Source organism: Campylobacter sp. B0100352/1 (genome assembly GCF_020135855.1).
In the GTDB taxonomy this organism is placed as follows: Bacteria; Campylobacterota; Campylobacteria; order Campylobacterales; family Campylobacteraceae; genus Campylobacter_D; species Campylobacter_D taeniopygiae.
Genome location: NZ_JACHTP010000012.1, coordinates 1 through 45,099, shown reverse-complemented (window position 1 = coordinate 45,099; position 45,099 = coordinate 1). Strand labels below are relative to the sequence as shown.

The 45,099-nt window shown below is 29.2% G+C and carries 45 protein-coding genes and 2 tRNA genes; 36 read left to right on the top strand and 11 right to left on the bottom strand.

Annotated elements, in window-relative coordinates; genetic code table 11:
- Positions 1-258 precede the first annotated feature (258 nt).
- Positions 259-1,008, bottom strand: a complete 750-nt coding sequence (locus tag H2279_RS04840; protein WP_337195797.1) for an ADP-ribosyltransferase — start codon at positions 1,006-1,008, stop codon at positions 259-261.
- 182 nt (positions 1,009-1,190) lie between these two features.
- A tRNA-Leu gene (locus H2279_RS04835) sits at positions 1,191-1,277 on the bottom strand.
- Between the two features lie 172 nt (positions 1,278-1,449).
- On the opposite strand from H2279_RS04835, the gene flgL reads away from it, so the two are divergent.
- Both flgL and H2279_RS04825 read left to right on the top strand, forming a co-directional pair.
- Positions 1,450-3,699, top strand: coding sequence for a flagellar hook-associated protein FlgL (gene flgL / locus H2279_RS04830; protein WP_337195796.1), 2,250 nt, complete (start codon positions 1,450-1,452; stop codon positions 3,697-3,699).
- Positions 3,700-3,807: 108 nt separating this feature from the next.
- On the top strand, positions 3,808-6,771 hold the full coding sequence (locus H2279_RS04825) for an FtsK/SpoIIIE family DNA translocase (protein ID WP_337195795.1): 2,964 nt from the start codon (positions 3,808-3,810) through the stop codon (positions 6,769-6,771).
- A 29-nt stretch (positions 6,772-6,800) separates the two neighbouring features.
- Here H2279_RS04825 and rpsO read toward each other — a convergent pair whose 3' ends face one another.
- Positions 6,801-7,073 (bottom strand): 30S ribosomal protein S15, encoded by a 273-nt coding sequence (rpsO, locus tag H2279_RS04820; protein ID WP_137623624.1) that lies wholly within the window; start codon positions 7,071-7,073, stop codon positions 6,801-6,803.
- Between the two features lie 149 nt (positions 7,074-7,222).
- Between rpsO and H2279_RS04815 the strand changes: the two genes are divergently transcribed.
- Genes H2279_RS04815 through H2279_RS04795 form a run of 5 tightly spaced genes read left to right on the top strand, consistent with a single transcriptional unit; the run spans position 7,223 to position 11,703 of the window.
- Positions 7,223-7,621, top strand: a complete 399-nt coding sequence (locus tag H2279_RS04815; RefSeq protein ID WP_337195794.1) for an Rrf2 family transcriptional regulator — start codon at positions 7,223-7,225, stop codon at positions 7,619-7,621.
- Complete coding sequence (flhA, locus tag H2279_RS04810) at positions 7,622-9,796, top strand: flagellar biosynthesis protein FlhA (RefSeq protein WP_137623626.1); 2,175 nt, start codon at positions 7,622-7,624, stop codon at positions 9,794-9,796.
- An 8-nt stretch (positions 9,797-9,804) separates the two neighbouring features.
- Positions 9,805-10,863, top strand: coding sequence for a DHH family phosphoesterase (locus H2279_RS04805; RefSeq protein WP_337195793.1), 1,059 nt, complete (start codon positions 9,805-9,807; stop codon positions 10,861-10,863).
- Positions 10,838-11,074, top strand: a complete 237-nt coding sequence (locus tag H2279_RS04800) for a hypothetical protein (RefSeq protein ID WP_137623628.1) — start codon at positions 10,838-10,840, stop codon at positions 11,072-11,074. Before H2279_RS04805 ends, H2279_RS04800 begins: the two co-directional genes overlap by 26 nt.
- Positions 11,071-11,703 (top strand): hypothetical protein, encoded by a 633-nt coding sequence (locus H2279_RS04795; RefSeq protein ID WP_337195792.1) that lies wholly within the window; start codon positions 11,071-11,073, stop codon positions 11,701-11,703. Before H2279_RS04800 ends, H2279_RS04795 begins: the two co-directional genes overlap by 4 nt.
- Here H2279_RS04795 and H2279_RS04790 read toward each other — a convergent pair.
- Positions 11,691-11,831 carry a hypothetical protein gene (locus H2279_RS04790; RefSeq protein WP_337195791.1) on the bottom strand — a complete coding sequence of 47 codons (141 nt, stop codon included), beginning with the start codon at positions 11,829-11,831 and terminating at the stop codon, positions 11,691-11,693. The two genes, H2279_RS04795 and H2279_RS04790, sit on opposite strands and share 13 nt — an antisense overlap.
- A gap of 169 nt (positions 11,832-12,000) precedes the next feature.
- Here H2279_RS04790 and H2279_RS04785 point away from each other — a divergent pair, with 169 nt between their 5' ends.
- From H2279_RS04785 to H2279_RS04745, 9 genes are all read left to right on the top strand, one after another.
- On the top strand, positions 12,001-12,990 hold the full coding sequence (locus H2279_RS04785; RefSeq protein WP_137623630.1) for a c-type cytochrome: 990 nt from the start codon (positions 12,001-12,003) through the stop codon (positions 12,988-12,990).
- A 474-nt stretch (positions 12,991-13,464) separates the two neighbouring features.
- Complete coding sequence (locus tag H2279_RS04780) at positions 13,465-14,529, top strand: tyrosine-type recombinase/integrase (protein ID WP_337195790.1); 1,065 nt, start codon at positions 13,465-13,467, stop codon at positions 14,527-14,529.
- Complete coding sequence (locus H2279_RS04775; RefSeq protein WP_337195789.1) at positions 14,519-16,294, top strand: bifunctional chorismate-binding protein/class IV aminotransferase; 1,776 nt, start codon at positions 14,519-14,521, stop codon at positions 16,292-16,294. The genes H2279_RS04780 and H2279_RS04775 overlap by 11 nt, the downstream gene beginning before the upstream one ends.
- Positions 16,291-16,860: an anthranilate synthase component II gene (locus H2279_RS04770; protein WP_337195788.1), complete on the top strand. Its 570-nt coding sequence runs from the start codon at positions 16,291-16,293 to the stop codon at positions 16,858-16,860. The genes H2279_RS04775 and H2279_RS04770 overlap by 4 nt, the downstream gene beginning before the upstream one ends.
- A gap of 66 nt (positions 16,861-16,926) precedes the next feature.
- Positions 16,927-17,322 carry a flagellum-secreted nonflagellar protein FspA gene (gene fspA / locus H2279_RS04765; protein ID WP_337195787.1) on the top strand — a complete coding sequence of 132 codons (396 nt, stop codon included), beginning with the start codon at positions 16,927-16,929 and terminating at the stop codon, positions 17,320-17,322.
- A 56-nt stretch (positions 17,323-17,378) separates the two neighbouring features.
- Positions 17,379-18,635: a UDP-N-acetylglucosamine 1-carboxyvinyltransferase gene (gene murA / locus H2279_RS04760; protein WP_337195786.1), complete on the top strand. Its 1,257-nt coding sequence runs from the start codon at positions 17,379-17,381 to the stop codon at positions 18,633-18,635.
- Positions 18,632-19,798 carry a molybdopterin molybdotransferase MoeA gene (locus tag H2279_RS04755; protein ID WP_337195785.1) on the top strand — a complete coding sequence of 389 codons (1,167 nt, stop codon included), beginning with the start codon at positions 18,632-18,634 and terminating at the stop codon, positions 19,796-19,798. The genes murA and H2279_RS04755 overlap by 4 nt, the downstream gene beginning before the upstream one ends.
- A 45-nt stretch (positions 19,799-19,843) precedes the next feature.
- Positions 19,844-19,918: transfer RNA gene (locus tag H2279_RS04750), tRNA-Gly, on the top strand.
- Positions 19,919-20,670: 752 nt separating this feature from the next.
- The gene (locus H2279_RS04745) at positions 20,671-20,886 is read left to right on the top strand and encodes a hypothetical protein (protein WP_337195784.1); all 216 of its coding nucleotides are present in this window, start codon (positions 20,671-20,673) and stop codon (positions 20,884-20,886) included.
- Between the two features lie 100 nt (positions 20,887-20,986).
- Here H2279_RS04745 and lepB read toward each other — a convergent pair whose 3' ends face one another.
- Both lepB and folD read right to left on the bottom strand, forming a co-directional pair.
- Positions 20,987-21,838 carry a signal peptidase I gene (gene lepB, locus H2279_RS04740; RefSeq protein WP_337195783.1) on the bottom strand — a complete coding sequence of 284 codons (852 nt, stop codon included), beginning with the start codon at positions 21,836-21,838 and terminating at the stop codon, positions 20,987-20,989.
- An 8-nt stretch (positions 21,839-21,846) separates the two neighbouring features.
- Positions 21,847-22,695, bottom strand: a complete 849-nt coding sequence (folD, locus tag H2279_RS04735) for a bifunctional methylenetetrahydrofolate dehydrogenase/methenyltetrahydrofolate cyclohydrolase FolD (protein ID WP_337195782.1) — start codon at positions 22,693-22,695, stop codon at positions 21,847-21,849.
- A gap of 79 nt (positions 22,696-22,774) precedes the next feature.
- Between folD and H2279_RS04730 the strand changes: the two genes are divergently transcribed.
- The 7 genes from H2279_RS04730 to H2279_RS04700 are packed head-to-tail and all read left to right on the top strand — an operon-like array spanning position 22,775 to position 28,711.
- Complete coding sequence (locus H2279_RS04730; RefSeq protein ID WP_337195781.1) at positions 22,775-23,161, top strand: c-type cytochrome; 387 nt, start codon at positions 22,775-22,777, stop codon at positions 23,159-23,161.
- Positions 23,151-24,425: a glutamate-1-semialdehyde 2,1-aminomutase gene (gene hemL, locus H2279_RS04725; protein WP_337195780.1), complete on the top strand. Its 1,275-nt coding sequence runs from the start codon at positions 23,151-23,153 to the stop codon at positions 24,423-24,425. Before H2279_RS04730 ends, hemL begins: the two co-directional genes overlap by 11 nt.
- Complete coding sequence (locus H2279_RS04720; protein ID WP_137623642.1) at positions 24,422-24,703, top strand: AtpZ/AtpI family protein; 282 nt, start codon at positions 24,422-24,424, stop codon at positions 24,701-24,703. Before hemL ends, H2279_RS04720 begins: the two co-directional genes overlap by 4 nt.
- The gene (locus H2279_RS04715) at positions 24,703-25,200 is read left to right on the top strand and encodes a hypothetical protein (RefSeq protein ID WP_337195779.1); all 498 of its coding nucleotides are present in this window, start codon (positions 24,703-24,705) and stop codon (positions 25,198-25,200) included. Before H2279_RS04720 ends, H2279_RS04715 begins: the two co-directional genes overlap by 1 nt.
- Entirely contained in the window at positions 25,178-26,365 is a 1,188-nt protein-coding gene (locus H2279_RS04710) for an MFS transporter (RefSeq protein ID WP_137623643.1), read from the top strand. Before H2279_RS04715 ends, H2279_RS04710 begins: the two co-directional genes overlap by 23 nt.
- On the top strand, positions 26,358-28,433 hold the full coding sequence (locus H2279_RS04705; protein ID WP_337195778.1) for a flagellar hook-length control protein FliK: 2,076 nt from the start codon (positions 26,358-26,360) through the stop codon (positions 28,431-28,433). The genes H2279_RS04710 and H2279_RS04705 overlap by 8 nt, the downstream gene beginning before the upstream one ends.
- On the top strand, positions 28,430-28,711 hold the full coding sequence (locus H2279_RS04700; RefSeq protein ID WP_337195777.1) for a FlhB-like flagellar biosynthesis protein: 282 nt from the start codon (positions 28,430-28,432) through the stop codon (positions 28,709-28,711). Before H2279_RS04705 ends, H2279_RS04700 begins: the two co-directional genes overlap by 4 nt.
- Here H2279_RS04700 and H2279_RS04695 read toward each other — a convergent pair.
- Together H2279_RS04695 and H2279_RS04690 are read right to left on the bottom strand one after the other, a co-directional pair.
- On the bottom strand, positions 28,708-29,508 hold the full coding sequence (locus H2279_RS04695) for a phosphatidylserine decarboxylase (protein WP_337195776.1): 801 nt from the start codon (positions 29,506-29,508) through the stop codon (positions 28,708-28,710). The two genes, H2279_RS04700 and H2279_RS04695, sit on opposite strands and share 4 nt — an antisense overlap.
- A complete protein-coding gene (locus H2279_RS04690; RefSeq protein WP_337195775.1) occupies positions 29,508-30,632 on the bottom strand; it encodes a metallophosphoesterase in 1,125 nt (374 codons plus the stop codon). The genes H2279_RS04695 and H2279_RS04690 overlap by 1 nt, the downstream gene beginning before the upstream one ends.
- A 92-nt stretch (positions 30,633-30,724) precedes the next feature.
- On the opposite strand from H2279_RS04690, the gene gltX reads away from it, so the two are divergent.
- Genes gltX through H2279_RS04675 form a run of 3 tightly spaced genes read left to right on the top strand, consistent with a single transcriptional unit; the run spans position 30,725 to position 33,930 of the window.
- Positions 30,725-32,020, top strand: a complete 1,296-nt coding sequence (gene gltX, locus H2279_RS04685) for a glutamate--tRNA ligase (protein ID WP_337195774.1) — start codon at positions 30,725-30,727, stop codon at positions 32,018-32,020.
- Between the two features lie 3 nt (positions 32,021-32,023).
- The gene (locus tag H2279_RS04680; protein WP_137623648.1) at positions 32,024-32,305 is read left to right on the top strand and encodes a YggT family protein; all 282 of its coding nucleotides are present in this window, start codon (positions 32,024-32,026) and stop codon (positions 32,303-32,305) included.
- The gene (locus H2279_RS04675; RefSeq protein WP_337195773.1) at positions 32,302-33,930 is read left to right on the top strand and encodes a lytic transglycosylase domain-containing protein; all 1,629 of its coding nucleotides are present in this window, start codon (positions 32,302-32,304) and stop codon (positions 33,928-33,930) included. Before H2279_RS04680 ends, H2279_RS04675 begins: the two co-directional genes overlap by 4 nt.
- On the opposite strand, the gene H2279_RS04670 is transcribed toward H2279_RS04675, so the two are convergent.
- Positions 33,827-34,312 carry a hypothetical protein gene (locus H2279_RS04670; RefSeq protein ID WP_137623650.1) on the bottom strand — a complete coding sequence of 162 codons (486 nt, stop codon included), beginning with the start codon at positions 34,310-34,312 and terminating at the stop codon, positions 33,827-33,829. The two genes, H2279_RS04675 and H2279_RS04670, sit on opposite strands and share 104 nt — an antisense overlap.
- A 105-nt stretch (positions 34,313-34,417) precedes the next feature.
- Between H2279_RS04670 and mobB the strand changes: the two genes are divergently transcribed.
- The 5 genes from mobB to H2279_RS04645 are packed head-to-tail and all read left to right on the top strand — an operon-like array spanning position 34,418 to position 38,771.
- A complete protein-coding gene (gene mobB, locus H2279_RS04665) occupies positions 34,418-34,897 on the top strand; it encodes a molybdopterin-guanine dinucleotide biosynthesis protein B (protein WP_137623651.1) in 480 nt (159 codons plus the stop codon).
- Between the two features lie 14 nt (positions 34,898-34,911).
- Positions 34,912-35,754 carry a class 1 fructose-bisphosphatase gene (locus H2279_RS04660; protein WP_137623652.1) on the top strand — a complete coding sequence of 281 codons (843 nt, stop codon included), beginning with the start codon at positions 34,912-34,914 and terminating at the stop codon, positions 35,752-35,754.
- Entirely contained in the window at positions 35,747-35,944 is a 198-nt protein-coding gene (locus H2279_RS04655) for a hypothetical protein (protein WP_137622163.1), read from the top strand. Before H2279_RS04660 ends, H2279_RS04655 begins: the two co-directional genes overlap by 8 nt.
- Before the next feature lie 20 nt (positions 35,945-35,964).
- A complete protein-coding gene (metG, locus tag H2279_RS04650; protein ID WP_337195772.1) occupies positions 35,965-37,830 on the top strand; it encodes a methionine--tRNA ligase in 1,866 nt (621 codons plus the stop codon).
- On the top strand, positions 37,830-38,771 hold the full coding sequence (locus tag H2279_RS04645) for a hypothetical protein (RefSeq protein WP_137623655.1): 942 nt from the start codon (positions 37,830-37,832) through the stop codon (positions 38,769-38,771). Before metG ends, H2279_RS04645 begins: the two co-directional genes overlap by 1 nt.
- On the opposite strand, the gene H2279_RS04640 is transcribed toward H2279_RS04645, so the two are convergent.
- The gene (locus H2279_RS04640; RefSeq protein WP_337195771.1) at positions 38,768-39,220 is read right to left on the bottom strand and encodes a methylated-DNA--[protein]-cysteine S-methyltransferase; all 453 of its coding nucleotides are present in this window, start codon (positions 39,218-39,220) and stop codon (positions 38,768-38,770) included. The two genes, H2279_RS04645 and H2279_RS04640, sit on opposite strands and share 4 nt — an antisense overlap.
- A 93-nt stretch (positions 39,221-39,313) precedes the next feature.
- Between H2279_RS04640 and H2279_RS04635 the strand changes: the two genes are divergently transcribed.
- The 4 genes from H2279_RS04635 to trmA are packed head-to-tail and all read left to right on the top strand — an operon-like array spanning position 39,314 to position 44,089.
- Positions 39,314-40,555, top strand: coding sequence for an ankyrin repeat domain-containing protein (locus H2279_RS04635; RefSeq protein ID WP_337195770.1), 1,242 nt, complete (start codon positions 39,314-39,316; stop codon positions 40,553-40,555).
- Entirely contained in the window at positions 40,552-41,301 is a 750-nt protein-coding gene (locus tag H2279_RS04630; protein ID WP_137623658.1) for an SDR family NAD(P)-dependent oxidoreductase, read from the top strand. Before H2279_RS04635 ends, H2279_RS04630 begins: the two co-directional genes overlap by 4 nt.
- Positions 41,298-43,019 carry a Na+/H+ antiporter NhaC family protein gene (locus H2279_RS04625; protein ID WP_337195769.1) on the top strand — a complete coding sequence of 574 codons (1,722 nt, stop codon included), beginning with the start codon at positions 41,298-41,300 and terminating at the stop codon, positions 43,017-43,019. The genes H2279_RS04630 and H2279_RS04625 overlap by 4 nt, the downstream gene beginning before the upstream one ends.
- Entirely contained in the window at positions 43,016-44,089 is a 1,074-nt protein-coding gene (gene trmA, locus H2279_RS04620; RefSeq protein WP_137623660.1) for a tRNA (uridine(54)-C5)-methyltransferase TrmA, read from the top strand. Before H2279_RS04625 ends, trmA begins: the two co-directional genes overlap by 4 nt.
- Here the strand turns inward: trmA and H2279_RS04615 are convergent.
- Positions 44,076-44,486, bottom strand: a complete 411-nt coding sequence (locus H2279_RS04615) for a copper resistance protein CopD (RefSeq protein ID WP_337195768.1) — start codon at positions 44,484-44,486, stop codon at positions 44,076-44,078. The genes trmA and H2279_RS04615 overlap by 14 nt on opposite strands.
- A gap of 102 nt (positions 44,487-44,588) precedes the next feature.
- Between H2279_RS04615 and H2279_RS04610 the strand changes: the two genes are divergently transcribed.
- Positions 44,589-44,987, top strand: a complete 399-nt coding sequence (locus H2279_RS04610; protein ID WP_337195767.1) for a CoA-binding protein — start codon at positions 44,589-44,591, stop codon at positions 44,985-44,987.
- Positions 44,988-45,099 lie beyond the last annotated feature (112 nt).

Here is a 45,099-nt window from a genome sequence, read left to right as displayed (position 1 = left end):
AAAAATTTTTATGGATGTGATTGTATTTTATCTAAAAATATTTAAAGATATAAATTTATAAAAATAATTTTAATCCAGCTAAGATAAAAAGTAATAATTTTAAAAAGAGGGCAATAAATAAACATAAATAATTGCTATTTGAAGATAAAGAATTTGCTTATTTTATATTAAATTAAGAGAAATAAAACAATATAAAAGCGATTCAAATTTTCAAAAAATCAGATACCATCAAGTTAAATGAGAATTTATCTCATTTAACTAAAATTCTGATGGTTGTTTTAAATTATCTACTTTTTCAATCTCACAAGGTTGATTTATATAACAAGGACCTGTCATTTTAACATAAATTGTCAGTCTTTTTTTATCTGGAGATATTTCATAACTTTCTATGGTTAAAACTCTATTTCTTGGAAAAAGTAATTCATATTGAGTTTCAAATGCAGCAAGTCCTTTTAAAGAGACAAAAAGTGTATCTGAAAATTTTGGAACTTTTATAACAAGTTCAACCGGCCTTGACTGAAATACACTATTTCTAATTGCCGTAGTAGACATAAAACCATAGTCTCTATATTTTTTATGACTGATTAACTCCAGATAAGTTTTGGCTTGATCTGTAAATTTTCCATTTTTATAAATTTTTGAAAAATAACCTTGATCTAAAAGTCTAAATATAAAACTTAAATTTTCATAGCGATAAACAATTAAATTTTCAAATATGATTGTTTTTCTTAAAGCTTTGTCAAGTTTTTTCACCATATCCTTTTGTTTTTCATTTAAAGAATAAAGTCCTTCTCCATTTCTTAATTTTTCATTGATCACTACAAAATCACCATAAGTATATTGATAAACTATATCTCTTTCTTCTTTGGATAAAATATTATTTCCATATAATTGTATCCACCAATTTACAGCTTCTCTACCAGTTTTAAATTTTTTATAGCTTTCTTCATCAGCCATTAAAGATAATTGAAAACCTAAAAATAAAAGTAAAAAAATAATATTTTTCATTAAATACTCCTTTTAATAAATATTTCCTTATAAATATCGGAAAATTATTCAATATTATAAAGCTCTTAATATGATAACTTTTATTTTTGAAATAGAAATGACTGATATCGAATCTAGATTAAACAAGATAGAAAATTTCATTTTTTATATTGTAAGTATGAAATTAAGAAGTTATGATAAAATGGTGCCCGAGGTCGGACTCGAACCGACACAAGGTTGCCCTTACCAGATTTTGAGTCTGGCGCGTCTACCAGTTTCACCACTCGGGCTTAATTAAAACTATAATTATATTTCTTTTAGCTAAAAAACAATTTAAAATAAAGGTTTTGATAAAAAAATATTTAAAAAAATATAAGAATTGATTTTTTGGAACACTTATTGCTTATAAATTGTAGCAATATTGACAAAAGATTCTAGTTTATTAATTTTTTAAGGAAAAAAATGAGAATTACAAATAAATTAAATTTCACCAATTCTGTTAGCACTTCAATGGGTGGGCAAAGTGCCTTATATAAGATCTCTCAACAACTTGCTTCAGGATTGAAAATTCAAAATTCTTACGAAGATGCAAGCACCTATATAGACAATACTCGTTTAGAATATGAGTTAAAAACGCTAGAGCAGGTTAAACAAGCAACGAGTTCTGCTAAAGAATTAACCGAAAATAGCATGAAAGCCTTGCAAGATATGGTTAAGCTTTTAGAAGATTTTAAAGTTAAAGTTACTCAAGCAGCTAGTGATAGTAATTCTCAAACATCAAGAGAAGCGATAGCAAAAGAATTGCAACGTATCAAAGAAAGCATTCTGCAACTTGCAAATACTAGCGTCAATGGTCAATATCTTTTTGCCGGTTCTCAAGTTGCGAACAAACCTTTTGATTCTAATGGTAATTATTATGGTGATAAAAATAATATCAATGTTGTAACTGGTTCAGGAACTGAAAGTCCTTACAATATCCCTGGTTGGGATCTCTTTTTCAAAGCCGATGGAGACTATAAAAAGCAAATTACCACCAATATCAGCTTTAAGGATAATCGCTATACCGAGGCAGACAAGGATAAACAAGAATATTTAAATGGAGATTCTGCTTGGAAACAGCTTATCGGACAAAATTATGTAAAAGATGGAAAATTAGATCCATATAATGATTTTGAAGATAAAGATAAAAAGCTTGACTTTCCACCTTCGACACTTTATGTTCAAGGAACTAAACCAGATGGCACAAGCTTTAAAAGTGCGGTTTTGGTAAAACCAGATGATAAAATAGAAGATGTATTAGAGCAAATCGGTGCACTTTATGGCAACACTCCTAACAATAAAGTTGTAGAAGTAAGCATCAACAATAGCGGTCAAATTCAAATTACAGATTTAAAACAAGGTAATAATAAATTAGACTTTCATGCCGTAGCCTATACTCCGCAAATGGAAAAAACTGAAGATTTTAAAGGTATGCTGGAATTTGCCAAAGAAAATGATCTTAAAATGGAAGATATTACCAACGAAGTCATGAAGGCTGCTATACAAAATGGTGATATCACTAATCCAACTAATCCAGTTACCATCAAGCTAATAGGAAAAGATGGAAAAGAACAAGAATTTACCTTCAGTCTAGCCCAAACCGATTTCATTAAAAGCAATATGACTGATTCAGATGGTAATAAAGCCAACGGTGCAGACTATGATAATGTTTATTTTGAAAAAGATGGCAACACTGTTTATGGCAATGTTTCTCAAGTTATCAAGGGAAGTAATGCTTATGCAACAGATTCAACCAAGCTTAGCGAGGTGATGGCAGGAGATAGTCTAAATGGTACCACCTTAAATTTAAAAGTTAATTCCAAAGGTGGAAATACTTATGATGTGACTATAGATTTAGGCAATTCAACTGTAAAATTTAAAAATGCGGCTGGACAAGATATAAGTTTTCCTATCATGCATACCGATCCTACGACAGGAAATAGCGGGGTAGTAACTCCTTCAGATGAAATAACTTATGGGCAAATTAATAATATCATCGGTATGTTTGCCTCTGATAAAGTGCCTACTCAAACCATTGATGCAACAAATAACAAAGTGGATGCTACAGGTTATGACAATATCCAACAACTCATAAAAGATTCTCAAGCAACTGTAGATGTTAGTATGGATTACAAAGGACGTATTAGCGTTACAGATAAACTTTCTTCAGGAACGAACATAGGAATTTCTTTAAGCGATTCTCAAAGTGGTCATTTTCCAGTACCTCCTTATAGCGAAACAGCACAAATTCAAAGTGGCCCAAATTTTAGCTTTAGCGCAAACAATGCTTTAACTATAGATGAACCAAATGTAGATCTTATAAAAGATCTTGATACTATGATCGATGCAGTTTTAAGTGGCAATATGAGAGCAGATGGAAATTCAGCCGATCCTAGAAATACAGGAATGCAAGGCGCTTTAGAAAGGCTTGATCACTTGGCTGATCATGTAAGCAAACTTAATACAACTATGGGTGCTTATCACAATATCATAGATGGGGTAAATACCCGAGTGAGTTTTTTAAGTGTAAATGTGCAAAGCATTAAAACAAATGTTATTGACGTTGATTATGGCGAAGCGATGATGAATTTAATGCAAACCCAACTTGCATACCAAGCTTCCCTTAAAGCAAGCACTACTATATCTCAACTTAGTTTATTAAATTATATGTAAAATTATGCTATAATGGCTTCTTTAAAAAATATTTTTTAAGGAAAAAACATCAAAAAAGAAGCCATTTTTACTATTTCTACTTTTGGTATTTTTTATTTATGTCTTTGTATGCTAACTCCTAGCATGGGGAGTTGGATTTATAAAATAAATTTATTTTTATTTGGGGAATTTGGATATTATTATCCTTTTTTCTTATTTATTTTAAATTATTTTTACTACAAAAGAAGCTATAAAATAGAAAATTTTTCACGTCAAGAACTTTTTGGTATAGGTTTTGCTTTTTTTTCGATACTCTTACTTTTTTCTGTGCTTTATAGAGGTTATGGCTATATTTTAGAATTCGTTTATACTGTTTTTTCTACTCTTTTAGGGCATGTTGGAAGCGGTATTTTTGCACTTTTACTTTTTGTTTTTTCTTTGATTTTACTCTTTCCAAAATTTGCAAAAGAACTTTTAAAAATAGAGTTAAATTTTACTATTTTACTTAAATTAGAACATGCTTTAAAAACACTTTTAATGAGAGTTTTTGGCGGAGATAGCGATAAGGATGATATAGGAAAATCAGAACCACAAGCTCCAATTATCGAAGTTAAGCAAAAACATCCAGTTAATACTTTAAGCGAAGTTGAAGAATTGGTAAAAATCAATAATATTAATGCAAGTAAAAATTCTATCACAACAGCTAAAGAAAATTTTGAAAAATTAAAAAATCAAATTTTAGATGAAAAAGTAGAAATTGATAAAGAAAGTTTAAAAGAGGCAAAAAGTTTTGTTTATGAAAATTCTCAACAGGTTAGAAATTTTGCACAAAAGGCTAGTAGAAGTAGTATAAGTCTTGATGAAGAATTTAATTTTATTTTAAAAGAAGAGGTAGATATGATCCCAAAACGTTTTTTAAAACCTAAAAAACTTGAAGAAATTAAGCAAATAGATACCACGGGTAGAAATTTGGATGAGCCAAGCTATAAAAGAAAAAATATAGAAATTTCACTACCAAAACAAGAAATAAAACCAAAAATTTTCACCAAAGAATTAGAACAAAGAGAAGATTTAATACAAAAAGCAAAATTAGAGCAAGAATACAAAGCTTACCAAAATGAAATACTTGAAAATAAAGTAAAAGAAGAAATTCAAGAATTAGAAAAAAATGATAAATTAGAACTAGATTTAAACAATATCATAGAAGGTAATAAATACAATTTTGAAGAAACAACTCAAGATCTTACAATAAAACAAGAAGTGATTAAGCCTAAAGAAGTCTTTGAAGAGCCTGTAACAAAAGAAGAAATAATAGAAGCTGATCAACCAACTATGCAATATCATGCAAATTTTGAAGAGCCTGAAATTTTAGATTTTAGTGAAGAGAACTTTAAACCTAAAGAAATAGAAAGCATGAATGAAAATACTGATGATTTTATGCCCGTAGTTGAAGAATTAGATCGTCCTTATATCGAGCCAATTCCTGTTATTAAACTCCAAGAAGAAACAAAAGAAGAAACTCAAAAAGCCTTTGAAGCAATTAGTGAACAAGATAACAATGAATTTAAAGAAGAAATTAAAAGTGAAAACAAAGAAGAGGAAATTATTAAACAAAGGGCTATTTTAGCAAAAGAAATCGAACTCAATAAAGCGCTTTTAAAAGAAATAGAACAAGGAGAGATGGAAAAGCCAAAAGATTTTAAATTGCCACCGCTTGATTTTTTAGCTAATTTTTCGCAGCATAAATATGATGTTAATGAGCTTGAAATTGATAAAAAAATTTACAATTTACTTGAAAAATTACGCCGTTTTAAAATAGGGGGTGATGTTACTAGAACCTATGTTGGGCCTGTAGTGACTACCTTTGAATTTCGCCCAAGCGCCGATGTAAAAGTGAGTAGAATTTTAAATTTACAAGATGATTTAACCATGGCTTTAATGGCAAAATCTATACGCATTCAAGCTCCAATTCCTGGAAAAGATGTAGTGGGAATTGAAGTTCCAAATGAAGAAATTCAAACGATTTATTTGCGTGAAATTTTAGAAAGCGAAGTATTTAAAAACTCTAAAAGCCCTTTAACTATAGCTTTAGGAAAAGATATTGTAGGTAATGCTTTTGTGACTGATCTTAAAAAATTACCTCATTTGTTAATAGCAGGGACAACTGGAAGTGGAAAAAGCGTAGGGATTAATTCTATGCTTTTAAGCCTTTTATATCGCAATTCTCCAAAAACTTTACGTTTAATGATGATCGATCCAAAAATGCTTGAATTTAGTATTTACAATGACATCCCACATCTTTTAACCCCTGTCATTACAGATCCTAAAAAAGCGGTTAATGCTCTTTCTAATATGGTTGCGGAAATGGAAAGACGCTATAGATTAATGGCGGATGCAAAAACTAAAAATATAGAAAATTACAATGAAAAAATGAAAGAAATAGGCGGCGAGGAATTACCTTTTATCGTTGTTATTATCGATGAATTGGCTGATTTGATGATGACTGCAGGTAAAGATGTAGAATTTTACATAGGGCGTCTTGCACAAATGGCAAGAGCAAGCGGAATTCATCTAATTGTTGCTACTCAACGCCCTTCCGTGGACGTGGTAACTGGTCTTATCAAAGCAAATTTACCAAGTAGAATTTCTTATAAAGTAGGGCAGAAAATAGACTCTAAAGTTATTTTGGATACTATGGGAGCTGAAAGCTTGCTAGGAAGAGGGGATTGTTTATTTACCCCTCCTGGAACAAGTTCTATTGTGAGATTACACGCCCCATTTGCAAGTGAATTTGAAATAGAAAAAATTGTAGATTTCTTAAAAGATCAAGAAGAAGTTTGCTATGATGAAAATTTCTTGCAAGATTCTAAAAATTCATCTTTAGTAAATGATACTTTTTCAGATGATAACGAAGTAGATGAGCTTTATGAAGATGCAAAAAGAATCATTCTAGAAGATCAAAAAACAAGTATTTCTTATATACAAAGAAGATTAAATATAGGCTATAATCGTTCTGCAAACATAATAGAAAGATTAACAAAAGAGGGATTTTTAAGCGAGCCTGATTCTAAAGGTAAAAGACAGATTTTATAATATCCTTTAAATAAAGGATATTATAAAAATTATTTATCTCTAAGATTTAATTCATTGATTAATTTAGAATAAGAATTATAATCTTTTCTTTTAAGATAACTTAAAAGTCTTTTTCTTTGTCCAACTAGTTTTAAAAGTCCTAATCTTGAAGAAAAATCTTTTTTGTAGATTTTTAAATGTTCTGTAAGCTCTGCAATTCTTGCAGTTAAAAGAGCTACTTGAACTTCTGTTGAACCAGTATCACCTGGTTTTCTAGCGAATTTCGCAACAATTTCTGCTTTTTTAGCCGAATCTAAAGCCATATTGACCTCCTGATTGGTATAATTTAAAAACCGTGATTTTATCAAATAAAAACCAAAAATAAACTGAAATAACTTTTATTTAAATTTTTAAGCCATTTTCTAAGAAAATTTTATTATAATTAAAAACTATATATTCTAAGGAGAAATTTGTGCTATTTACCAAAGCAAGCGAATATGCTTTACTTTCTTTAATTTACATTGCTCAAAAAGAAAAACCTCAAGATGTAGATTTTCTATCCACTGAGCTTAATATTCCAAAAAGTTTTTTAGCTAAAATTTTGCAAACCTTAGCTAGGGATAATTTGCTTAATTCTTTCAAAGGTACAAAAGGGGGCTTTACTTTAGCAAAAGATCCTAAGGAATATAACATCAAAGAAATTATAAATAGCGTAGAAAAAAAAGAAGTCAATGTTTTTGAATGTAGTGGTGGGGTATGTCCTGACAATAAAGAGAAAAATTGCACTCTTATGCCCATGCTTATAGAACTACAAGATAGAATAGATGGATTTTTAAGCTCTATAACCTTAGCGGATATTATAAAAAAATAAATGGCAAAAAAAAATAAAATATTTGATCTTGTTTTTCCTTTTTTAGGACCTTTAATAGGACCGGTTTTAAAGGCTAAAAGTCTCACTATAGTTGGTTTTATAGTTTGTATTTTAGCTATTATTATCGTTCCTTTGCCAAGTCCTATTTTGGACTTTTTTTTAGCTTTGAGTATTGCCTTATCGGTTTTGATTATCCTTATTTCTATTTATATTCCAAAACCAACCGATTTAACCACCTTTCCGACTTTAATCTTAATCATAACGCTTTTTAGACTTTCATTAAATATCGCCACAACGCGTATGATCTTGAGCGAGGGACAAAATGGACCTGAAGTTGTAAGTGAGATCATCGCTTCTTTTGGTGAATTTGTGGTTGGTGGAAATATGGTTATCGGAGTAATCGTATTTTGCATCCTTGTTTTGATTAACTTTATGGTTGTAACCAAAGGTAGCACTAGGGTTTCTGAAGTGCAAGCAAGATTTACACTTGATGCAATGCCTGGTAAGCAAATGGCTATTGATGCGGATTTAAATGCCGGTCTTATTGATGAACAAACAGCGCGTGCAAGACGTCAAGAAATCATAGCTGAAGCGAATTTTTATGGCGCGATGGATGGTTCGAGTAAATTTATCAAAGGTGATGCAGTTGCTGGTATTATTATCACAATTATCAATATTATCGGAGGCTTTTTAATCGGCTCTTTTCAACACGATATGCCATTATCCACAGCTGCTTCAACCTATACTATACTTACTATAGGTGATGGACTTGTATCTCAAATTCCTGGCCTCATAACTTCTACAGCTACGGCTATTATTATTACTCGCGCAAGTAAAGATGAGGATAATTTTGCAGAAGGAACTTTAAATCAGCTTTTAAGTGAATACAGAACCTTATTAATCGTAGGTTTTGTTTTGTTTATTTTTGCTTTAGTACCAGGTTTGCCTCACTTATCTTTAGGATTTATGTCTTTAGTCTTTTTAGGTTTAGGATTTTTAACCAAACAAGTAAAAGAGGGTAAAATTGAAATCATGGCAGCTAAAAAGACTAAGCCGAGTGCTGCAGCTAGTGGTGGAGCAGCTGCACCAAATGCTGCAGTTCCTGCTAAGAAAAGCGAAGAAGAAATTTTAAAAGAAGAAGAGCATAAAATTAATGATATTCTTAAGGTTGAAATTTTAGAACTTGAACTTGGATATGGACTTATAAAATTAGCTGAAAGCGAATTGACTGAAAGAATTAGATCCATGAGAAGAAGTATCGCAGAAAGCTTAGGATTTTTAATGCCAAAAATAAGAATTCGTGACAATTTAAGACTTAAGCCTAATGAATACAGCTTTAAATTAAAAGGAGTTTCCATAGCGAGTGCTGAAATTTATCCGGATAAATATTTAGCTATGGATAGTGGATTTATCACCGAAGAAATTGAGGGTATAGCCACCAAAGAACCTGCTTTTAATTCCGATGCACTTTGGATTGATGCGAATTTAAAAGATGAAGCAACTCTTAATGGTTATATAGTGATCGATCCTGCTAGTGTGATTTCAACTCACATGAGTGAACTTATTAAATCACATGCAAGTGAGCTTTTAACACGTCAAGAAGTGCAAAACCTTTTAGATAAGGTTAAAAACGATTATCCTATTATAGTTGAAGGTGCTTTAAGTGTGGCACCTGTAAGTCTTATTCAAAAGATTTTAAAAGATTTACTCAAGTATCATATTCCAATTAAAGATATGCTTACTATTTTAGAGTCAGTTAGCGATATTGCCGAAGTGAGTAAAAGTTTTGACATGATTATAGAGCATGTAAGAGCGTCGTTAGCAAGAATGATTACAAATATGTATTTAGATGATAAAGGAAATTTAGATATTTTTATTTTAGATTCTGCTAGTTCGGCGATTTTAATGGAAAATGTCCAATTTAGAGACGGTAGTTATCATTTACCTTTAAGTGTAGCACAAACTGGCGTTTTAGTCGATACTTTAAGAGCCGAAGTGGCTGCAGTTTCTAATGGTCGTATCAAACCTTTCATACTTTGTGTTGAGCCGCAACTTAGAAAATTTATTGCCGATATTTGTTATAACTTTAATATTAACATTGTTGTGCTAAGCTTTGCTGAAATTGCTGAAAATACCAATTTCAATACAGAAGGTATTATTAAGATAGAACTTTAAGGAAAATAATGAAAATTTATCATCTTTCACATACAGATCTTGATGGTTATGCTTGTCAATTTATCACTCATTTTTATTTTAAGAATGTGAAATTTTACAATTCAAACTATGGAAAAGAAATCAATGATAATTTTAATGCTATTTTAAGCGATATTGAAAAAGATGAAAATTTTGAAAAAGCAATTATTTTAATCACAGATTTAAATTTAAGCCTTTCACAATGCGAAGAATTTGACAAAATATGTCAAGAAAAAAAGATTAAGATTTTTTTACTTGATCACCATCAAAGTGGGGAAGAGTGTGCAAAAAAATATCCTTGGTATTTGTTGGACTCAAAAAGATCAGCTACTAAAATCACTTATGATTTTTTCTCTAAAATTTGCCATACAGATTTAGAACTTTCACATTTTGTTGATGTAGTTAATGCTGTAGATATTTGGTTAAACGCGGATGAAAATTTTGAGCTTGGAAAAGTTTTTTTAGGCTTAGTTGCTAATGCTAAAGAAATCAATCGAGTGATGTTTAAAGAAATACAGGTTTATTATATATTTTTTCTTTTTGAAAGAGCTATTAAATTTATAGGAAAAGAAAATTCTCATATTTTGCTTGAAAATGCTATACACTTTATAAAAAAAGATTTTTTTATGAGAAATTATGATGATACACTTGCTAATTTAATTTCTAGTTTTGTTGTTGAAAAACTAGGGGAGTTAAAAGATGAATTTAGCATAGAATACGGAGGCCATAAGGGAATTTTAACTGTTAATATAGGAAATACTTCCATCATTGGTAATGATTTTTTAATCAAAAATCCAGACTATGATTTTTTTATTGATGTAAGTTCAAGAAAAACGCTAAGTTTTAGAGCAAATGGTAAAATAGACGTTAGTCTAATGGCTAAAAAATTAGTTGGTGGAGGAGGGCATAAAAATGCAAGCGGTGGCTTATTTTCAGCTTATAAAGATAGCTCGAATTACCCTTATATCAAAGCTCAAATTCTTGATCTTATCAAAAGCAAAGAATTAAAAAAGGAAAGCAAAGATGTCCAAGCAAAAGAACTTAAATGAAGAGTTAGAAGATTTGCAATATGAATTAAGCATTGTTTTAGAGGCTATGCTTTTATATGCTGGAGTTAAAAGAGAGAAATTAGAATCAGCTATTGAGGCGTATATAGATAATATAGATTTAGTATTAAAAGATTCTCAAAAAGAGGGCGTTGATGAAATTTTAGAAGTTGTGGAATTTTTAAAAAACAAACATAAGGATTTATTTCTATGAAAAAAATAGCTACGATAGTTTTAAGCTTATATTCTTTAAGCTATGCCAATATTTATGAAAATTTGAGTGATTTTGCTTATAAAAAAACTTCTGATAAAAATGTTAAAGTTGAAAATGCAAAAATAGTCCATTTTTATAAAAACAATAAAGAATGTTTAGATCTTTTAATCAAATCTAATCAAGTGCAAATTTTAAAAACTTACAATTCTTGCAAAAATTTAGACAAAGATTCTAATTTTAATGATTTTTTAAATCACGATTTTCTAACTTTATATAAAAATGATGGAAAAGTGATCCAACAAATAACATGGGATTTAAAAAATGCTATGCAAGATATTATGATTTATTATAAATTGCATTATAGTTTTAGTCAAAATAAAGACGACATGAGTAAAAATCCAAATTTAGATATTTTAAATATGGATCCAAAAGAGGGCGGAACCTTACTTTATAAAGTCAATAACCAAGCGTGTGTTGGTATAGAACTTTTAAAACATAATTCTAAAATGGCCATGAAAGTCTATGGTATAGAAAATTTAGATAAAAAATGTAAATTCTTTATAGAATCTCCAGATTTTAAAGATATTTCCTATACAGCAAAAGATTTTAATTGGTATTATTTAGAATAAAAAAATAGTTTAATTTTTAAAAATATTTTTTTAAAAAAACTGATTTTATCGGAAAAATTATTTTGTCCTAGAGTTTGAAAAACACAAGTATCTAAATCTCTTTTTTCTTGAATGCTTAAATTTTTCATTTGAAAATTAAACCTTATATAAAATATTGCAAATATGTATTTTATTTTAAATTACTTTAGTTTTTTATTAAAAATTTAACGATTAATCCTTTTTTAATTTTCATTGACTTTTATTAACCAAAATTATATAATTAATTGTGATTTAATTTTCTAAAAAGGAGAAAAGCTTATGAAAAAGAAAATTTCAGTAGCTTTGGCATTAATGTTATTTGGAAGTTGTGCATTTGCACTTGATCAAAAATTAGAAAAAACCAAAAGTGCTACAGGTATTGACTTACCTAAAGCTAAATGGGTTTTACCTAAGGCATTAAATGAAGATGGTACGATCGATGAGAGCAAAATGCCAAAAGATTCTAAATACGCCCAAATGGTAATTTTTGGTAACAAAATTCTTAATGAAACTAGCAAATACACTGGACCTCAAGCAAAAGATCCAAAAAAAAGATTTGCAGGAAACAATCTATCTTGCTCTAGCTGTCACGCAGCGGCTGGAAGTGTTCCAAATCAAGCAGGTTTTGTAGGAATTTGGGGAAGATTTCCACAATATAATGCAAGAGCGGATAAAGTGATCACTCTAGCAGATAGAATCAATGGTTGTTACGAAAGATCTATGAATGGCAAACGTATGCCTGAAAATTCTCCAGAAATGAAAGCAATGCTTACTTATATGCAATGGCTATCTCAAGGTGTTCCAGTGGGAGCTAAGATCGAAGGTCAAAGCCTTAAAAAAATAGATTATCTCACAAGAGCAGCTGATCCAAAAAAAGGTAAAAAAATCTATATGGATAAATGTGCAGTTTGCCACCAAGAAAATGGCCAAGGTTTAAAAAATGAAGATACCAAAGGAGCCTACTACATTTATCCGCCATTATGGGGAAAAGATAGTTATAATACAGGAGCAGGAATGTATCGCTTAATCAAAGCAGCTTCTTACATTAAAGAAAATATGCCTCAAGGTGATCCTAACTTAACTCTTGAAGAATCTTATGATGTAGCTGCTTATATGAATTCTCAATCTCGTCCTGTAAAATCACATAGAGATCAAGATTTTCCTGATAGAAAAGTAAAACCTTTGGATATGGATGTTGGACCTTATGATGATAGTTTTTCTACAACACAACATCGTTATGGACCTTATAAACCAATGTTAAAAAAATAATTCTCTAAGGCAAGAAATTTTCTTGCCTTTAACTTTCTTAATTTTCTTTCTAAAATTTCATTACAATCTTTTTCTTTAAATTGTAAAAAATAATTTTCAAAAATTCGCAATAGAGTATTAAAACTAAAAAATAATAAAGCTAAAATTTAGTTTTCAAAATACAAATAAAAATCAATAAATTTATACAATAAATTTTATGGATAAATTAGAAACCTACAAAAGGTAAAGTATTTAAAATATGAAATATCCATACTTTAAAGCATAAATAAACGCTTTATTTCCATAAAAATAAAAAAGTTTGAAAATTATAGTTTTCAATACAAAATTAGAATTTAATATGTATTTTTACCTTTTATCATACTTTTTTAAGTATTTTATATTTTTTAGTCTAAAAAGTTTTTTGACTCATAAAAAGCTTTTTTTTACTAAGTTGATGCTAAAATATTCTTTTAAAATAAAATTGGGAAAATAAAAATGAAATATCCTTTAGATTGTGAAGAAAGTTTTGAAAAATCTTTTTTATTTTGGTTGGCCAAATATGTAAAATTTAAACTCAATTCTCTTTCAAATAAAGAACTCAAAAATCCAGAAATTTTAGCTAAAATCAATTTTGCGCTTACCAAAGGCATTTCAAATATAGAAGAATTAGATGCTTTAGCAAAAAAAGCAAGAAATATAGGTTTAAGCGGAGTTAATACCTATTTTAATCCTTTAAAAAAGCTTTTTGAATATTTGAAATTTTACAAACTCCATTCCTTAAAACAAATCGATGAAGAGCTAATCGTTGAAATTTTAGCCAGTATTACGGGATCTTTATCTGATGCAAGTAAAAAAAATCACAGAATTGCTGTGATTAATTTTTTTGATTTTTTAGATAAACAAAATGAAGAAGATGGTAAATCTCATATCTTTGATATTAATCTTAAAAATTGGGCAGGAATTACAGGTTCTAAAGGTGTTAAACTGCCCGAATTTATGAGCGAAGAAGAAGTTAAAAAATTTCTTGATGCTATAGAAAATGCTGATTTTAAAAGCAATACTATACGCAATCAACTCATTATCAAAATCATCATTTTTACAGGAATTCGAGTCAGTGAAGCTATCAACATAAAAATGGGCGATATTAGCGAAGAAAACGATCTTTATCTTATAAGAATAAGATCAAAAGGTAATAAATACCGTATTGTTATGATTAAAAAAGAACTCATAGAGCATTTGCTTAAAAATGTCCAAATAAACTATATGAGCAAAGATACCTTGCTTTTTGTCAATAAAAAAGGCACTCCCCTAACCCAATCTTACGTTAGTCGCATCGTTGAGCAACTTTTATTTCGCGCAGGAATTCGCAAACAAAAAAATGGAGCACACATGCTGCGTCATACTTTTGCCACTTTGCTTTATAAAAAACAAAAAGATTTAGTTTTAGTGCAAGAAGCCTTAGGACATGCGAGCTTAAATACCTCAAGAATTTATACTCATTTTGATAACGACAAATTAAAACTTGCTGCACAAGTTGCAAAGGAGATCAGTGAGCGCTGAAAATTTTGCAGTTTTTGGAAAGTATTTGTATTATGATCTAAAATACATTTTAAGAGCTTGCAATCAAAAACAAAGCAAAAAATATTTCAATTTTGCTAAAAAACATAAAGAAAAATTTTATTTTATAGTCCTTGTTGATTATGAATTTTATAAATATTTATATGATGATAATTTTAAAAGCAAAGAGGCTTATTTGGTGTTTTTTGCTTACAAAAAAAGGAGGGAATTTTCTGTTTTTTCTATTGAAGAGGATAGATTTTTACCCTCTTTTTATGATGGGCTTAATTTTCAAAACTATAAAGAAAATTTTTTAAAAGTTAAAGAAGCGATTGCCAAAGGTCAAAGCTATCAAGTCAATCTCACTCAAAATTTTCATTTTGACACTTTACTTGATGGCTTTGATTTATTTAATCTTTTATTAAAAAGACAAAATACACAATTTAAAGCTTATATTAAAGATGAAAATCGAGAAATTTTATCTTTTTCTCCGGAATTATTTTTCAAAACTAAAAATAATACAATCATCACAAAACCTATGAAAGGAACAATCAAACGAGATAAAGATCCAAAAAAAGATAAGGAAAATAAACTTTTTTTAAAAAATGATATTAAAAACTTAAGCGAAAATGTGATGATTGCTGATCTTTTAAGGAATGATCTTTCTAAGCTTATTAAAAAACAAAGTATGAAAGTAAAACTTTTTAAGATACAAAGTTACCCTACTTTGCACCAAATGACTTCTACAATCAAGGGCTCTTTAAAGAAAAATATTGATTTTTATAAAATTTTCAAAGCTCTTTTTCCTTGTGGATCAATCACCGGTGCTCCTAAAATTGAAACCATAAAACTCATCGAAAATCTTGAAAAAAGAGAACGTGGAATTTATTGTGGTTCGATAGGACTTATACATAAAAATAAAAGCAAATTTAGCGTTGCAATACGCACTTTAGAAAAAAGAGAAAATTATCAATACAGCGTAGGCGGTGGTTTGGTTTGGGATTCTAATTTAAATGATGAATTTGATGAGTTAAAATTAAAGGCTAAATTTTTAATGCCTAAAGATTTTTTTCTTTTTGAAACCATGTATTATAAAAATGGCAAAATTCTGTTTTTCAAACAACACCTACAAAGGCTTTTAAATTCGGCTATAAAATTTGATTTTAACACTCAAATTTTACTTAAAGAATTTAGTCAAATATTACAAGAAAAAGCCGATGCAAATGAGTTTTTAAACCTAAGTATCCACAAACTAAATAAAAAGCTTTTTTTGAAAGAGCATAATTTATTTTATACTAGCAAACTTGAAACTAAACACAAACAAGCCATTGTGAAACTTACTTTAGAAAAAAATGGAAATTATCATATTTCTTATCATCATATAAAAGATAACACAAACAATACCCTATTTTTAAGCAAGGAAAAATTAAATTCAAAAAGTGATTTTTTATATCATAAAAGTTCTATAAGAAAATTATACGAAGATAAGGCTTCATTGTGGAAAAATAATTCATGCTATGACATAGCGTTTTTCAATGAAAAAAATGAACTTTGCGAAGGATCAAGAAGTAATATACTTATAAATAAAAATGGCAAATTTTATACGCCACCTTTAAATAGCGGCTTATTAAATGGAATTTATCGCTCTTTTTTAGTGCAATTAGGCTATGTGCAAGAAAAAAATCTTTATGAAAAAGATTTGATAGAGGCGGATGAAATTTATTGCATTAATTCTGTTAGAGGCTTAAAAAAGGTTCATTTACAATGAAAAAAATTTTATTTATAGATAATTACGATTCTTTTAGCTATACCATTATTTTTTATTTAAAAGAATTAGGATATCAATGCAAAGTTATTAAAAATGACGAATTTAAAAAAGTAAAAGATTTAAGCCGATTTGATTTTACTCATCTAATCATCTCCCCAGGTCCAAATTCTCCTAAAGAATCAAAACTAAGCCTTAAAGCTATAAAATACTTTAAAAAAAGTAAAAAAATTTTAGGAATTTGCCTAGGGCATCAATGTATAGCCAAAGTCTTTAAGGGTGAAGTTAGCAAAATGGAAAATCCAACCCATGGTAAAACTTCAACCCTTATTTTTAAAAAAGATCCACTTTTTAAAGGCATAAAAAAAGATATTAAAATTTGTTTATATCATTCTTTGCACATAAGCAAAATGCCTAAAAAATGTAAAATTTTAGCCAAAAATTCTCAAGGTGTTATTATGGCGATTAAGCATAAAAAATACGATATTTACGGGGTTCAATTTCATCCTGAAGCCATTTTAAGCCAACAAGGTAAAAAAATACTCCGTAATTTTATGAAAATTCATTGATTTTAAATATAAAAAATATTAAAAAAATGACGATATTTAAGATGTAAAAATTTATTAGGAAAAATTATGCAAATCAATAATGCTTTAAGCGGCTTAAATCAATACACTAAAATAAATTCGGATAAAGAAAATAGTCAAACAAAAGAAGAAGTAAAAGAAAATCAAAAATCAAATTCCGCTGTTGAAGTCACTATTTCCAAAGAAGCAAAAGAAAAATCAAATAAAGAAATAAATGCTAAAAATAATGAAAGCAATTCTCAAGGTGATAGCACTGATAAGCTTGCGCAATTAATGCAAAAATTAGCCCAAATACAAGCAAAAATAGCTGAACTTACAGGAAAAATGGCCAATGCTGATAAAAATCAACTTGCAAGTTTGCAAAGTCAAGTCTCAACTTTAATCAGTCAATCTTCAACTATCCAAGCACAAATTCAAGAGCTTCAAAATCAGCAAAATAAATAATTTTTCCAAAAGTTTAAGAATGCTATAATAAGGCATTTTAATTTTTAAGGAAAAATATGACTTTTTTAGAAATTGAAGGTGTTGATTCTTTACAAGGTGAAGTTCAAATCAGCGGTGCTAAAAATGCCGCCCTACCCTTAATCGCTTCCACTATACTTGCTAAAAATGAAGTTAAAATGTCCAATGTTCCTAATGTAGCAGATATTAAAACCTTAATATCCTTGCTTGAAAATTTAGGCGCAAAAACAAATTTTGAAAACAATACTGCAATTATAAACACAACCACACTTAATCAAACCATTGCCAAATATGATATCGTGCGTAAAATGCGCGCTTCTATACTCACACTAGGCCCACTGCTTTCACGTTTTGGGCATTGCGAGGTTTCATTGCCAGGAGGTTGCGCGATAGGTCAAAGACCTATTGATTTGCATTTAAGTGCTTTAGAAAAAATGGGAGCAAATATAGAGATCAAGCAAGGTTATGTGATCGCAAATGGCAAGCTTAAAGGGGCTGAAATTCTTTTTGATAAGATCACCGTTACAGGCAGTGAAAATATCATTATGGCCGCAGCTTTAGCCAAAGGAAAAACTAAGCTTTTAAATGTAGCTAAAGAGCCAGAAGTCGTGCAACTTTGTGAAGCATTAGCCGATGCGGGACTTGATATTAAAGGTATAGGAAGCAATGAACTTGAAATTTATGGCACAGATGGCGAGCTTTTAAATTTTAAAGAATTTAGCGTAATTCCTGATAGAATCGAAGCGGGAACTTATCTTTGCGCAGGGGCCATCACCAATTCACAAATCAAACTTAAAAAAGTCAATGCAGAACACCTAGGAGCTGTTTTAGCAAAACTCGATCAAATGGGTTTTAAAACCCTAATAGAAAATAACAATATCACCCTATTTCCAGCTAAAAAAATAGAACCTATAGAAATTTTAACCAGTGAATATCCAGGTTTTCCAACCGATATGCAAGCGCAATTTATGGCTTTAGCTTTAAAAGCAGAAGGAACAAGCATCATCGATGAAAGACTTTTTGAAAATCGTTTTATGCACGTAAGTGAGCTTTTAAGGATGGGAGCAGATATTAAACTTAACGGGCATATTGCAACCATAGTAGGTGGAAAAGAACTCAATGCAGCTGATGTTATGGCTACGGATTTACGCGCTTCTTCAGCTCTCATACTTGCTGCTCTTGCTGCTAAAGGTACAAGCAGAGTGCACCGAATTTATCACTTAGATAGAGGTTATGAAAATTTAGAAGATAAATTTAAAGCTTTAGGAGCTAAAATCACAAGGCTTGAGGAATGAAAAATCTTTTTGAAACCTTAAAAGATTTAGAAAAAGAAATCACGCCTTTAGAAGAAATTGAAATTATCAGTCTAGAAAATGCACAAAATCGCATCCTAGCAGAGGATCTTTATGCGCAAAAAAATTTACCCAGTTTTGATAATGCGGCATTAGATGGCTATGCTTTTAATTATGCGGATTTAAAAGAAGCTTTAAGCATAAAAGGCACTATCTTTGCAGGAGATAATCAAACTTATGAAATTGGCAAAAATGAATGCTATAAGATTATGACTGGAGCAAAAATGCCAAAAAATGCTGATACGATTTTAATGATCGAGGATGAGCATTTAGAAAATGGCAAGCTTATTATCAAAAAAATTCCTAAGCAGTTTAACGCAAGACGTTTAAAGGGTGAAGAATTAAAAAAAGGTGAATTTTTACTCAAAAAAGGCACGAAGTTAAATTCAAGACATATTGCCCTACTTGCCTCTCAAGGAATTTATAAAATTGAAGTTGTAAGAAAAATTCGCGTAGGCATTTTTTCAAGTGGCAATGAACTTAAAGAACCTTGGCAAATTTGCGATGAAGAAAACATTTACAATGCCAATGCATTGCCACTAATGACTATGCTAGAGCATTGTGAAATTCAATATCTTGGAATCGTAAAAGATGATTTTAACATAGTTAAAGATACCCTTTTTAAAACAAATTTTGATCTTTTAATTACTTCTGGTGGTGCAAGTGTGGGTGAAGCTGATTTTTTAAAAAAAGCTTTTGATGAGTTAAACTATAAGGCTATTTTCAAGGGTGTAAAAGCGCGCCCTGCTCGTCCTAGCAAACTTTATAAAAAAGATAAACAATTAGCCTTAGTTTTACCAGGAAATCCTATGGCGGCTTATCTTTCTTGTTTTATTTTTGCTAAAAAAATTATTGATTTGCTTTGCAATACTTCTCATAAATCTTTTAAGATTAGTGCTAAAATGGGTGTTGATCTAAAAATTAAAAAAGGAAGAAATAATTTCATTTTAGGAAATTTAGAAGATGAATTTTTCATGCCTTTTAATAACAATCAATTTGGATCAGGCATGATACTGCCTTTAATTAGTAGCGAATTCTTACTCATAAGCGAAGAGGATGTAGAAATTTATCAAAAAGGAGATCAAATACAGCTTTTAAAGCTCTAATTCTTGACAAAGAATAAAAAATTTATTACAATTTCGCTTTTACTTGCGGGAATAGCTCAGGGGTAGAGCACAACCTTGCCAAGGTTGGGGTCGCGAGTTCGAATCTCGTTTCCCGCTCCACTTTGATTCTTTCTTAAAAATTTAATACAATTTATTCTATACCCTATTTTAAACAATTAAAAGAATATGATTTATTTTAAATAAAGAATTAGCAATATTGCTAAAAAACAATATTGCTAAAAAACCAAACTTTAATTTAGAATGATTAATCTAAAGCTAAAAGAGTGAAAGATGAAGTCAAGGAAACTAATTTAGCTTTAAACTTACTCTTTGAAAGATGTTCATATCTTTAAATATTTTATCTTATTTAAAGATAATTGAAATTATACTAAAAAATAATTAAAATTATAAAATTAATTTTTTTTATAATTTAAATAAATAAATTTTATTAATTTTAAAGCAATATTTTTTTATTTTAATATTGATAATGAGTGAAAATAACACAAAAAACTACTTTTAAATTAAAGACAGAGAGTATGATATAATGCTAATCAAAAAAAGGATTTTTATACAATATAGCAATGGTATTTTCTTTTTGGCGCTGGATTTTCAAAATCTTTAATTAACTCTTACCCTACCCTTTCTGAATTATCAAAATACTTTATAGATAATGATTTTATATGAAAATGAAGAATAATTTAGAGCAACTTTTAACTTATCTTACAACTCTATTACCTTTTAAAACAAGAGGGGATGTTTTAAGAGGTGAAACGTCTTATCTTGAAAAGACAAAATAAAATAAGCAAATTTTTTATAAAATTACAAGCAAATGAGAAAATTGATAAAAAATGCTAAAAGGATTTTCATTCCCTATGACTGATTTATCCATTGTTTATCTTTTTCAAAATGCCTTATATTCAAATAAAAATGATTATAAAATATACGTTATCAATACTAAAAGCGATATTGAAAACAAAATAAAAAGATACAATGAAATTTTTGGAAAAGGTAAGTGCGATTTTAGTTTCTGTTGTAGCGATAATTTAGAAAAATTATCTAAACATTTAAATATTTACACTCAAAACTAAAAACGTTTTAAAGATAAAAAATATTTTTATAAATTTTGAATTTTTATTGCAGAGTATTGAAAGGTATTGAAAATTTCTAAAGAAATTTTCAATTACTGTTTTAGCCTAAAGTGTCATTTTCATCATAGTCATGAATATACGCATCGTTATTTTCCAAAGTTTCAACACTTCTTCCTATTCTTTCCCATCTAACAATACCTTTATTATCATCCCAAGAAAAATACACAAACCAAGGCTCCCCTTCTATAAATTTGTAAGGAACACTCCCCCAAAAACGACTATCATAAGAATAGTCTCTATTGTCTCCCATCATGAAATATTCATCTTTAGGAACTTCAAAAACGTAAGCATTTCCGCCATTAAAACCTATCTGATCTCCAAGTTCTTTAAAATAAGTTGGCGACATAGCAAAATCACCTATATTAAAATGTACCGATATATCACTTTCTATATCTTTTTTTGGATTATAATGAATCCCTTTTTCTTTATAAGGCTCTTTAACATAAATTTCCCCGCCAAGTTTAGCCAAATCTTTAGGATAATGAGCGCGCATAAATTCATCGCCCTCATGCATTCTTACATAAAGGGTTTTATTTGCATAAACTATCTTATCTCCCCCTACTCCAACGCAACGTTTGACAAAATGCTGTTTTGTATCTCTAGGATATCTAAAAACCACTATATCCCCTCTTTTTGGTCCCGATCCTGCGATTAAATGACCATTTTTATTAAAATCTGGCAAAACAGGAATTTCTAACCAAGGAATATGCGGAGTTGGGATACCATAACTGAATTTTTTAACAAATAAAAAATCATGTATCAATAAGGTATTTTTCATAGAACCACTAGGAATTACAAAAGCTTGCATAAAGAAAAACATAACTAAAAGAACAATAACAACCGTCCCAGTCCAAGACTGACAAAATCTATAAAGTTTTTTAAAAAAAATCATGAATTTTCCTATTTTAATCTATTTTTAGCCGATCTTACCGTATTTTCTAAAAGCATAGCAATAGTCATTGGCCCAACTCCTCCAGGAACTGGGGTAATAAAACTTGCTTTTTTTGAAACATTTTCAAAATCAACATCACCTACTATTCTACCATCATCAAGGCGATTGATCCCAACATCTACAACAATCACCCCCTCTTTTACCATATCAGAATGTAACAAATTCACACACCCAGCCGCTACCACAATTAAATCAGCTTTTTGAGTGTATATTTTTAAATCTTTTGTTTTAATATGACAAATACTCACCGTCGCACCAGCATTTAAAAACATCGTAGCCATAGGGCGTCCGACTATATTTGATTCTCCTATGATGACAACATCTAAGCCTTCTAAATTGATTTCATAAGATTTTAAAAGCCTCATAACCCCAAGCGGAGTGCAAGGTACAAATCCACTTTCTAAGCCTAAATTTAAATATCCTACATTGATAGGATGAAAACCATCTACATCTTTACTGCTTATGATACTTTCTAAAATTAAATTTTTATTAATATGACTTGGTAAAGGTAGCTGCACTAAAATTCCATGCACACTATCATCGTAATTTAAAGTATTAATGAGTGCTAAAAGTTCATTTTGGGTTGTATTTTCATCAAGATGATACACTAAAGATTTAATTCCACATGCTTCACAAGCTTTAGCTTTGGAATTAACATAAGTTTGACTTGCAGGATTATTGCCAACCAAAATCACAGCAAGACAAGTTTGCATACCCTGTTCCTTAAGCATTTGATTTTTTTCTTTAAGCTCTTCTTTGATTTTTAAACTTAAGGCTTTACCATCAAGTAAAATCATTACTTTCCTTTATAAAATTTTATTACTTTTTTAAAGTAAAAATTGTATCATATTAAAATTTCATTAGCAAGGTTAAATTTTGAAAATTCTTATAACATTTTTATTCACAACCCTCATTCTTTTTGGTTCTGATTTTATAACCCCAAGAGAATACGCTAAAATGCTTTATGAAAACCCTAGAGGAATCAGTTGCAAAAAATGTCATGGAAATGACGGAAGTGAGCAAATTTTAGGATACTATCTAAAAAAAGGGGTTAAAACGCCTTATAAAATCCCAAGCATTCAAAATCTTAGTTTTGAAAAATTTAAAAACTCACTCAATCAAATTAAAAACGCTAAATCCATTATGCCAAATTATTCATTAACCAATGAAGAAATTGTAAGCTTGTATAATTACATTAGCCAATTTAATAAAAATAAAAAACAACAACCCATAAACACCAAAGGAGTAAAAAATGACAAATAAAAAAGCTTTTGAACAAGCATGTAAAATCATAGCAGGTGGCGTAAATTCACCAGTTAGAGCCTTTAGTAATGTAGAAAGTGAGCCTAGATTTATCGATCATGGTAAGGGCGCTTATATTGTTGATATTGAAGGAAAATCTTATATTGACTATGTGCAAAGTTGGGGGCCTTTGCTTTTTGGTCATTGCGATAAAGATATTCAAAAGGCTTGTCAAAATGCTCTTAAAAAGGGATCAAGTTTTGGAGCCCCTACTTTATTAGAAACTGAACTTGCAAATTTGGTTTTATCAGATTTTCCACATTTAGATAAAATCCGTTTTGTCAATAGCGGAACAGAAGCAACAATGAGTGCGATTCGCCTTGCACGTGGATTTACAAAAAAAGATAAAATATTAAAATTTGAAGGGTGTTATCACGGACATTCAGATTCTTTACTAGTGAGTGCTGGAAGTGGTGCTGCTACCTTTAATACTCCAAGTTCTTTAGGAGTGTTAAATGAAATCGCACAATTTACTTTAGTTGCAAAATACAATGACATTCAAAGCGTCAAAGAACTTTTTAAACAACATCAAGATATCGCTTGTGTTATCATAGAACCTATAGCTGGAAATATGGGCTTAGTACCGGCTAAACAAGAATTTTTAGAAGAGTTGGTACAAATTTGCAAAGCAAATCAAACTTTACTTATTTTTGATGAAGTTATGAGTGGTTATAGAGCTTCATATCTTGGATCTTATGGAGTTAATCATATTGAAGCTGATATTGTCACTTTTGGAAAGGTTATTGGTGGCGGATTACCAGCAGCAGCTTTTGCAGCTAGAGCTGAAATTATGGATATTTTAAGTCCTTTAGGTGGGGTTTATCAAGCTGGAACTTTAAGCGGAAATCCTTTGGCTATGGCAGCAGGAATTGCTAGCATTTCTAAGGCAAAAAAGAAAAAAGATCTTTATGAAAAATTAGCTAAGTTAGCTAAAAAATTAACTCATGGTATGAAAAAATTAGCTTTTGAGAAAGGAATTCCTTTGCAAACTTGCTATGTTGGCTCTATGTTTGGTTATTTTTTCACAGAAAAGCCGGTTGAAAATTATCAAGATGCTTTAAAATCAGATCTTAAACTTTTTTCAAAATTCCACCAAAAAATGCTTAAAAATGGAATTTATCTTGCTCCTTCACAATTTGAAACGGGTTTTATTTGCTCTAAAATGAATAATAAAATGATCGACTCCACTTTAGAAGCCGTAAAAGAAAGCTTTAAGCACCTATGAATAGAAAAAAAATCATCCATAAAACCATAGAAGCTGCCGATGGCTTAAGCCTTGGAATTTCTATGGTTGTTGCTGTTTTAATTGGTATTGGTATTGGATATTTACTCAAAAAATTTACCCCTTATCCTTGGTTATTTTGGCTTGGGGTTTTTTGGGGAATTTCTGGCGCAATACTCAACGTTTATAAAGCCTATAAAAAACAAGTAAAAACTTATGAAGAATTTGCAAAACGCGATGAATTAGTAAAAGAAATTATCCAAAAAGAGAAAAATAAATAATGCAATACAAAAAAGCATTTGCTGTGATTATATTTTTAATTCATATTGCATTTTTTTTATCTTTTTTATTTTTAACCCCTTTCAGTCTAAATATATTTTTTAGCTTTGAAATAGCTTTTTTTAGTATTTTACTAGTTATTATAGCCTCTTATCTTAGCTACAAAAAAATGATCTATTCTCAAGCAAGAAAATACAAAATTAATCAAAATTTATTTTTATTTTCTCTTAAAAAAGTGAAAAGTCTGCCTAAAAATATAAAATTTACAATCCTAAAAGACGATTTAGAATTTAGTATAAAAAATAAAATGTATTTTTTTGCAGCATTTTTTAATTTATTAAAAATTTTTGCTTATGTGGTTTTAGTTGCGGGTTTTTTATTTTTACACAGACAAGGAATACTTCACATTGTTGGCTATTTGTGTGGAATTTCAAGCTTGCTTATTTGTATTTTTATTTTTATTATGTATGTAAGATATGAGTCCAAAAAGAATTATTAAATCAATGACAGCACTTTTTGCCAGCATGGCTTTTTTATTTGCTGGTAATGCTTTGATTGTCACTTCAATCGGCGTTGTTCTTAAAGAAAGAGGAGAAGGTCCTTTAGTCGTAGGAATTATCAGCTCTTGTTTTTTTATCGGCGGACTTATTGGAACTATAAGTGCGCATAAAATTATTTCAAAAATAGGTCATATACGATCTTTTGGCTTATTTGGCGCTATTTTTGGAATTTCAGCTATGTTGCATACTATCAGCAATAATCTCATTTTTTGGGCTGTTTTAAGGTTTTTAATAGGCATTTGCTATTATGGCTTTTTAATGGTAATAGAATCTTGGCTCAATGAAAAAAGTAAAAACGCTATACGTTCGAGAATACTAGGATTTTATGAAATAGTATTTTATCTTTCTTTTGGCATAGGGACTTTAATCATCGCTCTTAATCTAAGCAGACATAATGTTTTTATTTTAAGTGCCGCTTTGATTTTATTTTCTTCTTTGCCGCTAAATTTGATCAAGATAAAAGAACCTCTTTTGCCCGCGTCAAGCCCTATTTCCATACCAAAAGTTTTTGATATCGCACCTTTGGCCATCATCACTAGTTTTATAGCTGGAATGCTTATAAATGGCTTTTTTTCAATGGCTCCTTTATTTATACTTTTACAAAAATTTAACAATCAAGCTGTGTCTTATTTTACTTTTTGTGGAATTTTAGGTGGCTTTTTTGCTCAAACTATCATGGGAACCATCTCAGATAAACTAGGTAGAAAATTTGCCATTATTACTTGTGCGAGTATAGGTTTTTTCACTATGCTTGTCTTTGTTTTTTTTAAACCTTGTTTGTATATTCAATATTGCTTGTCTTTCTTGCTAGGTATGGGAATTTTTTGCCTCTATGCTTTGGCGCTTGCTAGAGCTAATGATGTTTTGGTGATCAAAAATAAAGGCGTAGAATTAGGACGCGGTGTTCTTTTTTGCTATTCTTTGGGATCTTTATTTGGACCTTTGATTTTGGGTCTTTTGATGCAATATTTTGATACAAAAGGTTTTACTTGGTTTTATATTTCCTTACTTGGATTTTTAATACTTTTTACCATCAATAGACCTAATATCCTAAGTAAAAAATTCAGCAAAAAGCCTGGAAATATGGTGATGCTAGATGATTAATACTCAGCTTACAAGTCAAATTGCTAACGCACAAAAAAATGATATCAAGCTAGATAATACTCCAACAAAAGATAAAGTAAATTCTAAAGAAAATCCAAAAGAAGCGCTTTCTAATGCTCTAAAACAAAATTTAGGCCTAGATAAAGATGCAAGCAATGAAGAGATTATTTCTAAGCTTATCCAAAATGAAACTGGTACAAAACTTAAAGAACTTGTTAATAAGCTTTTAGAACAAATCAATTCTCAAAAAAATCCTGATTCGCCCATACTCAAACAAAGTAAAAATTTAAACTTAGCTCCCAATTTTGCTAATGAATTAAAAACATTAAGCACTGAACTTGCTAAAGATGATGTTTTTTCTCAAGTTTTAGATAAACTAAACCAAATTTTAAAACCAGCAAGTGAAATTAAAAATAATAATCTAGCTCCATTATTTAAAAATTCGGGTGTATTTTTTGAAGCAAAATTAAAAGATGCTTTAAATGAAGAAAACCTGCCTAAAAGTTTTTATTCTCTTTTAAGCACGATTAAAGGCTTAAGCAATGAAAAACTTAGTGTCCAAATCGCTCAATTGGCTGCTGCAAATTTAAGCCCAAAAGAAACCCTAAAAGAACTTAAAAATATATTGCAAACCAACAAAAAGGAAAATACACAAATTTTAGATCAAAGCTCTTTTAAAGCTCTTCTTAAATTAGGCTCTAAAATAGAAAATTTTAAAAATTACATCACAAAAAATCCTAGCTTAGCTCAAAATAAAATCATCGATATCGCTTATAAAATTTCAAAAGAAATAAAAACCTTAAAAAATGATTTTTTCAAAGCCTTAAACAAACCAGAAAATATAATGATTCAAGATACAAATATATTAAAAAATACTGCCAAAGCCTTTGAAAAACTAGAAAATACCTTAAAAAATATTTTAGAAAAATCAAATTTAAAAATGCCCAATCATGATGAAGATGATATTTTAAAAAACCTTATTTCAGATAAAAATGAAACTAAAAATGAAAATTCTCACGAAGTAAAAAACCACGACAAACAAACACAAGATAACAAATTAGAACATAAAACAAAAGATCATGATCAAGAAAATGATCATTTAAATGATCAAAAAACAAACAAAGAAGAAGAAAAAGAAATAGAAAATTTTCAAGATAAAAAAAATGAAAATACTAAAAATAATTCAAATCAAGAAAATATAAAAAATACTCCTAAAGAAAATGCTAAATTTTTTGAAACCAAAAATGAAAACAATATGCAGAAAATACCTCAAAATAACACACAAAGTCAAGAAAATCTTTTTAAAAATCAAGAAATTTTTAACAAGCAAAATAATGTCAAAAATTTAGCCTTTGTAGTAGAAAATTTAGATCTAGATCAAGTACAAAATCTAAGCAAGGATCTTGGCAATCTTTCAAGAAGACTCAATGAAAGCTTAAGAGAATTAGAACCTCATGTTCAACGCACAAAAACCAATCAAGCCGAAATAAAAAATTTAGAACGCAAACTTGATTTATCTATGAAGGATTTAGCCCAAATCAAGCCAAAAACAGATCAAGATATAGCAGAATCTTTACATCACGATATCAAATCCACTCTTTTACAAATTTCAAATTTAGCCAAAAACGAAGGCAATGAAGCTGTTTATAATCAAACCAATAGGCTTTTAGCCCAAATTGAAATCAATCAGCTTATTTCCTTAGCGAATGATTCTATTAATACTTATTTGCCTTTTTCTTGGGAAGATCTTAATGATTCTAAGATTATGTTTAGAAGAGGTAAAAAAGATAAATTCTTTGCCCAAATAAAACTCGAATTTGCTAAACTTGGTGATTTAGAAATTTTAATTTCTTTAAACCATGAAAAATATATAGATATAAACATCATGGCTGAAAATAAAGAATTTAGAAAAACGATTTATGAAAATGCACACGAACTTAAAAAAAATATCAACAAAGCAGGGCTTTTAAGCGCTAATTTCTTTGTAGGCGATATCATAAGAAGCAAATTTGATAGCAGGGATATAAAGAATTTAGATCTTGAAATGGGTATGGATAAAACAGTATGAGTAAGATTAAAAAATCCATCAAAAAAGCTGTAGCCTTAGGCTATCAAAAAGAAAAACACTCTGCACCAAAAGTTCTTGCAAGTGGCAAAGGAGAAAATGCTGCTAAAATCATTTCTTTAGCTAAAGAACATGGAGTACCTATAAAAGAAGATGAGGATTTAATCGAAATTTTAAGCAAACTCGATCTTGGAGATGAAATTCCGCCAAATATGTATAAAGCAGTGGCTGAAGTTTTTGCCTTTATCTATCAAATGGCAAATAAAACTCCTAAAAATTAATCAGAAATACTCTCTCCAAATTTAATTTTTTGCCCTATTTCTAATTTTTTATTCCATATACCTTTTTGGGCGATCAACACTATAGTAGAACCCAATTCAAAATACCCAAGTTCTTCAGCTTTTTTTACTCTTAAATTTTCATACTTTTTCGTAAAGCTATAAGAAAATTTAGCATTAGTTCTAATGCTATCATCAAAATTAAAACGCATTTTTCCAACATTTTGTGCGCCTATAAAAACAAGCCAAAAAACACCTTTTTCATTTTGACATTTTAAACTTACTCTTTCATTTTTAGTATAAAGATTGCTAATAGACTTTAAATGCTTTTCATTGACACTATAAAGTGTTCCTCTTGTATAAGTCGCACTTAAAATTTGCATATCGCAAGGACTGTGATAGCGATGATAATCTCTTGGCGAAAGATAAATATTGATATAATCTAATCCTTTTTCTAATTCATAAGGATCAAAACTATCTTTTAAAAGTTCTTCAACACTGTAAGTGTGTCCTTTAATAGAAAAAGCGAAATATTCTTCATCGGCTAAAAAAGTACTTCCGCATTGCAAAATTTTTCCATCACTAGGACTGATAAAACCTTCTCCTATGGTGCGTGGAATTTTCATAGTTCTTGTGAAAAGCTCATTTAAACTTCTATATTCTAAAACATCATCAAATTCACTCATATCGATTTTAAAATAATTCACATACCATTGATTGATTTTTTTTTGAATGATTTTTGGAAATTTAAATTGAGCTATAAGGCCAAAAAGTTTAGAACTTTCTCTTGAAAAATTCATTATAAATCTCCTTTAAGATTTAAAATAGCAATTTCACTCGGAGCAAAAACTCTAAGACTTGGACCCCAAAAACCTGCCCCGCTGCTAACATATAATTTTGTTTTTGCGCTTAAATTATAAAGCCCATAAACAAAACCTTGCTGAAGTTTAACCAAAAACATAAAAGGGAAAATTTGTCCCCCGTGGGTATGTCCGCTTAAAATCAAATCAAAGGCACTCAAATCATAGAGCAAAGCTGCTTTTGGCTGATGTGTTAGCAAAATACTTGGTTTTGATGTATTTAAATCCGCTTTAATCCTTGCTAAATTAGGAGCATATAACCCCTTGCTTATTCCGGCTAGATCTGCTAAACCGGCAACATTGATAAAACCTAAATCTACATTTTGATTGAGTAAAATTTTCATTTTTGTATGAGTTTTAAGCAAGTTTAAAACTTGATTGATTCCATGATAATACTCGTGATTCCCCACAGTGTAAAAAGTTCCATAAGTGGATTTAAAATTATTTAATTTTGAAATATAAGGCGCTAAATCTTTAGGATTTGCATCTATTAAATCGCCGATGATAAAAATCATATCCGGTTTTTGCAAATTGACTTTATTGATCACTTGATCTAGAAATTTTTCATGTAAATTTTTACCCAAATGCATATCTGTTAAAACAGCTATTTTTAGATCTTTTTTTAAGCCATTGATTTTTAAATTTAAAGTATTGATTTCAGGAATTCTTAAAGCATTGCAAATACTCATATAGATTAAAAATACAGAAATACAAATAACAATAATTTCAAAAATCAAACAAATAAAGATATTGATCTTTTTATAAGCTCTCCCTAAAAGAATTAAAAAAAGTCTAAAAAAATCAAGTATTAAAGTAACAAAAAAAAGACAATAACTTGGAGCATAAGTCATGGATAAAATTTCATACCATGTATCATTTAGATAATCGTCCCTTCTTAAGATCAAAAAAACAATTTGAGCTAAAAAAAGCACAAAAAAAGCTAATGCAAAAATTTTTTGAAAATACTTAAAAAGTAAAAATTTTTTAATCAAACGCTTATAAACATATAAATTAACTAAACCAAATATAACTAAAATAATAAAAGATAGAAACAAATACATCATAAAAGTAATTATATCAAGTAAATATTAAATATCTGTATAAAATTATTTGTTATAATTTGTTTTTTTGAAAATCCAAAATATAAGGTTTTACAATGTATCGTTTTGCCCCTTCTCCAACAGGAGATATGCATATAGGAAATTTACGCGTGGCTTTGTTTAATTACATCTGCGCTAAACAAAAAAACACTCATTTTGTCTTACGCATAGAAGATACTGATAAAGCAAGAAATATAGAAGGAAAAGAGGAAGAAATAAAAGAAATTTTAAGTCTTTTTGGAATTTCTTGGCAAGAATACTATGTGCAAAGTGAGAATTTAAAATTTCATCGACAAATGGCTTTAAGGCTTATTAGCGAAAAAAAAGCTTTTGCTTGTTTTTGTACAGAAAAAGAATTGGAAGAAAAAAAAGAATTAGCAAAACAGCAAGGAAAACCTTATCGATACGATGGAACTTGTGAAAAACTAGCAGATATCGATGTTTTAGAATGTGAAAAACCTTTTGTTGTCCGCCTTAAAAAACCTAATAAAACGATAGAATTTTCAGATCTTATTAAAGGTAAGCTTAGTTTTGAGCCTGATAATATTGATTCTTTTGTTATCATGAGAACAGATAAAACCCCTACTTATAATTTTGCTTGTGCTGTAGATGACATGCTTGAAAATATCACTTGTATTATACGCGGAGAGGATCATGTTTCAAATACACCTAAACAAGAGCATATCCGTCAAAGTTTAGGTTATGAACAAAAAATAAGTTATGCACATTTGCCAATTATTCTTAACGAACAGGGTGTTAAAATGAGCAAAAGAGAAGCGCATTCTTCTGTAAAATGGCTACTTGAACAAGGGATATTGCCAAGTGCTATTGCTAATTATCTTCTTATCTTAGGAAATAAAACTCCTTGTGAAATTTTCACCATAGAAGAAGCTATTTCTTGGTTTGATATTAATAAAATTTCAAAATCTCCTGCAAGATTTGATCTAAAAAAACTTTTACAAATCAATAGAGAACATATAAAATTACTAGAAAATTCAAAACTTAATGAAATTTTAAATTCAAAAAGAGATCTAGCGAATTTGGCAAAATTTTACACCCAAGAAGCAAGCACGATCAACGAGTTAAAAGAAAAAATTCATGCTATTTTTAGCCCCAAAGATTATCTTGAATTTGAAAAAGAATGTAAAATTTTAAAAGAAATTTTAAACGATATAGAACTTTTTGAAAATTATGATGATTTTAAAAACTATCTTTTACAAAAAAGCGGTCTAAAAGGTAAAAATTTCTTTATGCCTTTAAGGATAATTTTAACGGGAAATATCCATGGGCCAGAACTTAGCGATCTTTATCCGCATATAAAAAATTTCATACATGAATTAGCAAGGATGTAAATTATGATTATTGATTCTTTTATTTATGCTACTTTTCAAGTTTTGCACATTATTATTAATATTTACACTTGGATTATTGTTATCACTGCACTTTTAAGCTGGGTTAATCCTGACCCATATAACCCTATCGTCCAAATTTTATACAAGCTTAGTTATCCTGCTTATGCTTTGGTAAGAAAAATTCCAACACGCATAGGAAATATCGACCTAGCTCCTTTAATTATACTTCTAGCATTACAATTTCTCAACTTTTTCCTTGATAGTATTTTAAGGAGTATTTTGTGAAAAAAATATGTTTATTGCTTTTAAGTTTTATATATCTTAATGCCTTAGAATACGACTTAGAAACCTTAAAAAAACAAGATAATTCTTTAGCTAAGGATTATTATATTTATAGACTTTTAGAGAAAAAAACTCTTCATAAAACAGAAATTGAAAATTTAAAATCGCATATTTTTCGCTACGCAGGTAAGATAAAAACAGAAATTGAAAAGATTATTCCTATTAAGCCTTATATCAATCCAAAATATATGCAATGCTACATTTATACAAAAAATACGATTTTAGATGCAAATTTAACTTGTCAAAGTGTGCGTTTGAATTCGATATCTTTTATCGCGAGTTTAAGCAATAAAGATAGAGATATATTGGTAAAAAAATTTGACTCCAAAAGACCTGATTTGACAAATTTACTCCTTGCTTTTAATTCTAGCAAACCTATGAAATACATGGAAGAAAAAGATGATGTAAATGGCTTTTTTAAACTCTATAAATACTTCAAAGCTGATCATGGAGATTGTGATTTGAATGCAAGTTTTGTTAATCAAATTTCAAATTATAATAATTTTAATAACTTTGCTCAAACCATCGTCATCCAAAGACAATATCCGAAATTTAGATATTCTCTTTTGCAAACTAATCCAAAAAATACAAAAGAATATACGGCATTTTATTTAGGTATTAATGCTTTAACCTATGATAAAGATCATATAGCTTATGAGTTTTTCAAACAGGCTGCACAAACTTTTAAAAGTAGAAGTGGTAGAGATAATGCCATTTTTTGGATGTGGTTAATCAAAAAAGATGAAAAAGATTTGCAAATGCTTGCACAAAGCAATTCTTTAAATATCTATAGTCTGTATGCTAAAGAATTAACGCATTCTGCTTTTCCAAAAATCGAAACCATCAAAGTTCATAAAGAAAAAAATGATTTTAATATGCAAGATCCATTTGCATGGCAAAAACTTAACAAAACTATACTTGAAGCCAACGCTACAAAGTTAGATGAATTGGCTAAAAAATTTGATACAGAAGAAACTTTGCCTATTTATGCTTATATTTTAGAACGAAAATCTAAATTTAAAAAACATTATTTCATCACACCTTATTATCAATACATCAAAGATTATGATATTCCTAGACAAGCTTTAATTTTAGCTATTGCTAGACAAGAAAGCAGATTTATTCCTACAGCTATTTCAGTTTCTTACGCCTTAGGCATGATGCAATTTATGCCTTTTTTGGCGAATCATATTGGAGAGAAAGAACTAAAAATTCCGAATTTTGATCAAGATTTTATGTTTAAACCTGAAATTGCTTATCATTTTGGAAATTATCATTTAGATTATTTAGAAAAAAGATTGAAATCTCCTTTATTTATAGCTTATGCTTATAATGGTGGCATAGGCTTTGTTAAAAGATTATTGGCCAGAGATGATATGTTTAAAAATGGAAAATATGAGCCTTTTTTATCTATGGAATTAATCCCTTATCAAGAAAGCCGAATTTATGGAAAAAAAGTATTGGCTAATTATATTGTATATCGATATCTTCTGAACGATAGTATAAAGATTTCGGATATTTTTGAAAATTTAATTCAAAACAAGGCAAATGATTTAAACAAATCTTAGCCTTGACAAAATTTTCTGTTTTCACACTAGGAAGAGTTACCTCTAGATACTTCGTATATTTATTTTGCAATAAATATTTCATAAAAAATGGATCAAGTTCTTGCACCTTAGCTTTTTTATTATTTAAAAAGATCTCTAATTTATCTATCTTAAAAGAATCAGGTGTAAATGTAAAAGCAAAAATATCATCATCACTAGCATAATCTAAAACAGGATTTAAATAAGACATTGTAACAATAGCACTAAGATTATCTTGTGTTATTTTATATTTTTGAGAGAACATAAGAGTTTGAGTTTTTAAATTTGTATCCACAATAGCAGGATCTTTCATAGAACACGCACTAAAAAATAAAACACTTGATAATAAAAAAGAAATTCTCATACCCTAACCTAATCATAAATATTTTTTATAATTTTAACCTTTTAACTCTATTTTTTGGTTTAAAATATTATAATTTAATTTTAATTTTTAGGAAAATGAAATTTTATGGAAAAATTAATTATGGCTTTTAGTGGGCCTTCAAATTCTGGAAAAACAACTCTTATTACAAAAATTTCAAATGAACTTATGAATCAAGGATTAAAAGTTCTTATTATCAAGCACGATCCTGCAGATAAAGCACAGTTTGATTTTAATGGTAAAGATAGCTTTAAATTTTTTCAAACTGGTGCAGAAGTAATGGTTTTAAGTCCCACAAGAACAACCTTTTTTTCTCACAAGCAAAGAGATATTTTAAAAGCTTTACAATTATCTCAAGATTTTGATATATGTTTAGTTGAGGGCTTAAAGAGTTTAGATTTGCCACGTATTAGTGTTTTTTGCCAAGAAATTGATGAAAGTTATTTTTCATTTTCTCAAGCCATTGCAAGTTATGATAAAATTTCACATCCGAATTTAATTTGGCTTGATTTAAACAATATTAAAGAAATTTGTAGATATATATTAGAGAATGCAAAAAAAATCTAAAAAGGAGAGTTACAATGAAAGAATTAATTTCTTATATTCAAAAGGCCGTTTTAGAAATTTCAGACGCTTTGAAATTTCCAGATACAAGTTATAGTCAAAATCACAATTCCACAGGTGATACCCAGCTTAAATTTGATATCTTAAGCGATGAGATCATTACAAAAACTTTAAGCCAGTGCCCTACTCTTAAAGCTATTATCAGCGAAGAAAAAAATGAAATTTTAAAAGTCAATGATAATGCAAAATATATTGTAGCTTACGATCCACTTGATGGCTCTAGTCTTATGGATGTTAATTTTGCCATTGGTTCAATTTTTGGCATTTATGAAGAAAAAGCCAGTGCTAAAAATTTAAAAGCAGCGGTTTATAGTATGTATGGAGCAAGACTAGAAATGGTTATTTGTGAAGATACTCCTAAATTATATCGTCTTGATAAAAATAACGAATTTGTTTTTATCAAAGAATTAAAAATGAGTGAAAAAGGGAAAATCAACGCCACAGGTGGAACTCAAAAATTTTGGGATGAAAAACACGCCAAATTTATCAAAACTTTATTTGATGAAAATTATCGCTTAAGATATTCTGGAGCTATGGTTAGCGATATCAATCAAATTTTACTCAAAGGGGGCGGAATTTTTAGCTATCCAGCAACAAAAGATTCTCCTATGGGGAAATTAAGAGCTTTTTTTGAAGTTTTTCCTTTAGCTTTTATTGTAGAAAAAGCGGGTGGAAAAACCACAAATGGAAGCAATCAATCTCTACTCGATCTTGAATTTGATGCTATACATGCAACTACACCTTGTTTTTTTGGCTCTAAATACGAAATCGAAAAGCTTTTGGAAATCTATAATGGCTGAAATTAGAGATGAATTCGAACAAGAAATGGATAATAAAAAAGAAATTTTATTATCCTGCCAAAATTCAAAAAACTTAAATTCTTGCTATAATTGCGAAGAAATTTTTACCTGCCAAACACGAAAAGACTATGTTGATGCTGTTTATAATAGCATGTCTAAGGGTAAAACCGAAGGCGGATTTGATTTTTAAATTTTTTAAGGAAATTAAACATGCGTTATATTACAACTCCAATTTATTATGTAAATGATGTGCCTCATTTAGGACACGCTTATACAACTATTATTGCTGATACCATGGCTAGATTTTATCGCTTACAAGGCCATGAAACCAAATTTTTAACAGGAACCGATGAACACGGGCAAAAAATAGAACAAGCTGCAAAAGAAAGAAATTCAACACCTAAAGAATACACAGATAAAATCAGCGCTGAATTTAAAAAGTTATGGGATGAGTTAGAAATTAATTATGATATTTATGCTAGAACTACAGATCAAACACATATTGACTTTGTGCAAGCTATGTTTTTAAAAATGTGGCAAAAAGGTGATATCTATAAAGATCAATACGAAGGGCATTACTGCATTTCTTGCGAAAGTTTTTTTACTAAAAGCCAACTGACTAACGAAACTTGCTGTCCAGATTGTGGAAAAAATACCACACTTTTAAAAGAAGAAAGTTATTTTTTCAAGCTTTCAAAATATCAAGATCAAATCCTTAAATGGTATGAAGAAAAAGATCCTATTCTTCCTAAAAATAAAAAAAATGAACTTGTAAATTTTATACAAAATGGCTTAAAAGATCTTTCTATTACAAGAACCAGTTTTGATTGGGGGATTAAACTTCCAAAAGAAATCAATGATGATAAGCACATTATTTATGTTTGGCTTGATGCACTTTTCATTTATATCAGCTCTTTAAAGACTCAAAAGGAAAAATTTTGGCCTGCACATATTCATCTAGTTGGTAAAGATATTTTGCGTTTTCATGCGATTTATTGGCCGGCTTTTTTAATGAGTGTGGATTTACCTTTGCCTAAATTCATAGGTGCACATGGTTGGTGGACTAAAGAAGGTGAAAAAATGAGTAAATCTAAAGGCAATGTTATCAAACCTAAAGAAATTGCAGATACTTATGGCATAGAAGCTTTTAGATATTTTTTACTTAGAGAAGTGCCTTTTGGAAATGATGGCGATTTTAGTGAAAACATGCTTATTAACCGCATCAACGCTGAATTAAGTAACGAATTTGGCAATTTACTCAATCGCATCATAGGTATGAGTCAAAAATATAACAATGGAATAATTACCCAAAATAAAGTTTTAGATCTTTATAAAAATGAACTTGATGAAGCGATGCAATATCTAAAACTTGCCATAGACTATTTAGAAAATTTGCAGTGCAATCGTTATCTAGAAGAGATTTTCAAGGCTTTAAGTGTGGCAAATTTAGCTATCAGCAAATACGAACCTTGGAATTTGATCAAAGAAAACAAACACGATGAAGCAAATGCACTTATTGGGCTTTGTGCAAATATTTTAGCTAAGGCTAGTATTTTATTAAGCCCTGCTCTGCCAAATTCTTGTAAAAAAATCTCTCAAGCTTTAAATTTTGAAATTTCAACTATCAATTATGAAAAACTGATTATCCATAATGAATTATTTGATTTTAAAGCCACAGCTTGTGAAGTTTTATTTCCAAAAGTTGAAATCAAACAAGAGCTAAAGCAAGAAATTAAAAAAGAAGAAAAAGCAAAAATAAAAATCGAAGATTTTTCTAAAATAGAAATTAAAGTCGCTACGGTTTTGGATTGTCAAAATATAGAAGGTAGCGAAAAACTTTTGAAATTTCAACTCGAGCTTGAAAATAAAGAAATCCGTCAAGTAGTCTCTGGTATAGCCAAATACTACAAAGCTTCTGATTTAATAGGAAAACAAGTTTGCGTTTTAACCAATCTTAAAAAAGCAAAAATTTTTGGACATGAAAGTAACGGTATGATATTGAGTGCAAAGTACAACGATAAACTCGTTCTTATCACTCCTGAACAAATCATTGACAATGGAGCATTAATAGGTTGATGAATATAAGCAATCTAAGCGAACTCATCCACGCAAATATACTCAATGAAGGAAGTATTTTAAGCGTGGCTGGATTTGCCTTAAATCTCAATGAATTAAAAAGCGAATTTGCCTTTTTTAGTAACGATGAAAAAGAAATAGCCCAAGCGATCGATAAAGGCGCTTTTGCGATTATATCTGAATATGAATATTTTATCAAAGATAAAGAAATTTATTATCTTAAGGTAGAAAATTTAGAAATTGCCTTAATGAAACTTTTACGTTTTTTATGCGAAGAAAAAGAATGTAAATTTTTATCGCTTAAATCTTATGAATTAAGTATTTGCAAGGCATTTTCTTTAAATGTTTTAAAAGGCAATGTGTTTATAGATTTTGATACGCTTATTAAAGCAAAGAAAGGAGAAATTTTTTGCTTTAATGATGAAAATTATTTGCTTAAAATTTGTGCTAATATTGAAATTTTAAAAGAGGTTAATTTTACCCTTCTTTCAAGATCGAGTTTCTTTTTTACCACTTTGGTTTGTGATAATTTGTATTTTAAAAACCTAAATTTACCTTTTGTGTATGCGCAAATTTTTGCCAAAATTATGACTTATTTGAAAGAAAAAAATACAAAAATCAGCTTTGATTTTAACAAAATAGATGATTTTAAAATTTATTTTATTGATGAAAAATTTGAAATTTGCGAATTTGGCACAAGCACAAAAGCTTTTATAGTCGTTAATAATCAAAATACCTTTGATTATTGGAATGAAAATTTTAAACACACTAAAGGTTTTAAAACAGCGGTAAAAAATTCTTTATTTTGCGATTTTTCATATGATAAGCTTTCAGATCTTAAGAATTTAAAAGATTTTAAATATTGTCTTATTTTAGAAAATCATGCAGATTTTGAGCAAGAATTTGAAAACCAATCAAACCAACTTCCAAGCCTATTTTAAATTTTCACACCTTCATTTTGAAGCAAAAATTTCTTGATATTAATTCCGCCATTGTATCCGCCTATACTATTTTTTGCAAGTACTCTATGACAAGGAATAAAAATAGGAATAATATTTTTAGAATTAGCATTTCCAACAGCCCTAAAAGCTTTAGGGTGGTTGATAATTTCTGCAAGTTCCTTATAAGTGACCGTTTGCCCATAAGGAATTTGCATTAAAGCTTTATAAACTTTGATTTCAAAACTAGTTCCTTGAATTTTTAAAGGAGTTTTAAAAACTTTTAATTTTTTAGAAAAATAATTTTTCAACTCCCAAGTAGCAAATTCTAATAATTCACAAGAATTTTCCTCAAAATTTTCTTCAAAACAAAAATCAACTTCGGTTAAAAATTCACCATCGCTTTTTAACAACAAAGAACATATAGGCAATTTATAAAAGACTTTAAACATAATAAATTATACTAAAATCTTTATATGATTAATTTAAATTTAAAGCTTATTTGAGTTAAAATATCGAATCAATTTCCAAAAAAAGGAAAAAAATTGAAAATATTTTTTATTTTACTTTGCGGCCTATTGAATTTAGTAGCGCAAGATATTATAGACTGCGATTATATAAAAAAAAATAGAGTGCAAGTTTTTGAAAAAGATATCAATTCTACGTATCTTGAAATCGCTTCAAAATGCCCTGATTCTTTAAAGAATCAAATTTTTACTCAAAAACTTTATAAATTAGCTAATGAAATTCGTGGGGAAAATAGTGCTTGTAATGGCATAGAATACCTACCTAAACTTCAAAAATTTGATTTTTTGCTTTTAAAAATCGCTCTTGATCCTAGTTTTTATCAAAAAAGCCTAGATACTCCTGAAAATTTAGAAAAAAAATACGATGTTTTAAAATCTTATTTTAGATATTGGGCATATCAAAGCATAGGTAATTTTAGACTTTATCGATCTTTTTGGAAAGAGTATAATCAAGCTATTGATCCTTTAGAAAAATATTTTCAAGATAATTTCAATTTTGATCAAGGAAGCAGTACTTATTATGCAACTAATGCCTTAAATGAGTTTTTAAATTGGGCTGTAGGTGAAACAAAAATTTATAAAGATATCAGCCCTTTAGCTAAGGTGCTTTCAAATAAAAATAATTCTATAGAATATATACAAGATTTTCTTTTTAGAAACAATCTTAGCAAAGATGAACTTACTATAGGTTTGCAAGCTGCACTTTTAAATCAAAGAAAACAACCCATACTTGATCTTTTGATTCACTACGGTGCTAGAATCGATGAAGGCTATGAAGATGCCTTGTTTTATGCCTTAGAAAACTACGATAATACTAAATTTTTATTAGACAAGGGTGCTGATGTAAATAGCAGTAATGCTTTTGGAAAAACTCCTTTGTTTTACGCTATCGAGTTTAACCGAAAAGATATTATTTCTTTACTTTTAAAATATGGAGCTGATGTCAATAAAAGATATATTAACAATAATGAAAAATTAGCCTTAAGTGCTAATAATTACGACAATACCCCTTATTTTATAACCTTTTGCGCTTTAGATCATACTTCAAAAAATGTTTTAATGCATGCTGCGGCTTATGGAGATGTTGAGATATTAAAAATGCTTATTGCAAAGGGTGCTAACATTCATGATGTTGATGATTTGGGCTTTAATGCACTTGATTTTGCTATAGCAGCAGGAAAACAAGAAAACGCAAACTATCTTAAAAGCTTAGGACTAAAAGCAAATGAAAATTTATTTTATGGAGGGAGTTTAGAATGAAAACCGCTTTGATTACTGGAGCTAGTTCTGGATTTGGCGAAGCTTGTGTAAAAGCTTTAATTAAAGAAGGATTTAAGGTTATAGCTATAGCTAGACGTGAAGAAAAACTTGAACTTTTAAAACAAGAATTTCAAGAAAAAATACATACCATTGCCTTAGATATACGCGAAAAAGAAAAAGTTTTTTCAAAAATACAAAATTTACCTAAAGAATTTCAAGAAATTGACATTTTAATCAATAATGCAGGACTTGCCCTAGGACAAGATGAATTCGATAGTTTAAGCCTAGAAGATATTGAAACCATGGTTGATACAAATGTTAAAGGTTTTTTGTATGTCGCTAGAGCTGTGATTCCTATACTTAGAAAGCAAAAAAATGCCTATATTTTTAATCTAGGATCAGTTGCGGCCACTAATCCTTATTTTGGGGGTAATGTGTATTGTGGAACTAAAGCTTTTGTTGGGCAATTTTCAAAGGCTTTAAGAAATGATTTACGCGGAAGTAATATTAAAGTTACCAATATCGCTCCTGGTTTATGTAAAACAGAATTTAGCGAGGTGAGATTTAAAGGAGATAAAGAAAAGGCTGATAAAGTCTATGAAAATACAAAATTTATCAGTGCTGAAGATATTGCGAAAGTTATTTTATCTATCATCAATCTTCCAGAACATATCAATATCAATGAAATAGAACTTATGCCAATCACTCAAACTTGGAACGGCTTTCATATAGAGAAGAGTCAATGAAAATATTTTCATTTATCTGTTTGCCGCTGCTTTGCTTAGCTTCTTCTGAAGCTAATGCCAATTTATTTGGAATTTTTACATTAATACCGCCTTTTGTTGCTATTGCCTTAGCCTTTATCACTAAAGATGTGATTTTATCTCTTTTTATGGGTGTTTTAAGCGGAACTTTTCTTTTGAGTCTTTCTACTCACATCTTAAAAGAACACTCGCTTTCACTGCTTAATTTTTACAATACGGCCGTAGAATCTTTTTCTAAAATCATCACTTTTATTTTAAATTCTGCTTCAGATCCAGCTAATGCGGGTATTATTTTACAAATTCTTTGTATAGGTGGGCTTGTAGCACTTGTAACCAAAATGGGCGGTGCAAAAGCTTTGGCTTTAAAATTTGCAAAAAGAGCAAAATCCGCCGTAAGTGCTCAAGTTAATACTTGGTTTTTGGGACTTTTAATATTTTTTGATGATTATGCTAATTTATTAATAGTTGGCCCTATTATGCGTCCTTTAGCGGATAAATTTAAAATTTCGCGTGAAAAATTCGCTTTTATCATCGATTCTACCGCTGCACCTGTAGCTGGAATTGCCATCATTTCAACTTGGATAGGTGTAGAAATTTCCCTTATTAAAACTGCTTATAAGGATATAGGTTATGAAAATATCAACGCCTTTAGCGTTTTTTTAGAAACCATACCTTATCGTTTTTACAATATTTTTATGCTCTTTTTTGTTTTAATGACAGCTGTGATGAAAAGAGAATTTGGCCCTATGTATCAAGCACAAATGCGCGCTATAACTACTGGAAAAATCGCACCTGTTGTGAAATCTAAAACTTTAGATACAGCAGAATTAGAAGATCAATTTTTAGCCCCTAAAGATGAAATAAAAATTTGTGCTTTTAATGCCATCATTCCTATTTTAACCCTTATGATCCTTGCTTTGCTTGGTTTTTATTTTAATGGTTTTAGTGCTTTATCGGGAGAGGATTTAGAAAAGGCTAATGCCTTTCCTCTTTCTTTTGAAACCTTAAGAATGGTTTTTGGAAAGGCTGATTCTTCAGTCGTTCTTTTTCAAGCGGCTTTGTTTTCAAGCATTGTAGCGATATTTATCGGGGTTTATCGTAAAATTTTCAATATCAAAGAAGCTATTGAAACATGGATTTATGGCTGGAAAACAATGATTTTTACCATTATACTTCTTTTACTTGCTTGGTCGCTTTCAAGCATAGTAAAAGAGCTTGGAACTTCACTTTTTATCACGAGTTTGTTAGCGGATAAAATGCCTGATTACATTTTACCTGCAACTATTTTTGCTTTTGCTTCAGGCATTTCCTTTGCCATAGGTACAAGCTATGGAACTATGGGAATTTTAATGCCTTTAGCTGTTCCACTAGCTTATAAAATCGCACAGCTTAGCGGAATGGATGCTAACACTATGCATCATTATATAGTCATTAATATTAGCTGTGTTTTAACAGGAGCTATTTTTGGAAATCATTGTTCGCCGATCGCTGATAATGTTATCTTATCTTCAATGAGTGCAAAATGTGATCATATGGAGCATGTTAAAACTCAAATTCCTTACGCTTTATTTATTTGTGCTATTTCTTTAGTGACAGGATATATTCCAGTATCTTTGGGCTTTAGCATTTGGATTGTTTTACCACTTAATTTGATTCTTATCGCTTTATTGCTTAAGATAATAGGAAAAAAATTACCATGAGTCTTAAAGAATTTGGCAATATAGTTGATTTTCAAGAAAAAATTTCCTTTATAAAAGATTTTTTTCTTGAATTTTATAAAGGAGAAATTGAATTTTTTAATTCTTTGGAGAAACACTTTAGAACTAGAGCTGAATTTTCTTTTTATCATGAAAATAATAAGCTTTATTATGCGATGTTTGATCCTCAAACTAAGAAAAAAATCATCATAGAAAATATAGATTTTCCCGATGAAAAAATTTGTAATTTTATGCCGATTTTGCTTGAAAAAATCAAAGTTAATCCTAATTTAAAAGAAAAACTTTTTGGCGTGGAATTTCTAGCAACCAAGCATGATTTAAGCACTACCCTACTTTATCACAAAAATATAGAAACTATTGATCAAGACTTAGCCAAACTAAGCTTTGAATTAAACTGCAATTTAATCGCGAGAAGTAAAAATAAAAAATTAGTTTTTAATAATGAAAATTTAAAACAAAGTCTTTTAATAGGCAATAAAGAAATTTTTTATGAATTTAATAATGATTGTTTCATTCAGCCTAATACTTTCATCAATGAAAAAATGATCTCTTGGGTTAAAGAAAACCTTACTACTCAAGCTAAAAAAGATTTACTTGAGCTTTATTGTGGTTATGGCAATTTTACCCTTGCCTTGGCTGATGATTTTTCTAAGATTTTAGCGACTGAAATTTCAAAAAACAATATCAATTTTGCTCTTAAAAATTGTAAATTAAACAATGTTTCAAATATTTATTTTACTCGACTTTCAAGCGAAGAATTAAGCCAAGCTTTAAAAAAAGAAAGGGAATTTTTTCGCTTAAAAAATATCAATTTAGATGATTTTTGCTTTTCTCATGTTTTAGTCGATCCACCTCGTGCAGGACTAGATAAAAGCGTGATGGATTTGATAAAACAATATGATAATATTATCTATATCTCGTGCAACCCTATAAGTTTAAAAGAAAATTTAAAAGTCTTAAGCCAAACACACAAAATTATAAAAATGGCCGCTTTTGATCAATTTGTAAATACCCCTCATCTAGAATGCGGAGTTTTGCTTACAAAGATATAAAAAAATAATTCATTAATTTTGCTAGTATAACAATTCCTAAGCAAAGGATAAAAACTAAAAGATGGATGAAATTTCCTAAAGGATTTTTTCTTTTTAGGATGAAATAATAAAACAAAGAAAATACCACCAAAAGTAAAATAATACCAACAAAAAATATCTTTATAAGAAAAAGTAAATTCAAAGGATTGGTATGAAAAGGCATCATCACTCCGCCACTTAAAAGCAAAATAATCACAATAAAAGGCATAATCTTAACACCGATGGTTTTAAAAAGTTCTTGTTCAAGGTTAGGATTTTTCTTTTTTAAAATTCCTAAAATAAAAATATCCACAAACAAATAGCCTATAAAAAATATCGCACAAAGTAAGTGTATCAGTAAAATATAGGGATAAAACATTTATTCTCCTTTTTTATTTTATTATATCAATTTTGCTCTTTTTTGTTAATCTTTAAGGAAAATAAGATTAATATCATTTTAAAGTTTATTAAAAGAAAAAACATGGAAGAAAATATTAAAAAAATACTCGAGCAAACAAAAAGTATTGCTGTGGTTGGATTGAGCGTTGATAGCAGTAAAGCTTCTTATATCGTAGCACAATATTTACAAGACAATGGTTATAAAATTTATCCCATTTATCCTAAATTTGAAGAAGTTTTAGGTGAAAAAATATATAGAAATTTAGAAGATATTAACGAAAAAATTGATCTTGTTTTGATGTTTAGGAAAGGAAGTTTTGCTGCTAATTTATTGCCTATCATCATACAAAAAGGGATTAAAAATTTTTGGCTTCAACTTGGTATTTTTAATGATGAAGTGCAAGAAAAATGTCAAAAATTAGGGATTAATTTTGTTCAAGATAGATGCATTATGCGAGAATTACCACTTTATAAAAATTGATAATTTTAAAATAAAAATTTAAAAGCCAAACAAAAACAAGATTAAAAACTATACAAAAAATAAAAGATAATAAAAAAGAAGTAAAAAACCAAAGAAATAAAACCACTGATTC

Bases quoted from the DNA above. Each gene is read 5' to 3' on its own strand.
- H2279_RS04840 (WP_337195797.1), bottom strand. From the start codon at position 1,008: ATGAAAAATATTATTTTTTTACTTTTATTTTTAGGTTTTCAATTATCT.
- flgL (WP_337195796.1), top strand. From the start codon at position 1,450: ATGAGAATTACAAATAAATTAAATTTCACCAATTCTGTTAGCACTTCA.
- H2279_RS04825 (WP_337195795.1), top strand. From the start codon at position 3,808: ATGCTAACTCCTAGCATGGGGAGTTGGATTTATAAAATAAATTTATTT.
- rpsO (WP_137623624.1), bottom strand. From the start codon at position 7,073: ATGGCTTTAGATTCGGCTAAAAAAGCAGAAATTGTTGCGAAATTCGCT.
- flhA (WP_137623626.1), top strand. From the start codon at position 7,622: ATGGCAAAAAAAAATAAAATATTTGATCTTGTTTTTCCTTTTTTAGGA.
- H2279_RS04805 (WP_337195793.1), top strand. From the start codon at position 9,805: ATGAAAATTTATCATCTTTCACATACAGATCTTGATGGTTATGCTTGT.
- H2279_RS04800 (WP_137623628.1), top strand. From the start codon at position 10,838: ATGTCCAAGCAAAAGAACTTAAATGAAGAGTTAGAAGATTTGCAATAT.
- H2279_RS04795 (WP_337195792.1), top strand. From the start codon at position 11,071: ATGAAAAAAATAGCTACGATAGTTTTAAGCTTATATTCTTTAAGCTAT.
- H2279_RS04790 (WP_337195791.1), bottom strand. From the start codon at position 11,831: ATGAAAAATTTAAGCATTCAAGAAAAAAGAGATTTAGATACTTGTGTT.
- H2279_RS04785 (WP_137623630.1), top strand. From the start codon at position 12,001: ATGAAAAAGAAAATTTCAGTAGCTTTGGCATTAATGTTATTTGGAAGT.
- H2279_RS04780 (WP_337195790.1), top strand. From the start codon at position 13,465: ATGAAATATCCTTTAGATTGTGAAGAAAGTTTTGAAAAATCTTTTTTA.
- H2279_RS04770 (WP_337195788.1), top strand. From the start codon at position 16,291: ATGAAAAAAATTTTATTTATAGATAATTACGATTCTTTTAGCTATACC.
- fspA (WP_337195787.1), top strand. From the start codon at position 16,927: ATGCAAATCAATAATGCTTTAAGCGGCTTAAATCAATACACTAAAATA.
- murA (WP_337195786.1), top strand. From the start codon at position 17,379: ATGACTTTTTTAGAAATTGAAGGTGTTGATTCTTTACAAGGTGAAGTT.
- H2279_RS04755 (WP_337195785.1), top strand. From the start codon at position 18,632: ATGAAAAATCTTTTTGAAACCTTAAAAGATTTAGAAAAAGAAATCACG.
- H2279_RS04745 (WP_337195784.1), top strand. From the start codon at position 20,671: ATGACTGATTTATCCATTGTTTATCTTTTTCAAAATGCCTTATATTCA.
- lepB (WP_337195783.1), bottom strand. From the start codon at position 21,838: ATGATTTTTTTTAAAAAACTTTATAGATTTTGTCAGTCTTGGACTGGG.
- folD (WP_337195782.1), bottom strand. From the start codon at position 22,695: ATGATTTTACTTGATGGTAAAGCCTTAAGTTTAAAAATCAAAGAAGAG.
- hemL (WP_337195780.1), top strand. From the start codon at position 23,151: ATGACAAATAAAAAAGCTTTTGAACAAGCATGTAAAATCATAGCAGGT.
- H2279_RS04720 (WP_137623642.1), top strand. From the start codon at position 24,422: ATGAATAGAAAAAAAATCATCCATAAAACCATAGAAGCTGCCGATGGC.
- H2279_RS04715 (WP_337195779.1), top strand. From the start codon at position 24,703: ATGCAATACAAAAAAGCATTTGCTGTGATTATATTTTTAATTCATATT.
- H2279_RS04710 (WP_137623643.1), top strand. From the start codon at position 25,178: ATGAGTCCAAAAAGAATTATTAAATCAATGACAGCACTTTTTGCCAGC.
- H2279_RS04705 (WP_337195778.1), top strand. From the start codon at position 26,358: ATGATTAATACTCAGCTTACAAGTCAAATTGCTAACGCACAAAAAAAT.
- H2279_RS04700 (WP_337195777.1), top strand. From the start codon at position 28,430: ATGAGTAAGATTAAAAAATCCATCAAAAAAGCTGTAGCCTTAGGCTAT.
- H2279_RS04695 (WP_337195776.1), bottom strand. From the start codon at position 29,508: ATGAATTTTTCAAGAGAAAGTTCTAAACTTTTTGGCCTTATAGCTCAA.
- H2279_RS04690 (WP_337195775.1), bottom strand. From the start codon at position 30,632: ATGATGTATTTGTTTCTATCTTTTATTATTTTAGTTATATTTGGTTTA.
- gltX (WP_337195774.1), top strand. From the start codon at position 30,725: ATGTATCGTTTTGCCCCTTCTCCAACAGGAGATATGCATATAGGAAAT.
- H2279_RS04680 (WP_137623648.1), top strand. From the start codon at position 32,024: ATGATTATTGATTCTTTTATTTATGCTACTTTTCAAGTTTTGCACATT.
- H2279_RS04670 (WP_137623650.1), bottom strand. From the start codon at position 34,312: ATGAGAATTTCTTTTTTATTATCAAGTGTTTTATTTTTTAGTGCGTGT.
- mobB (WP_137623651.1), top strand. From the start codon at position 34,418: ATGGAAAAATTAATTATGGCTTTTAGTGGGCCTTCAAATTCTGGAAAA.
- H2279_RS04660 (WP_137623652.1), top strand. From the start codon at position 34,912: ATGAAAGAATTAATTTCTTATATTCAAAAGGCCGTTTTAGAAATTTCA.
- H2279_RS04655 (WP_137622163.1), top strand. From the start codon at position 35,747: ATGGCTGAAATTAGAGATGAATTCGAACAAGAAATGGATAATAAAAAA.
- metG (WP_337195772.1), top strand. From the start codon at position 35,965: ATGCGTTATATTACAACTCCAATTTATTATGTAAATGATGTGCCTCAT.
- H2279_RS04645 (WP_137623655.1), top strand. From the start codon at position 37,830: ATGAATATAAGCAATCTAAGCGAACTCATCCACGCAAATATACTCAAT.
- H2279_RS04640 (WP_337195771.1), bottom strand. From the start codon at position 39,220: ATGTTTAAAGTCTTTTATAAATTGCCTATATGTTCTTTGTTGTTAAAA.
- H2279_RS04630 (WP_137623658.1), top strand. From the start codon at position 40,552: ATGAAAACCGCTTTGATTACTGGAGCTAGTTCTGGATTTGGCGAAGCT.
- H2279_RS04625 (WP_337195769.1), top strand. From the start codon at position 41,298: ATGAAAATATTTTCATTTATCTGTTTGCCGCTGCTTTGCTTAGCTTCT.
- trmA (WP_137623660.1), top strand. From the start codon at position 43,016: ATGAGTCTTAAAGAATTTGGCAATATAGTTGATTTTCAAGAAAAAATT.
- H2279_RS04615 (WP_337195768.1), bottom strand. From the start codon at position 44,486: ATGTTTTATCCCTATATTTTACTGATACACTTACTTTGTGCGATATTT.
- H2279_RS04610 (WP_337195767.1), top strand. From the start codon at position 44,589: ATGGAAGAAAATATTAAAAAAATACTCGAGCAAACAAAAAGTATTGCT.